General features: G+C 67.3%; 52 protein-coding genes and 1 pseudogene (1 of these 53 running past the window's edge). 32 read left to right on the top strand and 21 right to left on the bottom strand.

The genetic code is table 11. The features are described from left to right. Together QFZ47_RS10865 and QFZ47_RS10860 are read right to left on the bottom strand one after the other, a co-directional pair. Window positions 1-525, bottom strand: the 5' portion of a protein-coding gene (locus QFZ47_RS10865; protein WP_307655642.1) for an ABC transporter permease. It extends 318 nt beyond the left edge of the window; only the first 525 of its 843 coding nucleotides appear in the window; its start codon is at window positions 523-525; its stop codon lies off the left edge, out of view. Between the two features lie 9 nt (window positions 526-534). Further along, window positions 535-1479: an ATP-binding cassette domain-containing protein gene (locus QFZ47_RS10860; RefSeq protein ID WP_307655641.1), complete on the bottom strand. Its 945-nt coding sequence runs from the start codon at window positions 1477-1479 to the stop codon at window positions 535-537. A 156-nt stretch (window positions 1480-1635) separates the two neighbouring features. Between QFZ47_RS10860 and QFZ47_RS10855 the strand changes: the two genes are divergently transcribed. Together QFZ47_RS10855 and QFZ47_RS10850 are read left to right on the top strand one after the other, a co-directional pair. Further along, entirely contained in the window at window positions 1636-2487 is an 852-nt protein-coding gene (locus tag QFZ47_RS10855; RefSeq protein WP_307655640.1) for a hypothetical protein, read from the top strand. Beyond that, the gene (locus QFZ47_RS10850; RefSeq protein ID WP_307655639.1) at window positions 2484-3161 is read left to right on the top strand and encodes a hypothetical protein; all 678 of its coding nucleotides are present in this window, start codon (window positions 2484-2486) and stop codon (window positions 3159-3161) included. Before QFZ47_RS10855 ends, QFZ47_RS10850 begins: the two co-directional genes overlap by 4 nt. A 13-nt stretch (window positions 3162-3174) precedes the next feature. Here QFZ47_RS10850 and QFZ47_RS10845 read toward each other — a convergent pair whose 3' ends face one another. After that, on the bottom strand, window positions 3175-4065 hold the full coding sequence (locus QFZ47_RS10845) for a LysR family transcriptional regulator (protein ID WP_307655638.1): 891 nt from the start codon (window positions 4063-4065) through the stop codon (window positions 3175-3177). 115 nt (window positions 4066-4180) lie between these two features. On the opposite strand from QFZ47_RS10845, the gene QFZ47_RS10840 reads away from it, so the two are divergent. Together QFZ47_RS10840 and QFZ47_RS10835 are read left to right on the top strand one after the other, a co-directional pair. Continuing rightward, complete coding sequence (locus QFZ47_RS10840; RefSeq protein ID WP_307655637.1) at window positions 4181-4837, top strand: glutathione S-transferase family protein; 657 nt, start codon at window positions 4181-4183, stop codon at window positions 4835-4837. Between the two features lie 120 nt (window positions 4838-4957). Beyond that, window positions 4958-5938, top strand: a complete 981-nt coding sequence (locus tag QFZ47_RS10835) for a pyridoxamine 5'-phosphate oxidase family protein (protein WP_307655636.1) — start codon at window positions 4958-4960, stop codon at window positions 5936-5938. An 18-nt stretch (window positions 5939-5956) separates the two neighbouring features. On the opposite strand, the gene QFZ47_RS10830 is transcribed toward QFZ47_RS10835, so the two are convergent. Beyond that, complete coding sequence (locus QFZ47_RS10830; protein WP_307655635.1) at window positions 5957-7132, bottom strand: cytochrome P450; 1176 nt, start codon at window positions 7130-7132, stop codon at window positions 5957-5959. 83 nt (window positions 7133-7215) lie between these two features. Between QFZ47_RS10830 and QFZ47_RS10825 the strand changes: the two genes are divergently transcribed. Continuing rightward, complete coding sequence (locus QFZ47_RS10825) at window positions 7216-7914, top strand: ArsR/SmtB family transcription factor (RefSeq protein WP_307655634.1); 699 nt, start codon at window positions 7216-7218, stop codon at window positions 7912-7914. 9 nt (window positions 7915-7923) lie between these two features. On the opposite strand, the gene QFZ47_RS10820 is transcribed toward QFZ47_RS10825, so the two are convergent. The 3 genes from QFZ47_RS10820 to QFZ47_RS10810 all read right to left on the bottom strand — a co-directional run bounded on the left by QFZ47_RS10820 (window position 7924) and on the right by QFZ47_RS10810 (window position 11838). Continuing rightward, window positions 7924-8934: a Bug family tripartite tricarboxylate transporter substrate binding protein gene (locus tag QFZ47_RS10820; protein WP_307655633.1), complete on the bottom strand. Its 1011-nt coding sequence runs from the start codon at window positions 8932-8934 to the stop codon at window positions 7924-7926. Between the two features lie 98 nt (window positions 8935-9032). Continuing rightward, window positions 9033-10550, bottom strand: coding sequence for an AMP nucleosidase (locus QFZ47_RS10815; RefSeq protein WP_307655632.1), 1518 nt, complete (start codon window positions 10548-10550; stop codon window positions 9033-9035). A 376-nt stretch (window positions 10551-10926) separates the two neighbouring features. Next, window positions 10927-11838, bottom strand: coding sequence for a phosphotransferase (locus QFZ47_RS10810; protein WP_307655631.1), 912 nt, complete (start codon window positions 11836-11838; stop codon window positions 10927-10929). A gap of 69 nt (window positions 11839-11907) precedes the next feature. Between QFZ47_RS10810 and QFZ47_RS10805 the strand changes: the two genes are divergently transcribed. Then, window positions 11908-12804 carry a ketopantoate reductase family protein gene (locus QFZ47_RS10805; RefSeq protein WP_307655630.1) on the top strand — a complete coding sequence of 299 codons (897 nt, stop codon included), beginning with the start codon at window positions 11908-11910 and terminating at the stop codon, window positions 12802-12804. Here QFZ47_RS10805 and gorA read toward each other — a convergent pair. Together gorA and QFZ47_RS10795 are read right to left on the bottom strand one after the other, a co-directional pair. Further along, window positions 12801-14159, bottom strand: a complete 1359-nt coding sequence (gene gorA / locus QFZ47_RS10800) for a glutathione-disulfide reductase (RefSeq protein ID WP_307655629.1) — start codon at window positions 14157-14159, stop codon at window positions 12801-12803. The two genes, QFZ47_RS10805 and gorA, sit on opposite strands and share 4 nt — an antisense overlap. A 112-nt stretch (window positions 14160-14271) precedes the next feature. Then, a complete protein-coding gene (locus QFZ47_RS10795) occupies window positions 14272-16242 on the bottom strand; it encodes a DUF6600 domain-containing protein (protein ID WP_307655628.1) in 1971 nt (656 codons plus the stop codon). Between the two features lie 138 nt (window positions 16243-16380). Between QFZ47_RS10795 and QFZ47_RS10790 the strand changes: the two are divergent. Next, window positions 16381-18451, top strand: a pseudogene (locus tag QFZ47_RS10790) (PEP/pyruvate-binding domain-containing protein). Window positions 18452-18475: 24 nt separating this feature from the next. On the opposite strand, the gene QFZ47_RS10785 reads toward QFZ47_RS10790, so the two are convergent. From QFZ47_RS10785 to QFZ47_RS10775, 3 genes are all read right to left on the bottom strand, one after another. Next, window positions 18476-20422 carry a TRAP transporter large permease gene (locus tag QFZ47_RS10785; protein WP_307655627.1) on the bottom strand — a complete coding sequence of 649 codons (1947 nt, stop codon included), beginning with the start codon at window positions 20420-20422 and terminating at the stop codon, window positions 18476-18478. Beyond that, a complete protein-coding gene (locus QFZ47_RS10780) occupies window positions 20419-21087 on the bottom strand; it encodes a TRAP transporter small permease subunit (protein ID WP_307655626.1) in 669 nt (222 codons plus the stop codon). Before QFZ47_RS10780 ends, QFZ47_RS10785 begins: the two co-directional genes overlap by 4 nt. A gap of 94 nt (window positions 21088-21181) precedes the next feature. Continuing rightward, window positions 21182-22291, bottom strand: a complete 1110-nt coding sequence (locus QFZ47_RS10775) for a TRAP transporter substrate-binding protein (RefSeq protein ID WP_307655625.1) — start codon at window positions 22289-22291, stop codon at window positions 21182-21184. 218 nt (window positions 22292-22509) lie between these two features. On the opposite strand from QFZ47_RS10775, the gene QFZ47_RS10770 reads away from it, so the two are divergent. Beyond that, on the top strand, window positions 22510-22923 hold the full coding sequence (locus QFZ47_RS10770) for a rhodanese-like domain-containing protein (protein ID WP_307655624.1): 414 nt from the start codon (window positions 22510-22512) through the stop codon (window positions 22921-22923). 382 nt (window positions 22924-23305) lie between these two features. Here QFZ47_RS10770 and lysM read toward each other — a convergent pair whose 3' ends face one another. Then, window positions 23306-23767, bottom strand: a complete 462-nt coding sequence (gene lysM, locus QFZ47_RS10765; protein WP_124961184.1) for a peptidoglycan-binding protein LysM — start codon at window positions 23765-23767, stop codon at window positions 23306-23308. A gap of 126 nt (window positions 23768-23893) precedes the next feature. Between lysM and QFZ47_RS10760 the strand changes: the two genes are divergently transcribed. Then, on the top strand, window positions 23894-24670 hold the full coding sequence (locus QFZ47_RS10760; RefSeq protein WP_307655623.1) for a type III pantothenate kinase: 777 nt from the start codon (window positions 23894-23896) through the stop codon (window positions 24668-24670). A gap of 9 nt (window positions 24671-24679) precedes the next feature. Here the strand turns inward: QFZ47_RS10760 and QFZ47_RS10755 are convergent, their stop codons facing one another. Genes QFZ47_RS10755 through QFZ47_RS10745 form a run of 3 tightly spaced genes read right to left on the bottom strand, consistent with a single transcriptional unit; the run spans window position 24680 to window position 27723 of the window. Beyond that, window positions 24680-26011, bottom strand: coding sequence for a serine hydrolase domain-containing protein (locus QFZ47_RS10755; protein ID WP_307658925.1), 1332 nt, complete (start codon window positions 26009-26011; stop codon window positions 24680-24682). Window positions 26012-26024: 13 nt separating this feature from the next. Beyond that, window positions 26025-26840: a crotonase/enoyl-CoA hydratase family protein gene (locus QFZ47_RS10750; RefSeq protein ID WP_307655622.1), complete on the bottom strand. Its 816-nt coding sequence runs from the start codon at window positions 26838-26840 to the stop codon at window positions 26025-26027. A gap of 34 nt (window positions 26841-26874) precedes the next feature. Beyond that, complete coding sequence (locus tag QFZ47_RS10745) at window positions 26875-27723, bottom strand: 3-hydroxybutyryl-CoA dehydrogenase (RefSeq protein ID WP_307655621.1); 849 nt, start codon at window positions 27721-27723, stop codon at window positions 26875-26877. A gap of 180 nt (window positions 27724-27903) precedes the next feature. On the opposite strand from QFZ47_RS10745, the gene purT reads away from it, so the two are divergent. The 10 genes from purT (at window position 27904) to QFZ47_RS10695 (ending at window position 38815) form a co-directional block, all read left to right on the top strand. Continuing rightward, window positions 27904-29106, top strand: coding sequence for a formate-dependent phosphoribosylglycinamide formyltransferase (purT, locus tag QFZ47_RS10740; RefSeq protein ID WP_307655620.1), 1203 nt, complete (start codon window positions 27904-27906; stop codon window positions 29104-29106). 120 nt (window positions 29107-29226) lie between these two features. Continuing rightward, window positions 29227-30171 (top strand): LipP1 family hormone-sensitive lipase, encoded by a 945-nt coding sequence (gene lipP1 / locus QFZ47_RS10735; RefSeq protein WP_307655619.1) that lies wholly within the window; start codon window positions 29227-29229, stop codon window positions 30169-30171. A 125-nt stretch (window positions 30172-30296) separates the two neighbouring features. Next, window positions 30297-31127 carry a helix-turn-helix domain-containing protein gene (locus tag QFZ47_RS10730; RefSeq protein ID WP_307655618.1) on the top strand — a complete coding sequence of 277 codons (831 nt, stop codon included), beginning with the start codon at window positions 30297-30299 and terminating at the stop codon, window positions 31125-31127. Window positions 31128-31142: 15 nt separating this feature from the next. Continuing rightward, complete coding sequence (locus QFZ47_RS10725) at window positions 31143-32018, top strand: branched-chain amino acid ABC transporter permease (protein WP_021012814.1); 876 nt, start codon at window positions 31143-31145, stop codon at window positions 32016-32018. Between the two features lie 38 nt (window positions 32019-32056). Further along, the gene (locus QFZ47_RS10720; protein ID WP_307655617.1) at window positions 32057-33133 is read left to right on the top strand and encodes a branched-chain amino acid ABC transporter permease; all 1077 of its coding nucleotides are present in this window, start codon (window positions 32057-32059) and stop codon (window positions 33131-33133) included. Further along, a complete protein-coding gene (locus QFZ47_RS10715; RefSeq protein ID WP_307655616.1) occupies window positions 33130-33951 on the top strand; it encodes an ABC transporter ATP-binding protein in 822 nt (273 codons plus the stop codon). The genes QFZ47_RS10720 and QFZ47_RS10715 overlap by 4 nt, the downstream gene beginning before the upstream one ends. A gap of 481 nt (window positions 33952-34432) precedes the next feature. Next, a complete protein-coding gene (locus QFZ47_RS10710) occupies window positions 34433-35206 on the top strand; it encodes an ABC transporter ATP-binding protein (protein ID WP_307655615.1) in 774 nt (257 codons plus the stop codon). A 1-nt stretch (window position 35207) separates the two neighbouring features. Continuing rightward, window positions 35208-37088 carry an AMP-dependent synthetase/ligase gene (locus QFZ47_RS10705; protein WP_307655614.1) on the top strand — a complete coding sequence of 627 codons (1881 nt, stop codon included), beginning with the start codon at window positions 35208-35210 and terminating at the stop codon, window positions 37086-37088. A 32-nt stretch (window positions 37089-37120) separates the two neighbouring features. After that, window positions 37121-38287, top strand: coding sequence for an ABC transporter substrate-binding protein (locus QFZ47_RS10700; RefSeq protein WP_307655613.1), 1167 nt, complete (start codon window positions 37121-37123; stop codon window positions 38285-38287). A gap of 66 nt (window positions 38288-38353) precedes the next feature. After that, window positions 38354-38815: an EVE domain-containing protein gene (locus tag QFZ47_RS10695; RefSeq protein ID WP_307655612.1), complete on the top strand. Its 462-nt coding sequence runs from the start codon at window positions 38354-38356 to the stop codon at window positions 38813-38815. 5 nt (window positions 38816-38820) lie between these two features. Here QFZ47_RS10695 and QFZ47_RS10690 read toward each other — a convergent pair whose 3' ends face one another. Together QFZ47_RS10690 and QFZ47_RS10685 are read right to left on the bottom strand one after the other, a co-directional pair. After that, on the bottom strand, window positions 38821-39474 hold the full coding sequence (locus QFZ47_RS10690) for a MarC family protein (protein ID WP_124961197.1): 654 nt from the start codon (window positions 39472-39474) through the stop codon (window positions 38821-38823). Between the two features lie 2 nt (window positions 39475-39476). Then, window positions 39477-40223 carry an SDR family oxidoreductase gene (locus tag QFZ47_RS10685; protein WP_307655611.1) on the bottom strand — a complete coding sequence of 249 codons (747 nt, stop codon included), beginning with the start codon at window positions 40221-40223 and terminating at the stop codon, window positions 39477-39479. Window positions 40224-40296: 73 nt separating this feature from the next. Here QFZ47_RS10685 and QFZ47_RS10680 point away from each other — a divergent pair, with 73 nt between their 5' ends. Together QFZ47_RS10680 and QFZ47_RS10675 are read left to right on the top strand one after the other, a co-directional pair. Further along, window positions 40297-40905 (top strand): 2-hydroxychromene-2-carboxylate isomerase, encoded by a 609-nt coding sequence (locus QFZ47_RS10680; RefSeq protein ID WP_307655610.1) that lies wholly within the window; start codon window positions 40297-40299, stop codon window positions 40903-40905. A gap of 40 nt (window positions 40906-40945) precedes the next feature. Then, entirely contained in the window at window positions 40946-41629 is a 684-nt protein-coding gene (locus tag QFZ47_RS10675; RefSeq protein WP_307655609.1) for a dienelactone hydrolase family protein, read from the top strand. 35 nt (window positions 41630-41664) lie between these two features. On the opposite strand, the gene QFZ47_RS10670 is transcribed toward QFZ47_RS10675, so the two are convergent. Beyond that, window positions 41665-42570, bottom strand: a complete 906-nt coding sequence (locus tag QFZ47_RS10670; RefSeq protein ID WP_307655608.1) for a LysR family transcriptional regulator — start codon at window positions 42568-42570, stop codon at window positions 41665-41667. 250 nt (window positions 42571-42820) lie between these two features. On the opposite strand from QFZ47_RS10670, the gene QFZ47_RS10665 reads away from it, so the two are divergent. Then, window positions 42821-43189 carry a DUF4148 domain-containing protein gene (locus QFZ47_RS10665; RefSeq protein ID WP_307655607.1) on the top strand — a complete coding sequence of 123 codons (369 nt, stop codon included), beginning with the start codon at window positions 42821-42823 and terminating at the stop codon, window positions 43187-43189. A 93-nt stretch (window positions 43190-43282) separates the two neighbouring features. Here QFZ47_RS10665 and QFZ47_RS10660 read toward each other — a convergent pair whose 3' ends face one another. Together QFZ47_RS10660 and hemB are read right to left on the bottom strand one after the other, a co-directional pair. Continuing rightward, entirely contained in the window at window positions 43283-44443 is a 1161-nt protein-coding gene (locus tag QFZ47_RS10660; RefSeq protein ID WP_307655606.1) for a magnesium transporter CorA family protein, read from the bottom strand. A gap of 3 nt (window positions 44444-44446) precedes the next feature. Next, the gene (hemB, locus tag QFZ47_RS10655) at window positions 44447-45436 is read right to left on the bottom strand and encodes a porphobilinogen synthase (protein WP_307658924.1); all 990 of its coding nucleotides are present in this window, start codon (window positions 45434-45436) and stop codon (window positions 44447-44449) included. Between the two features lie 362 nt (window positions 45437-45798). On the opposite strand from hemB, the gene QFZ47_RS10650 reads away from it, so the two are divergent. The 10 genes from QFZ47_RS10650 (at window position 45799) to rpsJ (ending at window position 54701) form a co-directional block, all read left to right on the top strand. Next, entirely contained in the window at window positions 45799-46227 is a 429-nt protein-coding gene (locus QFZ47_RS10650; RefSeq protein WP_015867675.1) for a CopD family protein, read from the top strand. Window positions 46228-46241: 14 nt separating this feature from the next. Then, the gene (locus QFZ47_RS10645; RefSeq protein ID WP_307655605.1) at window positions 46242-47357 is read left to right on the top strand and encodes a VanZ family protein; all 1116 of its coding nucleotides are present in this window, start codon (window positions 46242-46244) and stop codon (window positions 47355-47357) included. Window positions 47358-47389: 32 nt separating this feature from the next. Continuing rightward, window positions 47390-47743: a (2Fe-2S) ferredoxin domain-containing protein gene (locus QFZ47_RS10640; RefSeq protein WP_307655604.1), complete on the top strand. Its 354-nt coding sequence runs from the start codon at window positions 47390-47392 to the stop codon at window positions 47741-47743. A gap of 72 nt (window positions 47744-47815) precedes the next feature. Beyond that, window positions 47816-48451, top strand: coding sequence for an alpha/beta hydrolase (locus QFZ47_RS10635; protein WP_307655603.1), 636 nt, complete (start codon window positions 47816-47818; stop codon window positions 48449-48451). A gap of 44 nt (window positions 48452-48495) precedes the next feature. Then, window positions 48496-49665, top strand: a complete 1170-nt coding sequence (locus QFZ47_RS10630; protein ID WP_307655602.1) for a D-alanyl-D-alanine carboxypeptidase family protein — start codon at window positions 48496-48498, stop codon at window positions 49663-49665. Between the two features lie 172 nt (window positions 49666-49837). Further along, complete coding sequence (rpsL, locus tag QFZ47_RS10625) at window positions 49838-50215, top strand: 30S ribosomal protein S12 (RefSeq protein ID WP_013543948.1); 378 nt, start codon at window positions 49838-49840, stop codon at window positions 50213-50215. Window positions 50216-50366: 151 nt separating this feature from the next. Continuing rightward, window positions 50367-50840 carry a 30S ribosomal protein S7 gene (gene rpsG, locus QFZ47_RS10620; protein WP_101491328.1) on the top strand — a complete coding sequence of 158 codons (474 nt, stop codon included), beginning with the start codon at window positions 50367-50369 and terminating at the stop codon, window positions 50838-50840. A 96-nt stretch (window positions 50841-50936) separates the two neighbouring features. Beyond that, a complete protein-coding gene (gene fusA / locus QFZ47_RS10615) occupies window positions 50937-53036 on the top strand; it encodes an elongation factor G (RefSeq protein WP_307655601.1) in 2100 nt (699 codons plus the stop codon). Window positions 53037-53171: 135 nt separating this feature from the next. Next, window positions 53172-54365 carry an elongation factor Tu gene (gene tuf, locus QFZ47_RS10610; RefSeq protein WP_307655600.1) on the top strand — a complete coding sequence of 398 codons (1194 nt, stop codon included), beginning with the start codon at window positions 53172-53174 and terminating at the stop codon, window positions 54363-54365. A 21-nt stretch (window positions 54366-54386) separates the two neighbouring features. Further along, complete coding sequence (rpsJ, locus tag QFZ47_RS10605) at window positions 54387-54701, top strand: 30S ribosomal protein S10 (protein WP_007838118.1); 315 nt, start codon at window positions 54387-54389, stop codon at window positions 54699-54701. Window positions 54702-54773: the final 72 nt, after the last annotated feature.

The following is a 54773-nucleotide window of genomic DNA, read 5'->3' as shown; positions in this document are numbered from 1 at the left end:
GGCGCCAGCCAGAACCATCCACGCGACGATCAGCTTGGGGCTGTGGCTGATGCCCAGCCCGAGCATCACGAACAGGATCGCGGTCACGGTGAAGATCGACTTGAACGCCGCCCACAGCATCTCGGCCAACACGATGTCGTCAAGCCCCACGGGCGCGTTCATGATGCCGTCCCAGGTCTTCTGCACCTGCATGCGCGAGAAGGCCGAGTACAGCGCCTCGAAGCTCGCCGCGTTCATCGCGCTCATGCAGATCGAACCGCTCGCGAGGAACAGGATGTAGGGCACCTTCACGCCGTCCACCGCCACCTGCCCCACCAGCGCGCCCATGCCATAGCCGAAGGCCACGAGCCAGATCAGGGGTTCGGCGATGTTGCCGATCAGGCTCGGGATCGCGAGCTTGCGCCACACCAGCAGGTTGCGCAGGAACACGGGCCACCAGCGCAGCGAGATCTCGGGCGCGCGCCACACGGAACGGGCCGGCGGCGATGCCGTGGCAGAAGAAGAACTTGCAGTCGTCGTGTTCATGATTTCACCCTAGCCATCCTCGCGGATCTGCCGACCCGTGAGCTTGAGAAAAAGGTCTTCGAGGTTCGCAGGACGGTGGAAGGTGCGCAGGCCGCCACGCTGCGTGAGCGCATCGAGCAGCCGCCGTGCGTCCTGCGTGTAGAAGAACACCGTCTCTCCGCTCACTTCCACGCGCGCTGCCATCGCCTTCAGTTCCGGCGATTCGGCCAGCGAGAGCGCGCCGTTGCCATACACCTCGACCACGTCGGGCTCCAGGTGCTCGGCGATCAGGTCGCGCGGGCGGCCCTCGGCGATCTTGCGGCCGTGGTCGAGCACCAAGAGGCGCGAGCACAGGCGCTCGGCCTCGTCCATGAAGTGCGTGGTCAGCAGAATCGACTTGCCCTGCTGCAGCAGCACCTGCAGGCGTTCCCACATCAGGTGGCGCGCCTGCGGGTCAAGCCCGGTGGTGGGCTCGTCCAGCAGCAGCAGCTTGGGGTCGTTCACCAGCGCACGCGCCAGCGAGAGGCGCCGGCGCATGCCGCCCGAGAGCTCGCCCGGCTTTGCATCGGCCTTGTGCGAGAGCGCAGCGAACTCCAGCAACTGCGGCACGCGCTCGCGCACCTGCGCCTTGCTGAAGCCGAAGTAGCGGCCGTACACCACGAGGTTCTCGGCGCAGCTGAAGTCGGGGTCGAGCGTATCGAACTGCGTCACCACGCCGAGCTGCGCCTTGATGGCCAGCGCGTCGCGCGGCATCTGCAGGCCCAGCGCGCAGATGTCGCCGCCGTCGGGCGTGGTGAGGCCCAGGCACATGCGGATGGTGGTGGTCTTGCCGGCACCGTTCGGGCCGATCACGCCCAGGCATTCGCCGGGCGCGATCTCGAACGACAAGTCGTCCACGACCGTGGTGCCGCCGTAGCGCTTGCAAAGCCGGCTGGCGTGGAAGAGAGGGGCGGAGGAGGGGGAGGAGGAGGGCACGCGGCCATTCTGACGCAGGCCCGCGGCGCATGCCGACAGCGATTCAACCGATGGACAGGCGCCGCGGCTTCGGCGCAAGCAGTTGCCGGCACAATCCACGCCCATCGGCGTGTTCTCGCCGTTCTCGTATTTGCACGTCGCGGGGGAGACCCAAGAATGCTTCGTTTCCTGTTGGCGCTGGCTGCGCTGTCGGCGGCTCTGCTGCTCGGCGCCTGCGCGCCTTTCCATCGGCCGCTCGCGGCGGCGGACCGGGCCGGGGTCCGCGAGGTCGAGGTGCGCGTGGTCGTCGCGCAGGAGAGCTTCATGTTCTCGGCGCAGGCGCCCGGCGTGAGTGCGGCCACCGGCGGCGGCTTGATCGGCGCGCTGATCGACTCCTCGGTGCAGCAGTCGCGGCAGAAGGAAATGAGCGCCGAGGTGGGCGCCATCGTCGGTCCATTGCTCGACTACGACTACCGCGTCGAGGCCGGCCTGGCTTTCGGCGAACTGCTGAACGCGCCCAACGCGTTTCCGCTGAAGATCGCTTCGTCGCAGGTGCTTGCGGGCATGCCGCCGAAGGCCGAGCAGGACGCGCGCATCGCGGCCACGAAGACCGGGCCCGCCTACCTCGTGCTGCTGCTGCAGTACGCGCTGGAGCCGGGGCTCGGCGCCTTCACCACGCGGACCTCGGCCTTTCTCTATCAGGCCGGCAACAGCGAGCCTTCCTATCGCTCCGCCATCATCTTCCAGACGCCGATCGGCGGCGGAACGCGCGCCGCCGTGGTCCGGCGCCTGACCGCCAACGACGGCCGGGTGATCAAGGCCGTGATGCGCGATTCGGTCCAGCAGACGCTGCACGTGCTGGGCATGGACCTGGCCGGCGCCGGCTCCGGAGCCGTACGGACCGCGCGCTTCAACGTCAATGGCTCATGGGTCACGCTGGCCGGAAAGAGCTTCGACGAGCAGCCCGGGCGCATCGTGTTCCGCGACCAGGACGGCGCGATGTACTCGGTGCGGAGCGCCGCGCCATGAAGAAGCGGCATCCGCACCGCATCGGCACGGCCTTGTTCGCGCTCTGCGCCGTGTCCGGCACCGCGCATGCGCTGACCGAGGGCGAACCGCTCAGCATGCGCTACGAGCCGGCGCCGGATCAGGCACAGCGGCCCAACGCCCCGCCGGTCGAATCCCTTCGCGCGCCCCAGGGCTGCACGCTCTATCTTCCGACGATCGAGGACGCCCGCAGCAACCAGGTCCATGCAGGCCACCTCACGCTGATGCTGCCGACGGTCCATGCCACGCCAAGGTCGGTGCAGTCGCTGCGCAGCGGCGATGCGGGCGCATGGACGCGCGATGCGCTGCTGTCGACGGGGCGCTACGGTTTTCGCACTGTCGCCGGCGCGCCGGTGTCGCCCGCCGCCGCGCGGCAGGCCACGGCCGTGGTGGCGCTGCGCCTGGCCCATGCATGGTCCGCGGGGCTCAACCTCGTGTCGCACGTGGTGCTCAAGGCGAGCTACCGCCTGCCCGGCGGCGAGGTCGCCACGCGGCTGTACCACGGCATGGGCACGCGCGCCAACTGGGCCAGCGGCAACGGCGAATTCATGTCGGTGCTGAACCTGGGCATGGAAGAGGCCGTGCGCGGCATCGCGGCGGACGCCGCGGCGCTGTGCGAGGGCAAGCCGCTGTCCGCGCCTGCCGCCGGGGAATAGATGAGATGGCCGCCTACATCCGCAAGCCGCTGAACTCGGCCTTCATCCAGTCGATGAAGGCCCGCGTGCGGGCCGGCAGCAGCCGCGCGTTCGGATAGATCACGCTCACCGGGCGCGGTGGCGGTTCGAAGTCTTCGAGCACCAGCTTGAGCCGGCCTTGCGCCACGTGCGGCAGCACCTGGTAGGAGAAGAAGGTGCCGAAACCCATGCCCGCGGCGCAGGCCTCGATGGCCGGAGCAAGGTGGTTGAATTCGAGGCGGCAGCTCGGCGTCACGCTGACCGTCTTGCCGCGTTCGTGGAACGCCCACTGCGGCGGTGCGTCGACACGGCCGCGCACGCAGGGTGCGCCTTGGAGGTCGCGCGGATGGCGCGGCGTGCCGTGGCGCGCGAGGTACTCGGGGCTCACCGCCACCACGCGCCGGATGGTGCCGAGCGTCTGCGCCACGAGCGACGAATCCGCCAGCGGGCTGATGCGGATGCCCACGTCGACGCCTTCCTCCAGCAGGTTCACCGTGCGGTCGTGCAGCAGCACGGTGCAGCGCACCTTGTCGTGGCGCTGCATGAAGCGCGTGATGGCGGGCGCCACGTACATGTGGCCGAAGAGCACCGGCGCGGTGATGGTGAGCTGGCCCGCGGGTTCGCGCGCCTCGGCCTTGAGCGCGAGGTCCGCGGCATCGGCCGCCAGCAGCACCTCGCGCGCGCTCGGCAGGTAGTGGCGGCCTTCCTCGGTGAGCGAGAGGCGGCGCGTGGTGCGGTGGAACAGGCGCACGCCCAGGTGCGCCTCCAGCGCGGCGAGCGCGCGCACCACCGCGGGCAGCGAGGTGCCGAGCGCCTCGGCGGCGCGGGTCAGGCTGCCCTGGTCGGCAATCTGCACGAAGGTCTGCATGGCCTTGAAACGATCCATATTGCAATTAAACCGGAAAACGCAGCAGTCAAATACAGAAACGGCTATTCATTCATTTGGCGCAAGAGAGAAGAATCCGGACTACGCCCACTCCGACATGTCAAAGGACTTTTCCATGAACGCCACGGCCACCCGCCCCGCCCAACCAATCAAGCTCTACGGCAGCGCCATCTCGGGCCACGTGCACCGGGTGCGGCTGTTCCTCTCGATGCTCGGCCTGCCTTTCGAGGTGATCGAGCTCGACCTGAAGAAGCGCGACAACCGCACGCCCGAGTTCCTGGCGCGCAACCCTTTCGGCCAGGTGCCGGTGATCGAGGACGGCGAAACGACACTGGCCGATTCCAACGCGATCCTGGTCTACCTCAACGAGCGCTATTCGGCCGACCCGGCACGCTGGATGCCGCGCGACCCGGTGGGCGCGGCGCGCGTGCAGCGCTGGTTCTCGGTGGCCGCGGGGCCGCTCGCCTACGGGCCGGCCGCCGCGCGCGTCATGGCGCTGTTCGGCCTGGCCGCCGATCCGGTCGAAACGGTGACGCGCTCGCATGCACTGCTCGCGGTGATGGAGATCCACCTCGGGCAGCAGCCCTTCCTGGCCGGGCTCGCGGCCACGCTGGCCGACATCGCGAACTACGCCTACGTGGCGCATGCGCCCGAAGGCCGCGTGTCGCTCGATGCGTACCCGCAGGTGCGCGCCTGGCTCGCGCGCGTGGAGGCGCTGCCCGGTTTCGTGCCGATGGTGCGCACGCCGGTCGGCCTGGCGGCGGCATCATGATCGCCGCCCGGCCGCCCGAAGGCGATCGCACCGCAGCGCGCAGCGCGGAGGTTTGCCTGTGACTGCCGCCCGGCCGCCCGAAGGCGATCGCACCGCAGCGCAAGGCGCGGAGGTCTTCCTGTGATCGCCGAACCCTTCCACGCCGGCGAGCGCGCACTGCAACTGCAGACGGGCTGGCGCGACCGCATGGAAGCCATGGGCCCGCGCGTGATCCGCGACTACATGCCCGACCAGCACCGCGAATTCTTCGCGCAGCTGCCGTTCCTCGTGGTCGGCAGCCTCGACGCCGGCCTGCAGCCCTGGGCCAGCGTGCTCGCGGCGCCCGCGGGCTTCGCGCATTCGCCCGATGCCACGCACCTGCGCATCGATGCGCTGCCCGCCCGCGGCGATCCGCTGGCCGGGCAGCTCGCGCGGGGTGCCGCGCTCGGCCTGCTGGGCATCGAGCCGCACACGCGGCGGCGCAACCGCATGAACGGTACGGTCGAGGCGCTCGATGCGGGCGGCTTCATGGTCGCGGTGCAGCAGAGCTTTGGCAACTGCCCGCGCTACATCCAGGCGCGCGAGCCGGAACTGGTGGCTGCGCGCGACGGCAGCGCGCCCGTGCAACCCGCACAGCGGCTCGACACGCTCGACCTCGATGCACAGCGCCTCATCGGCAGCGCCGACACGCTGTTCATCGCCACCGCGTACCCAAGCGATGCGGCCACGGGCGACGAGGCCGACGCACGCTCGCACGGTGTCGACGTGTCGCACCGCGGTGGCCGCCCCGGCTTCGTTCGCGTCGACGCAGGCGGTGTGCTCACAGTGCCCGACTTCAACGGCAACCGCTTCTTCAACACGCTGGGCAACCTGGTGGCCCACCCGCGCGCGGGCCTGCTGTTCATCGACTATGACAACGGCGATCTGCTGCACGTCGCGGCCACTGCGGAACTGGTGCTGGACGGCCCCGAGATCGCCGAGTTCGAAGGTGCCGAGCGGCTGCTGCGGCTGCACGTCGAAGGCGCGTTGCGCCGGCCGGCCGCCCTGCCGCTGCGCTGGGGCGACGCGGCGCTGTCGCCGCACCTCGAAGGCACCGGGCGCTGGGCTTCTTCGCGCGCCTGAGCGGTCTTCATGCGCCCGTCAATGAAAGACGGGAATGCGCGCGGCGACCGAAGGCCGGTAGTGCCAGCCGCGTTCGCGCAGCGCCGCGAGATCGGGCGCGCGATGCAGCACGGCCTCCAGCCCCGCGGCCGCCAGCGTGCAGGCCAGCGCCTGGCCCGGGCAGGCGTGCACGCCGTGCCCGAACCCCAGCATGCGACGCCGCGCGCGCACGAGGCTGAAGCGCTCGGGCTCGGGGTTGAACGCCGGATCGCGGTTGGCGGCAGCCAGCACCAGCAGCACTGCGTCGCCCGCCGCGAGCGGCGTGCCCGCGATGGCGACGGGCTCGGCCACGAAGCGCCGCGTGTTGTGCACCGAGGGGTCGTGCCGCGCCGTCTCTTCCACGATGGCCTGCCGCCCGCTCGGCGTTTGCGCGGCCTGCTGCAGCGACGGCTCGCGCATCAACGCGATCAGGCTGTTGCCCAGCAGGCCCGCTGTCGCATCGCAGGTCTGCGAGAGCAGGCCGACGAGGTTCGCGAGCAGCGCGCGCGAGGACGGCGCACAGGCCTGGCTTTCGGCGAGCACAGCCGCAAGCAGGGTTCCATCGCGCGGCGGCGCACTTGCGGCCAAGGCCTCGAACCGCGTCATCAGTTCGCCCGCCGCAGCGCTGGCAGCCTGCAACTGCTCCGGCGTCGACAGCGGCGAGAGGCAGGCGACGAAATCGCGCATCCACCGGTCCACCTGCGGCAGCGCCTCATCGCCAAAGCCCAGCAGATGCGCGACGGTCCGCACCGGCATGGAGAACAGCGCGTCCGACAGCGGCTGCGCCGGCACGCCGTGCGCGACCCGCAAGGCCGCCGTGCGTGCTGCACCCAGGTCGAGTCCGGCCAGTGCGCGCTGCAGCGCGGGCCGATGGGCCTGGTGCGCCGTGCCGTCGTTCATCCGCACCAGATGGCCGAACACCTCGCCCGCGGCGCTGCCCGCGATGGCGCGCGGCACCGGCTCGGCCGCCGGCCGCACGCGCAGCGCGCCGTGCGCGAGCAGCAGCGATTCGATCACCTCCGCGCGGCTCGCGACCCACAGGCGCAGCGCCTCGTTCCACACGAGCGGCGGCCCCGCGCGCAGTTCGGCATAGAAGGGGTACGGATCGGCATGCATGACGGCCGCGACCGGGTCGAGGGGCGTGTCAATAAAAGAAAGCGTGGGGCTTGTGTTCATGCCGCGCAGTGTGCAGCCGCAGTCGCTGGCACACTTCGGCCGCGAACGAAGTGTGGGATGCGGCGGCGTCTTAGGATCGGCGCATGGACACGACCCCTTCTTCCTCCAACGCCGACGTGCAGCTGGCCCGCCTCGCCGGCGCCATTGCCGAGCCCGCGCGCGCCCGCATGCTGAACTGCCTGATGGACGGCCACGCGCGCACCGCGACCGAGCTGGCCACCGTGGCCGAGGTGGCCGCCTCCACCGCGAGCGCGCATCTCGCGCGCCTCAGGCAGGAGCGGCTGGTCGAACTGCTCGTGCAGGGCAAGCACCGCTACTTCCGACTGGCCGGCGACAACGTGGCGGCCGCGCTCGAAAGCCTGATGGTGGTGGCCGGCGCGCCGCACGCCGCGCAGTTCAAGCCCAGCACGCCGAGCCGCCTGCGCGCCGCGCGCACCTGCTACGACCACATGGCCGGCACCGCCGGCGTCGCGCTGCACGACCGGCTGCATGCGCAGGGCTGGCTCAGCGGGCTGCAGAGCGGCTCGTATGAACTCACGCCAGAAGGCGCGATCGCGCTGGAGAGCCTGGGGGTCGAGGTGGATGCGGTGCGCCGCTCGCGCCGGCGCTTTGCCTGCGCCTGCCTCGACTGGAGCGAGCGCCGCCCGCACCTGGGCGGCGCGCTCGGCGCCGCGTGGCTTCAGCTGTCGCTGCGCCGCGGCTGGGTGCGCCAGGAACTCGACGGCCGCGCGCTGGCGCTCACGCCCAAGGCGCAGCGCGAAATGCCAGAGCTCTTCGGCTGAAGAGCGCCGTCAGGCCTTCAGCTTGAGCAGGTAGATCATCGGCCCGGCCATCGCCAGGTCCAGCTCGAGGAAGCTCTCGAAATCCTTGCCCGCCATCCAGTACGCATCCCAGTTGTTGCGCTTGATGGTCTTTTGCCAGACGTCGGCCGTGGTGGCGCGGTGCACCGCTTCGAGCAGCACGGCCTTGCGATCCGCTGTGACCTTCTTGCCGGTGAGCACGCCGCGCCAGTTGGCCAGGTCGGCGTCCACGCCCTGCTCGCGCACTGACGGAATGCCCAGGAACGGCCGCTTCGACGACACGCCGATGGCGCGCAGCTTGCCGCTGGCCAGCGCCTCGCTGAATTCGCTGAAGCCCGAGATGCCCGCCACCGCCTTGCCGGTGGCAAGCGCTTCCACCACCTGCGCGCCCCCCGGATACGGCTGGTAGGCCAGGCCCGCGGTGCTGCCGGCCACGCGCGCCAGCATGCCGGCGTACATGTGGTCCACGCCGCCGGCCGAGCCGCCCGCGATGACGGTCCTGGCCGCATCGGCGCGCAGCTGGGCGATCAGGTCCTTCGGCGTCTTGATGGGCGAATCGGCCTTCACGGCCACCACTTCGTAGTCGCTCGTGAGGCGCGCCACCGGCGCCACCTGGGCCATGGTGACGGCCGGTTTCTGCAGCGCCACCGCGCCGACCATGACCATGCCGCTCATGAGCAGCGTGTCGGGATCGGCATCGTATTTTTCGACGTACTTGGCCAGGCCGATGGTGCCGCCCTTGCCGCCGATGTTTTCGTAGGCCACCTCACCGGCCGCACCCGAGGCCAGCAGCGCCGCACCGAGCGCGCGGCCGGTCTGATCCCAGCCACCGCCTTCGTTGGCCGGAATGACGATGCGCAGCCTGGAAACGAGTTGCGGCTCGGCTGCACTGGCCGAGCGGGGCCACAGGGCGGCATGCCCGGCGCCGGCCACGGCGGCCGCGCCCGCCATCCATGCACTGAAATTGCGGCGAGAAAGGCTCGCGGGCAACGAACGAGACATTTTGTTTCCATTTGTGAACGGGGTAAGCAAATGATCTCCGCGAATGCCTCGCCCGCCTATGCCCTGAACTAGGTGTAAACCCTAGGAAGCGCCGACTGTTACTGGAATGCGACCTCCGCGAAGCTGCGCAGCTTGCGGCTGTGCAGCCGGGTCGAACCCTGCTCGCGCAGGATGTCGATGGCCCGCATGCCGATGCGCAGGTGCTGCTCCACGCGCTCGCGGTAGAAGTGGTTGGCCATGCCCGGCAGCTTGATCTCGCCATGCAGCGGTTTGTCGCTCACGCACAACAAAGTGCCATAGGGCACGCGAAAGCGGAAGCCGTTGGCCGCGATGGTGGCGCTTTCCATGTCCAGCGCCACGGCCCGGCTCTGGCTGAAGCGGCGTTGCGGCTGGTTGCCCGGCAAGAGCTCCCAGTTGCGGTTGTCGGTGCTCGCCACCGTGCCGGTGCGCATGATCTTCTTCAGGTCGGGGCCGGTGTAGCGCGTGACGTCGGCCACCGCCTTTTCCAGCGCGAGCTGAATTTCCGAGAGCGCCGGAATCGGCACCCACAGCGGCAGTTCCTCGTCGAGCACATGGTCCTCACGCACGTAGGCGTGGGCCAGCACGTAGTCGCCGAGCTGCTGCGCGTTGCGCAGGCCCGCGCAGTGGCCCAGCATCATCCAGGCGTGCGGGCGCAGCACGGCGATGTGGTCGGTGATGGTCTTGGCATTGGCAGGGCCGACGCCGATGTTCACCATGCTGATGCCGCTGCAGTCCTCGCGCACCAGGTGGTAGGCCGGCATCTGCGGCAGGCGCGGCGGCGCCGTGCCCTGGCTGCCGTCGAGCAGGCCGCCGTAGTTGGTGCTGGCGCCCGCGGCCAGTCCGCGCCGGCGTGTGATCACGTTGCCGGGCTCGATGAAGGCGACGTATTCGCTGTTTTCGTCGGCCATGGCCTCGTGGCCCAGGCGCACGAACTCATCGATGTAGAACTGGTAGTTGGTGAACAGCACGAAGTTCTGGAACCACTCGGGCGCGGTGCCGGTGTAGTGCCGCAGCCGGTGCAGCGAATAGTCCACGCGCGCGGCCGTGAAGAGCGACAGCGGCTGCGCCTCGCCCGCCAGCGCCTCGTAGGTGCCGTTGGCAATGCCATCGTCCATCACGCCGAGGTCGGGCAAGTCGAACACGTCGCGCATCAGCGCGCGCCGCTCCTCGCTCATCGTGCCCTCGATATGGTCGTTCTCGGCAAAGGAGAAGTGGATCGGAATCGGCTGCGTGCTGGTGCCCACCTCGATCTCGACCTGGTGGTTCTCCAGCAGCAGCCGGAACTGGTCGAGGTAGTAGCGCGAGAACAGGTCGGGCCGCGTCAGCGTCGTCTCGTAGCGGCCCGGGCCGGCGACGAAGCCGTAGCTCAGGCCCGCGTTGGCCGGCGGCGTGTGGCGCGACACGGTGTGCGTGTGCACCCGCACGAACGGGTAGCAGGCCCGCACCCGGCCCGGCATGGCCTCTCCGGCCACGAAGCGCAGCATCGATTCGCGCAGATGCGCCAAGCCGCCCTGGTAGATGGACTTGACCTGTTCGAGCGCCGCGGCGGCGTCGTTGAAGCGGGCGGGAGCGACGAAAGTGGGCATGTAGGGCATGACGGCATTGTGCAATGCGGCCGCGTTTTGGTTTTGTTCAGGGCGCGATCACGCCGACGGGGTACGCGGCGAAGCGAATGTCCCCCGCCCTTCGGGCTCCTCCTTTATTTCGCTGCGCAAGGCACCCCATCGACGTGATCGTTATGCAGAGCGGTCGTTGATCGGCCGTACACCAGCAGCGTGTCCAGGTGCACAGGGCATCGGGTGCTCCCCGCAGCGAAATCAAGGAGGAGGCGAAGCCGGGGGACATTCGCGGAGGGGAGTACCCGGTGGCCTGTGCACGCGTCCTGAACTGACCGCGTCCCCTTCAGGCATCTGCATGGCCCTGACGGGCTGATCCAGGCGGAGCTGGCCACCGATGATTTCGTCGTAAAAGTCAGAAGTTTCGCAACCTGCCGAACATGCGACCGGCCCTTTGAAACGTATATACCCACATCTCGTCGGTCAGCACGCAATAGCGCGCGAGAAAAAGCAGTGAGCGAATTTCGGCAAACTGTATGAAGAGGGGGAGCGCGTCTTTCTCGATCGCCGACAAGGGGCGGAACTTTTCGTATCCGTCGACCAATGCGGTGATCAGGCCATCGGAGGCTGGACCACTCTCGTCTGCGAGATGCCAGGCGGCTGTTCCGAGATCGATCACAAGGGGGCCACGGCCGAAGTCATCGAAGTCGAAGAATCCGGCTCGACCTCGGTGAACGCGAGCATTGCCGGTCCAAGCGTCGCCGTGGCACAAGCCGCTTGGCAGCGCGCGCAGTTCGGGCTGATGCAAAGTTGCAAGGTAGTGATGCTCGATGTCCCTCGCGACATCTTTGCTTTGGCGAATGCGATGAAGTGCCTGTAGAGAATCCTGGACGATCGCAACCGGATCGAGGCTGCGCACTTCCCCGCCAATGATGGTTGGCATGGCCAGATGCAGGCGCGCGAGCGCCGCGCCAAATTGCGCCATGCCAGCGCGAGTGAGGTCAAAATTATCGCCCTCGACGCTCTCGAAAAGGCAAGCAAGGCGGGATTCGCCGCCCCAGGCGACTTCTAGAACGTAGGCTCCATCCTTGGCAGCGACAGGACGGCCGACCGCTACGTCTGCACAGCCCTTGAATTCTGTCAGTAAGCAGATCTCAGCTGCGATCTGCGGCAGAGGTCTTCCCGATCTTCGATAGAGGCGCAGGTAGAAAGTGCTTGCTGCTTCGCGGACCCGGTAGGTCCGGTTCACTCCGCCAACAACCAACTCCAAGGCTGCAAAGCTGCGTGCATATTTTGAAGAAAGCCAGTCCTTGTCGATATCGGTCACATCGCGATTTTGCAGCGGCCGACCGATTAACCTCGGAGGCTCTCGAAAACAAGCTCGAAAGGTGAATCGATGAAAGTCGCAGTCATGGGCGCCGGCGCAGTCGGCTGCTACTACGGCGCCATGCTGGCGCGTGCCGGCCACGAAGTGGTGCTGATCGGCCGGCCTTCGCATGTGGAAGCCGTGCGTGCCCACGGCCTGCGGCTGGAGACGAAGGCTTTCGACGAGCAGGTGCGGCTCGGTGCGAGCACCGAAACCAGCGCGGTGCAGGGCGCGGAGCTCGTGCTGTTCTGCGTGAAGTCCATCGACACCGAAGCGGCCGCGGCGCAGATCCGGCCGCATCTCTCGCCTGGCGCGCTGGTGCTCACGCTGCAGAACGGCGTCGACAACGACGAGCGCGTGCGCTCGGTGCTGCCATCGAGCGACGTGGCCGCGGCCGTGGTCTACGTGGCCACCGAGATGGCCGGTCCGGGCCACGTCAAGCACCACGGCCGCGGCGAGCTGGTGATCGCGCCTTCGCGCAGCAGCGAACAGGTGGCGCAGCAGCTGATGGCCGCCGGCGTGCCCACGCAAATCTCCGACAACGTGCGCGGCTCGCTCTGGGCCAAGCTGGTGCTGAACTGCGCCTACAACGCGCTGTCGGCCGTGTCGCAGCTGCCCTACGGCGAACTCGTGAAAGGCACGGGCGTGGCCGAAGTGATCCGCGACGTGGTCGCCGAATGCCTGGCGGTGGCAAAGGCCGACGGGGTCGAGATTCCGGGCGACACCGATGCGGCCATCCGCGGCATCGCGCAGTCGATGCCGTCGCAGTATTCATCGACCGCGCAGGACCTCGCGCGCGGCAAGCCCAGCGAGATCGACCACCTCAACGGCTTCGTCGTGCGCCGCGGCGAGGCGCTCGGCGTGCCCACACCCGCCAACCGCGTGCTGTTCGTGATGGTGAAGCTGCTCGAAGGCAAGCAGCGCTAGCCTGGCATCGGCTCGCGCATGGTGACGAACTCTTCGGCGGCAGTGGGGTGGATGCCGATGGTGCTGTCGAACAGAGCCTTGGTCGCGCCGGCGCGCATCGCCACGGCAAAGCCCTGCACCACCTCGCCCGCATCGGCGCCCACCATGTGCAGGCCGACCACGCGGTCGCTGGCCTTTTCGACCACCAGCTTCATGAAGGTGCGCTCGCTGCGGCCCGACAGCGTGTGGCGCAGCGACTTGAATTCGCTCGAAAACACCGCCACGTCGCCGAACTTCGCGCGCGCGTCGAGCTCGGTGTAGCCGCAGGTGCCGATGTTCGGATGCGTGAACACGGCTGTGGGAATGAACTCGTAGTCGAGCCGGCGCCGGCCCTTGCCGAAGAGTTCGTCGACCACCACCATCGCCTCGGCCAGCGCCACCGGGGTGAGGTGCACGCGCGTGGACACATCGCCCACCGCGTGGACCGACGGCACCGAGCTGCGGTAGTGCGCATCGACCGCGATGGCACCGCGCTCGTCGAGCTTCACGCCCGCCGCTTCGAGGCCGAGCCCCTGGGTGTTGGGCACGCGGCCGGTCGCGAAGAGCACCGTGTCGGCTTCGATCTGCTGGCCGCGCACCTGCGTGACCGTGAGGCCGCGCGCCCCGCGCGTGACCGTGGCGACCTCGGTGTTGAGCCGCACCTCGACGCCCGCCTTGCCCATCTCGTTGGCGAGGAACTGCCGCACGTCGTCGTCGAAGCCGGTGAGCAGGTGCGCGCGGCGATGCAGCTGCGTCACTCTGGCGCCCAGGCCATTGAAGATCGATGCGAACTCGCAGGCGATGTAGCCGCCGCCGACCACCAGCAGGCGCTTGGGGAACGGGTCGAGGTCGAACATCGCGTCGGAGGTCACGACGTGCTCGCGGCCCGGCATCTCTGGCACATAGGGCGTGCCGCCGGTGGCCACCAGCAGATGGCGCGCGGTGTGGCGCTTGCCGTCGACCTCGACCGTGTGGCCGTCGAGCAGCTGCGCCCAGCCGCTGACCAGCACGACGCCGGAATTCTTCAACAGCGAGGCATACACGCCGTTGAGCCGTGCGATCTCTCTCGCGCGCTGCTCCTTGAGGTGCTCCCAGTCGAATTGCGGCGCTTGCCGCAACTTCCAGCCGTAGCCCGCGGCTTCCTCGAACGACTCGGCATAGCCGGCCGCATAGCTGTAGAGCTTCTTCGGAATGCAGCCCACGTTGACACAGGTGCCGCCGAGATCGGCCGCCTCGGCCAGTGCCACGCGCGCGCCCTGCTGCGCCGCCATGCGCGCGGCGCGCACACCGCCGCTGCCGCCGCCGATGACGAAAAGATCGAAGTCGAATGTGCGCATGGGAAAGCCGCTCCTTGGCGGCGACTGTAGCCGCCGGCCAAGGGCGCCGCTGGCTGCGGGGCTTGCGCGGTGCGATGGCGCTGCTGCGCCGCAGCGCCTTGATGATGAAGGTTCAGCGCTGGTCCGGGGAGGTCCAGAGCCTGCGCGGATCGTCGCCGCCGCGCGGGGCCGGCTGAGCCTGGGGTGGCTGCGGTGACGGAGCAGGCGCAGGCGCGAAGCCGCGTTGCTGCTGGATCGCGCGCACCTGCGCTTCCTGCGCTTGGCGCATCGCGTTCTGCTGGGCCTGTTGTTGCGCCTGAGCCTGCTGCTGTGCCTGTGCGGCGCGTTGCTGCATCTCCTGCTGCTGGCGCAGCATTTGTTGCTGGGCCAGTGCCTGCTGCTGCGCCGCGCGCTGTTGCTGCTGCATCTGCTGCTGGGCTTGTGCCTGGGCCTGGGCCTGCGCCTGGGCTGCACGCTGCTGCGCCTCCTGCTGTTGCCGCAGCGCCTGTTGCTGCTGAATCTGCTGTTGCTGTTGCACCTGCTGCTGCTGCTGCTGGCGTTGTTGCCACTGGTCCTGCCCACCGCGCTGCTGCCAGTCCCGCTGCTGGCGCAAACCCTGCTGGCGCTGCCATTCCATTTGCTGTTGTTGTTGCTGCTGCTGTTGCTGCATCGACTGGACCTGTTGCGCCTGCTGCATCTGCTGGGTTCGCCGCGCCTGCTCGTAGCGCAATTCCTGCTGCTCGCGCGCCATCAGCTGCGTTGGCGGCGCCACCGCGGCCGGCCGGCCGAAGCCGCCGCCGAAGTTGTGCATCGGGACGCCCGGCGCCGGCGCCACTGGCGCGCGCGCGAAGCGGTCGTCCGGCAGCCGCACCAGGTCGCGCCGGCCGAAGGGGCCGCGGCCGAAGCGGTCGGCCGGCAGCACGGTGACGGCGCCCGGCATCTGCTGGTTGGCGTAGAAGTCGTTGCGCAGCTCGGCCTGCCGGTTCCGGTAGACCGCCATGCGGTTCACCTGGTCGAGGTAGCGCTGGCTTGCGCGATAGCCGGGCCGCCAGGCCTCGCCGGGGGCCAGCGGGAACCAGCCCACGCCGTTGCGGCCGTTGCCGATCTGCAAGGCGGCATTGGCACCGCTGCCGCCTACGAAGCCGACCAGCGCGGGCGAATACACGGGCCGTGCGGCCGGCCGTCCCGGCACCCAGGCCCAGCGCGGTCCCACGCGTGCCCAGCGGCCATAGTGGAAAGGCGCGAAGCCCCAGGGTGCGGCATCGACCCAGGTCAGGCCCCAGGGTGCGATGTTGACCCACTGGCCGTCGCGGTAAGGCGCCCAGTCGGCGTCCACGCTGCGCGGGAACCAGACGTCGCCGTAGGTCGGGTCGCTCTGCCAGTCGCCGTAGAGGTCGAGCTGCTGGTAGCCGACCACCTCGCGCGACACGTAGCGCGCGGAGATCGACTGGTCCTCGATGCGGTTGCGCTCGGCCACCCAGGCGTCGAAGCTGCCGTTCTGGACGGGCGCGCCGCCCACCGCGGCGAGGTTGCGGCCCGACACGGTGAGTTGTTGCCGCGCGCCCAGCGATTGCGATTCGCCGTTCTCGCCATGCAGCGTGACGCGGCCCGAGGCCACCGCGATCCAGGTGGTGCCGGCGGCAGGGTCGGCCGCCACGCGGTATTCACCAGGCGCGTCGATCACCACCGCAAGGTTGCCGGTGTCCACCTCGACGCGCTGGCCCGAGAGGTCGTCGCGCACGCGCAGCTGCAGGTTGCCCTGGTTCGCGGTGAGGCGCACGGTGTCGTCGTCGAGTTCGGAGAATTCGACATGCGTCTGCCCATCCATCCGCAGCGCGGCCGAGCCGATGTGGACTTCGGCGCGCGCATTGCGGTCGGTCCAGAGCCGGTCGCCGGTGGTGAGGGGGCGGTTGGGCTGCGCGTCGTACCAGCTGTCTTCGCCGGCGGGCGCGAAGCTCACCGTGCCCTGCTGCAGGTTCAGGCGCGCCACGCGTCCGGGCGGGTCCTGCTGTGCGCTGGCGGCCGCGCCGAGGCACAGCAGCGCGAGGCCGAGCAGCCATCGATGCAATGGCCGGTGAAGATCGGGAAAAGCGGGGCGGTTCATGGTTTGTCTCTGGTTCCCGGGGCCGGATGAAAGCTGTGGATATGTAACGCGCGAGAATCCGCTGCCGCTGTCAGCGCATGCCCTTTGGTTGGTGAAGCGCACGCTCATTCGGCAACTGCTTGTAATGAAAGACTCGGCATGAAAAACAACAAGAACGCTGGTGCGTCGGGCGAACTGCGCTACCGAAACAATAGCGCGGCGCGAGGGGCGATGGCGCTCGTGTGCGCCGCGCTGGCCGTTGCCGCCGTGCCCGCGAACGCGCAGCTCGCGCGCAAGCCTTCCTACTACCAGCAGCAGAACAACAACAAGTCCGCCCCGGAAGGCGCCGCCGCGCAACCCCGCGCGCGCCCGGCCGCGCCCGCGTCGCTGCCGATGCTGCGCAGCCGCAGCGGCTTCGACACCCTGGCCCGCGTGTACGACGCCGGCACGCCGATGCAGCTGGCCCACGTCCTGTTCGTGGTCGACCGCCAAGCCCGGCCGGTGCGCACCTATTACATCGACACGCCGCGCTACCAGCTGCACGTGCGCTTCGTGCGCGACACCGGGCTCTCGCCGCGCGCGGGGCAAGCGCGAGATCGACCGCAACTACCTGGCGCCCGATCGCCGCTTCCTGTTCGGCACGCTGAGCTGGCAGCAGAACATCGGCAGCTTCACCTACGAGTTCTGGGAGGGCGACCAGCTCACCCCCGCGCTGCTGCGCGAGGCCGACGCGCAGGTGAAGGCCAGCTTCTTCGCGCCGGTGAAATTCAAGACCAACTCCACGCTGCACGACCGCGTCGCGAAAGAAGCCGGCATCGATTTCGTCAGCCAGGAAGCGCTGATCCGCGAGCAGCCCTACATGCCGATGAACCTCGGCACGGCCACCGGCCGCGTGCGCATCGTGGACCAGGCCTCCGGTGCGAATGCGCTGAACGCGCTCTTGCCCGACGACATTGCCGTGCTGCGCCAGGTGCCGATCAGCCTGCCGCCCGTGGCCGGCGTGCTGACCGAGCGGCCATCGACCGCGCTTTCGCACGTCAACCTGCTGGCCAAGGGCTGGGGCATTCCCAATGCCTATGTGCGCGATGCCGCGGCCGTGCTGCGCGAGCACGCGGGGCAGTGGGTGGCGCTCAAGGTGGCCGCGTCTGGCTACCAGCTGCGCCGTCTCACGACGGAAGAAATCGCAGCGCTGCCGCCGCGCAATGTGCGCACCGCGGCCACGGGTGCGGTGCCCGGCAGCGGCAAGGCACCGAAGCCCGATCTGAACGAAACCCGCCTGCTGCCGCTCGCCTCGCTGCGCGCGCGCCACAGCGCGCAATGCGGCTCCAAGGCCGCGAACCTCGGCGTCGTGTTGGCCGCGCGCATTCCGTCGACCACGGTGCCCGACGGCTTCTGCATTCCCTTCGCGCACTACGAGCGCTTCATGCGCGCCAACGGCCTGGCCGAGCGCATCGCGCGCATGCGGCAGCAGCCCGGCTTCGCGGGCGATCCGCAGATCCGGCAGAAGGCGCTGGCGCAATTGCGCGAGGAGATCGTGCAGTGGCCCGTCGATGCGGCCGCCGCGGCGGCATGGCGTGCCGCATGGCAGTCGCAGCTGGGCGGCGGCGGCGTGTTCGTGCGCAGCTCGTCCAACTCCGAAGACCTGCCCGGCTTCAGCGGCGCGGGGCTCTACACCACGGTGCCCAACGTGAAGACCGGCGATGCGCTCGAGCTCGCGGTGAAGAAGGTCTGGGCCTCGGTCTTCAACCCCGAGGCCTGGGAGGCGCGCAGCGCCGCGGGCTTCGGCGCCGAGTCGGTGCTGATGGGCGTGTTCGTGCAGAGCGCCATCGATTCCACCAACGCCGGCGTGATGATCACGCGCGACCCGTTCGATGCCGGCCACCCGCACGCCACCTACATCTCGGCCAAGCGCGGCATCGGCATTCGCGTGGTGGAGGGGCAGCGCGTGGCGGAGCAGGTGATGTACTCGAGCTGGTCCAAGGCGATCCAGGTGCTGAGCCGCTCGGCCGAAGAGACGGCGCTGCAGCTCGACAAGGACGGCGGCGTGAAAGAGGTGCCGGTGGAGGCGGGGCGCACCGTGCTGACCGACGAACTCGTGCTGCGGCTTGCCAATGCCGGCGCGGCCGTGAAGCGCGCCTTCGGCGGCGTCGATCAGGACATCGAATGGGCGACGGTGGGCGACCGCATCGTGCTGCTGCAGGCGCGGCCGTATGTGGAGCGGCGGCGCTGAGTCATGGGGAACCGGCCTGCCGGTTCAGCCATAGAGATACTGCGGCAGCCACAGCGTGAGCCCCGGCCAGATGTACATGAACACCATGCACAGGATCACGATCAGCATGTAGGGCATCATCCCCGCGAAGATCTGGTTGATCGTCACGTGCGGCGGCGACACGCCTTTCAGGTAGAAGGCCGACATCGCCACCGGCGGCGAGAGGAACGCCGCCTGCAGGTTCACGAACACCAGCACGCCGAACAGCAGCGGGTCGATCTGGAAGTGCGCGAGCAGCGGCAGGAAGATGGGCACGAAGATCACGATGATCTCGGTCCACTCGAGCGGCCAGCCCAGCACGAAGATGATCGCCTGCGACAGCAGCAGGAACTGCAGCGGGCTCAGATTCATGCCCAGCACCCACTCTTCGACGATGCGCTGGCCGCCCAGCAGCGCGAACACGGCCGAGAACAGCGCCGAGCCCACGAACAGCCAGCAGACCATCGAGGTGGTCTTGAGCGTGAGGAACACGGCCTCCTTGGTCTTCTTGAAGTTCAGCGTGCCGGCCTGCCACGCCATCAGGAAGGCGCCGGCCGCGCCCACCGCGGCAGACTCGGTGGCGGTGGTGATGCCGAACAGGATCACGCCCAGCACCACCAGCGTGAGCGTGGCCAGCGGCATCACCGAGGACACCAGCATGCGCAGGATCTCGAACTGCTCCGCATCCAGGCGCCAGTAGTACCAGGCCAGCAGCCCGAGCGTGAAGAGGCTCGCCACCCAGAAGCCGGTATAGAAGGCCTCGGGCACCGCGGGGGTCTGGGGCGCGTCGACCGCTTCGCCCAGCTGACGCAGGCTGTCGTCGCCTGAAGGCGGCGCGGGGGCGGCTTCGCTGCCGGGAGGCTCCTCGACGCCGCCGGGCGGTTCCTGCAGGCCGCCATCCGCGCCGGATGCCTTGTCGGCCGGTTCGCCGGTGCTCGGCGGCTCGGCCAGCCCGGTGCCCGACGGTTCGGGCAGCGCCGCTGCTGCCGCAGCGGGCTCGCCGGTCTTCGGTGCGGCCTGCTGTGCCGCCACCGGCGCCGCCGCGTTGTTGTCCTTCTGCGAGTAGATGGTCACGTACCACCACACCGACCCCAGCGTGACGGCCGCCAGCGCCAGCGGCACCAGCGCGCCCAGCAAACCGCGCAGCAGCATCCCCCAGGTGATGCGCACGCCCTCGGCCGCGCCGCGCAGCGCGCGCGCCGGAGACACCACGGCCGCGGCGAGCGCGGGCAGCATGCGCGGCGAATAGCTGGCCGCGATGTGCGCGACCCAGGGCGAGACGGGTGCGCGCTGCTGGTCGGCCGGCAGCTTGGGCGCGACCTTCGGCTGCAGCACGGCCCAGCCGATCACGTAGACCAGGTAGAGAAAGGCGAGGAAGAAGCCGGGGAACATCGCTGCCGCATAGAGCTTGACCACCGACTGCCCGGCCACGGCCGCGTACACGATGATCATCACCGAGGGCGGAATCAAAATGCCCAGCGTGCCGCCCGCCGTGATGACGCCGGCCGCCAGCCGCGTGTCGTAGCCCGCGTTGAGCATCGGCCGCATCGCGATCACGCCCATCAGCACCACCACCGCGCCGACCAGGCCGCTCGCAATGCCCCAGAAGGTGCAGACGATCAGCGTGGTCACGGCAAGCGACCCCGGCACACGGCGGAACGCGAGCTGCACGCTGTGGAACATCTTGTCGACCAGCGCGCCGCGTTCCATCACGTAGCCCATCAGCACGAAGAGCGGGATGGACAACAGTGTCTCGTTGGTCATGGCCCCGAAGGCGCGCTGCACCATCAGGTCGAAGACCTTGTTGTCGAGCCAGGGCGAGGCCGGGTCGTAGAAGGCGATGAAGCCGAAGAACATGCCCAGCCCCATCAGCGTGAACGCCGTGGGAAAGCCGAGCATGATCACGACCACGATCAGCCCGAGCATCAGCATGCCGAGTGCGGGTTCGCTCATTGCGCACCTCCCGTGCTGTTGCTCTTGCGCTGCTGCGCGGCCTGCTCGATCGCCTTGGCCCGCTCGATCACTTCGCGCTTGTCGGCTTCGTCGACATAGCTGCTGCCGGCGAGCTGATCGCCGACCACGTCCATCTCTTCGGCGTCCTTCAGGCGCGGCGTCCACACGCCGGTCTTCAGGCACAGCACGCAGCGCACCATCTCGGCAAGGCCCTGCAGCAGCAGCACCGCGCCGGCCACCGGAATGACGAACTTGAAGGGGTAGAGGGGGATGGGGTCGGCATTGAAGGTCTGCTCGTGCATCGCGAGCGATTCGCCGAAGTAGGTCCAGCCCGACCAGGTGAGCGCCACCACGCCGGGCAGGAAGAAGAGCGCGAACAGCACGAGGTCGAGCGCGGCCTGCGTGCGCGGCTTCATGCTGCCGTAGAGGAAGTCGCCGCGCACGTGGCCGGCCTGCGAGAGCGTGTAGGCGCCGCCCATCATGAAGAGCGTGCCGTAGAGCATGTTGTTGGCATCGAAGATCCAGGCGGTGGGTGCGTTGAGCGCGTAGCGCTTGAAGACCTCGCCGCACACCAGCAGCATGAGCGCCACGATGAGCCAAGAGAAGGTCTTGCCCACAGTCATGCTGAACCGGTCGACGGCGTGGAGAAAGCGTTGGATGGTCATGGCGTTCTAGGCAAGGCCCGTTCGTGGAACACGGTGGAACCGGCCTTGCCGGGCCACAGGTGCTGCCCCCGGCAAGGGGGTTGGCAAAGCGACCCTACGCCTTCTTTTTTCCGAAGTAGTGGGTGTAGGCCATCTTGAAGTCGACGCTGTAGTCGTTCTGCCACTGCAGCGCACGCTCGGCAAAGACGCGCTGCGACTCCAGCACCTTCTTGAACAGCGGGTTCTCTCCGGACTTCTTCTCCACCGTCTTGTCCCACGCAGCGAGTTGCGCGCGCAGCACCGCGTCGGGCGTCTTGTAGAACTTAATGCCCGCCTTCTTCATGTCGGCATAGTCCTGCGAGTTGCGCTGCACTGCCTTCCAGCTCATGTCGGCGCTCGCGGCCTGCACGGCATAGTCGATGATCGAGCGCAACTCCTGCGACAGGGCGCTGTACTTGCCCTTGTTGAACAGCACCTCGAACTGCTCGCCCGACTGGTGGAAGCTCTGCAGCATGCAGTTCTTCACCACGTCGGGGAAGCCGAGCGTGCGGTCGCTCGATGCGTTGTTGAACTCGGCCGCGTCGATCAGGCCGCGGTCGAGCGCGGGCACGATCTCGCTGCCGGGCAGCGGGTTCACCGCCGTGCCCATCTCGGTGAACATGTCGACCGCCAGCCCCACGGTGCGGAACTTGAGGCCCTTCATGTCCTCCACCTTGGCCACCGGCTTCTTGAACCAGCCCAGCGGCTGCGTGGGCATCGGGCCGTAGAGGTACGACACCACCTCCATGTTCAGGCTCTTGTAGATCTCCTCGAGCAGCACCTTGCCGCCGCCGTAGTTGTGCCAGGCCAGCACCGTGTTGGCGTCCATGCCGAAACCCGGGCCCGAACCCCACAGCGCGAGCGCCGAGTTCTTGCCGTAGTGGTAGGCCACCACGCCATGGCCGCCGTCGAGCGTGCCCTTGTTCACCGCCTCGAGCAGCTGGAACGCGGGCACCACCGCACCCGAAGGCAGCACCTCGATCTTGAGGCGCCCCCCCGCCATGTCGTTGACCTTCTTTGCGAAGTCCTGCGCATATTCGTGGAAGATGTCCTTGGCCGGCCAGGTGCTCTGGAAGCGCAGCGAGGTGGTCTGGGCCATGCTGACCATCGGCGCCGACATGGCGCCTGCGGCCACGGCCGCACCCTTGAGAAGGTTGCGGCGGCCGGGCGATTTGCTGTCTGTCATGTTGTCTCTCTCCGTACAAGTTCTGATGACGAAAAACCCTGCCCGCCTTTCTGGCGCGATGTTCGGCAGGCCCATCCGCATCTTTGGCGCGCCGGAATATGCGACAAACAGGGTTTTCACGAACTGGTGAAAAATTCCATCATCCGGCGGGGCCCCTGGAAAGAGAAAGAGGGCCGCCGCCCCCGAAACAACCCTGTTGGTCGAAAGGACGCAGAAAAATGACTGAACCCGTTGGAGAAAAAGGCTATGCCGGCGACGTGACGCCCGAGCAGGCCGCGCAGTGGATGGCGAGCGGCGAGGCCGTGCTGGTCGACGTGCGCACCGACGCCGAGCGCGAATGGGTCGGCTACGTGCCCGGTGCCGTCCCGCTGGCCTGGAAGCAGTGGCCGGGCATGACGCTCAACCCGGCCTTCGACGGCGGCATCCAGGCCGCGGGCGAGGACGGCAAGAAGAAACTGGTGCTGCTGTGCCGCAGCGGCGTGCGCTCCATCGCCGCCGCCAGGCGCGCCACCGAGCTGGGGCTCGAGGCCTACAACATCCTCGAAGGATTCGAGGGCAATCCGGACGAGAGCGGCCACCGCGGGCAGATCGGTGGCTGGCGCAAGCGCGGGCTGCCTTGGAAGCAGAACTAGGTTCTGGGGGCGGTTCGGGTTCGGGTTCGGGTTCAGTTCAGGGCGCGCTCCCACCGACGGGGTACCTTGCTCCGCGAATGTCCCCCGGCCTGCGGCCTCCTCCTTGATTTCGCTGCGCAAGGCACCCCATCGACGGGAGCGTTGGAAAGAGCAGTCGTTGATCAGCTGTATACCCAGAGCGTGCCCAGGTGCACAGGGCATCGGGTGCTCCCCGCAGCGAAATAAAGGAGGAGCCGAAGGCGGGGGACATTCGCGGAGGGGAGTACCCGGTGTCCTGTGCACGCGCCCCGAACAACAGCGCCTTGAACAACAACAGCGCCCCGAACAAATAAAAAAGGCCCGCCGAAAAACGGCAGGCCCTTTCATTGCAAAGTGGATCAGTTCACAGCACCGGAATGCGCAGCTTCTGCCCCGGGTAGATCTTGTCCGGATGGCTCAGCATCGGCTTGTTCGCCTCGAAGATCGCGTTGTACTTGTTGGCGTCGCCGTAGTACTTCTTCGAGATGGCCGACAACGTGTCGCCCTTCACCACGTCGTGGTACTGGGCCGGCGGTGCGGGCGGGGCGACCAGGTTGTTGTCGACGCTCGTCACGTTGGCCACGTTGCCCGCGGCAAGCGCGGCTTTTTCGCTGGCTTCCTGCGAAGGCGCCTGGCCCGCGAGCGTCACCACGCCGCTGCTCGCGGTGTAGGTCACTTCGAGCCCCGTGAGCCCGAGATTCTGCGTCTCGATGTAAGTCTTGATCGCGGCTGCGGCCTTGGTGTTCGCGTCCGGCTCGGCGGCCTGGGCCGACGATCCGCCGAACAGCTTTTCTCCTGCTTCCTTGATGAAACTCAGCAAACCCATGGGGTACTCCTTCTGCCTTGGTGGTTGGGAATCGCGACTGTAAGGGCGGCATGTGGCCGCGGCGCGTAGTCCCACGCCGCAAGTGCAAGCGCCGGTAAGCGGCATAAAGTCGCAATAATCCCGCCCATGGCATCCCCCTTTCTCGCGATCGACATCGGCAATACCCGCCTCAAATGGGCGCTCTACGATGCGGCGCATCCGGGGGCCGCGCTGCAGGCGCATGGGGCGGAGTTTCTCGACCACATCGAACGGCTCGCCGACGGCCCCTGGGCCGACCTGCCCGCGCCCGGCTCCATGCTCGGCTGCGTGGTGGCCGGCGATGCGGTGCGCCGCCGCGCCGAGGAGCAGATCGTCGAGCGCTTCGACTGCGCACCGCGCTGGGTGGTGTCCAGCGCGGCCGAGGCCGGCATCGTCAACGGCTACGACCATCCGACGCGGCTGGGCGCCGACCGCTGGGTGGCGATGATCGGCGCGCGCCATCGGATGCTGGACGCGGGGCCGGCGCGGCCGATGGTGGTGGTGATGATCGGCACCGCCGTCACTGTGGAGGCCATCGACGCCGACGGCAGGTTCCTGGGCGGCCTGATCCTGCCGGGCCACGGCATCATGCTGCGCGCGCTGGAGTCGGGCACGGCGGGGCTGCACGTGCCGACCGGCGAGGTGCGCGAATTTCCCACCAACACCAGTGACGCGCTCACCAGCGGCGGCACCTATGCCATTGCCGGCGCGGTCGAGCGCATGGTGCAGCACGTGCGCTCGCACTGCGGCGCCGAGCCCGCCTGCTACATGACCGGCGGCGCGGGCTGGAAGATGGCGCCCGTCATGAACGGGGACTTCGAACTGGTCGAGAGCCTCATCATGGACGGCCTGCTGGTGATTGCTCGCGAGCGGGCTTCCGCCTGAGTTGAACGATCAGGGGCGCATGAGCGCTTCGGCCACGGCCTGGAACGCGGGCAGCGTCAGCGGGTCGTTCCCCGCATTGGCCGCCACGGGGTGCGCGGCGTAGCGCACGATCACCATCTCCGCCTTCGGATCGACATAGATGCTCTGGCCGTGGATGCCGCGCGCCATGTAGGCGCCATGCGGGTTGTTCGTGACCCACCACATGTTGCGGTACGACCAGCCCGGCAGCAGCGCGTAGCCCGCCTTGGCGAACCTGGCCGGATCGCCGCCGCGCGCGATGTCCTCGACCACCGCCTTGGGAATGGCCTGCTGCCCGTTGGGCGCGCGGCCGCCGTTGCGCATGGTCTCGCCGAAGCGCGCGAGGTCGCGCAGCACCGTGTTGAGCCCGCCGCCGCCCGACTCGGTGCCGATGCGGTCGACCATGAAGTAGGCGTCCTGCTCGGCACCGATGCGGCGCCAGATCTTCTCGCTCAGCAGGTCGGCCAGCGACTGGCCGCTGACGCGGCGCAGGATCCAGGCGAGCACCTCGGCATTCACCGTCTTGTAGGCGAAGGCGGCGTCGTGCGCGCCTTCCTTCTTCAGCGTCGCGAGGAATTCGTAGAACGACTTCGGGCCCGCATAGTTCGGGCCCTGCGCCAGCATGCCGCCGGCGCGCGCGTAGTCCCAGATCTCGGCCTTCGGATCGGCATAGTTCTCCGAGTAGTGCACGCCGATGGTCATGTCCATCACCTGGCGCACCGCGGCGTCGCCGTAGGCCGTGTCCTTGAGCTCGGGCAGGTAGCGGGTGACCGGCGCCGCCGGATCGAGCCTTCCTTCCTCCGCGAGGATGGCCGCCAGCGTGCCGACGAAGGACTTGGTGACCGACATCGCAATGTGCGGCCGCTCGGGCGTGAGCGCGCCAAAGTATTTTTCGTAGACCACGCGGCCGCGGTGCAGCACCAGGATGCCGTCGGTGTAGGTGCGCGGGATCATCTGGCCAAAGCTCACCGTCTCCTCGCTGCCCAGGGGCTTGAAGGTCACAGCCTCGAGGTCCGTGCGTGGCGCAGCGGGCAAGGGGCTGGCCGCGCCGCTGCCGCGCCACACGTTGGCCGTGGGCACGGTCTCGCGCACATGCGAGAAGCTCCAGCGCGTGCGCGGAAACACGCCGCCGGCCGGATCGTCGAAGGTGATCAGCTTGTCGGGCGGTGGCGGAAAGCCCTTCATCCAGCCCATTGCCTCGACCGAGGTGGCCGCGGGATCGGGAGGGGAGGCGGGCGCCTGGGCCTGGGAGGTGGTGGTGTTCACGGCGAGCAGTGCAAAGACGGCGGCGAGCGCCGTGCGTTGGAAGAGGATCGTCATCATCATCGGGGTCTCATCAGCGGCCGCTGAAGCGCGCAGGCCGGCGCTCGACGAACGAACGCACGCCTTCGGCCGCGTCTTCGCTGTTCGAAAGCCGCTTCTGCGTCTCGATGAATTCCGACACGGCCGCGAGCGGGCCCTGTTCCACAGCCTTGATCACGTTCAGTCGCGTGGCCACCACCGCCAGCGGGGCTTGCGCCGCGATGCGCTGCGCAATGGCCAGCGCCGCGTCGAGCGCCTGCCCGGCCGGCACCACCTTCTGCACGAAGTTCAGGCGATAGGCCTCGGCGCTGTCGAACTCGTCGGCCGTCAGCAGGTGCAGCATCGCGTTGCCCACGCCCGCTCGTTCGGCCATGCGCAGCGTGGCGCCGCCCGTGGCCATGATGCCGCGCTGAACCTCCATCTGCGAGAAGCGGCAGTCGTCGGCCGCCACCACGATGTCGGCGCCCAGCATCAGCTCGATGCCCACCGTGAAGCAGATGCCCTTCACCGCCGCCACCATCGGCTTGCTGCGGCGGCGATAGCCGGGCAGGCCGAAGTCGTGCGGCTCCACCAGCCCGGCCGGAATGGCCTTCTCGCCGCGCTTCATGTACTCGGCGACCGCCGGCAGGTCGAGCCCGGCCGTGAAATGGTCGCCGAAGGCATGCAGCACACCCACGCGCAGATCGGGGTCGTCATCGAGCCGGGTGTAGGCCTCGGCCAGCTGCCTGAACATCGGCGGCGTCCAGCCATTGCGCTTGGCGGGGCGGTTGATGCCGATCAAGAGCACGTGGTCGATCACCTGGGTGTCGATGCAGCCTTCTGGGGGTGGGGTGGTAGCTGTCACGGCCATGGCGCTTGTCTCCTTGTTTTTGTGGGACGCCGGGTCAGTACGTATACACGCCGCGCCCGGTCTTGCGGCCGAGCTGGCCCGCCGCGACCATTTCCTTCAAGAGCGGGCAGGGACGGTACTTGGAGTCGCCAAACTGCGCGAGGTACACCTCCATCACGGCCAGGCACACATCGAGGCCGATCATGTCGGCCAGCGCCAGCGGGCCGATGGGCTGGTTGCAGCCCAGCTTCATGCCGGCGTCGATGTCCTCGGCCGTCGCGATGCCTTCGGACAGCACGAAGAAGGCCTCGTTGATCATCGGCACCAGGATGCGGTTGACCACGAAGCCCGGCGCGTTTTTCACCGTGATCGGCGACTTGCCGAGCTTTTCGGCCAGCGCCTTGACGGCGTCGTGCGTGGCGTCGCTCGTGAGATAGCCGCGGATCAGCTCGACCAGCGCCATCATCGGCACCGGGTTGAAGAAGTGCATGCCGATGAAGCGGTCGGCGCGCGAGGTGGCGGCCGCGAGCTGGGTGATCGAGATCGACGAGGTGTTCGAGGCAATGATCACCTCGGGCGCCACCAGCTCGTCGACCTGCTTCAAGATCCTGAGCTTGAGCGCGTGGTTCTCGGTGGCCGCCTCGATCACGAGTTGCGCGCCCTTCAGGTCGTCGTAGTTGGTCGAGCCCTTGATCAGCGCGAGCGCCGTGGCCTTCTGCTCGGCCGTGAGCTTCTCTTTCTTGATCAGCCGGTCGAGGCTCCCCGAGACGGTGGCCAGGCCCTTGTCGACCGCCGCCTGGGCGACATCGACCATCACCACGTTCACGCCCGCCACCGCGCAGGCCTGTGCGATGCCATTGCCCATTGTTCCGGCACCAATGATGCCGACGGTCTGAATCGTCATGAGAAAACTCCTTGAAGAACGAATAAAGCGGAAAGAGGGAGCGGGTGGACGCACCACCGCAGCAGGAGATCGATTGTGAAGCAGCCCCGCCAGGCCGCCGTTGCCGCGCGTGACACCGGCGGCACGCGGGTGGCTTACAGTGCGGCGATCGTTTTTTCTTCTCTCTTTCCGACTCCGACCATGACCACCCTCGGCACCCCTCTTTCCCCTTCTGCCACCCGCGTGATGCTGCTGGGTTCCGGCGAACTCGGCAAGGAGGTGCTGATCGCCCTGCAGCGCCTCGGCGTCGAAACCATTGCGGTCGACCGCTACGAGAACGCGCCCGGCCAGCAGGTGGCGCACCATGCGCGCACCATCACCATGAGCGATCCCGAGCAACTCAAGGCGCTGATCGAGGCCGAAAAGCCCATGCTCGTGGTGCCCGAGATCGAGGCCATCGCCACGCCGATGCTGCAGCAGCTCGAAGACGCCGGCGTGGTGCGCGTCATTCCCACGGCCCGCGCCGCCCGCCTCACGATGGACCGCGAAGGCATCCGCCGCCTGGCCGCCGAAACGCTGGGCGTGCCCACCAGCCCCTACAAGTTCTGCGACTCGCTCGCCGAGCTGCAGGCGGCCATCGACGAGGGCATCGGCTACCCCTGCATCGTCAAGCCCGTGATGAGCAGCTCCGGCAAGGGCCAGAGCAAGATCGACGGCCCGGCCGACGTGCAGAAAGCCTGGGACTACGCGATGGCCGGCGGCCGCGTGAGCCATGGCCGCGTGATTGTCGAAGGCTTCATCGACTTCGACTACGAGATCACGCTGCTGACCGTGCGCGCCAAGGATGCGACAGGCGCCGTCGAAACGAAGTTCTGCGACCCCATCGGCCATGTGCAGGTCAGCGGCGACTACGTGGAAAGCTGGCAGCCGCACCCCATGGCGCCGGCCGCGCTGCAGAAGGCGCAGCAGATCGCGCAGGCCGTCACGGCCGACCTCGGCGGCCAGGGGTTGTTCGGCGTCGAGCTGTTCGTGAAGGGCGACGAGGTCTGGTTCAGCGAAGTGAGCCCGCGCCCGCACGACACCGGCATGGTGACGATGGCCACGCAATGGCAGAACGAGTTCGAGCTGCATGCACGCGCCATCCTCGGCCTGCCAGTGGACACCTCGCTCAAGAGCCCGGGCGCGAGCGCGGTGATCTATGGCGGCGTCGATGCCACCGGCATCGCCTTCGACGGCGTGGCCGAGGCGCTGCAGGTGCCCGGCAGCGACATCCGCCTGTTCGGCAAGCCCGAGAGCTTCGCCAAGCGCCGCATGGGCGTGGTGCTGGTGCATGCGGCCGACACCGACACCGCCCGCAAGCTCGCCAAGGAAGCCGCCTCGCGCGTGAAGCCGCGCAGGGCCTGAGCGGCACGGGGCCACAGCACACCCCAGTACAGCCAGTTTTCGCAAGCCGCGCCGGGAACGCGCGGGCATCGTGCGGATGAGAGATCGGGCGAACGCCAGCCCGACCCCACCGGAGACACCATGCTGCACCCCCAGGCGCGCGCCTTGCTCGACTTCATCGAGGCGCGCGGCATCCCGCCGACCCACACGCTGTCGCCCGCCGAGGCGCGCGCCTTCTACCGCGAGCGCCGCGCCGCCACGCAACCCGAGGCCCCGCCGGTCGCCGAAGTTCGCGACCTGAAGGCCGATGGACCGCACGGCACCATCCCGGTGCGCCTCTATCGTCCGCTGGGTTCCACGGCCCGTGCCGCGCTGCCGGTGCTCGTGTACTTCCACGGCGGCGGCTGGGTCATCGGCGACCTCGACACGCACGACGTGCTGTGCCGCTCGCTCGCCAACGGCGCGGGCTGCGCGGTCGTATCGATCGACTACCGCATGGGGCCGGAGCATCGCTTCCCGGCCGCGGTCGACGACGTGCTGGCCGCGACCCGCTGGGTGCGCCGCGAGGCCGCCGCGCTCGGCCTCGATGCCAGCCGCCTCGCGGTGGGCGGCGACAGCGCGGGCGGCAACCTCGCCGCCGTGGCGGCCATAGCCGCGCGTGATGCCGGCGACCTGCCCATCGCCTTCCAGTTGCTGATCTATCCCGCCACCGACATGCGCCGCGGCCATCCCTCGCACCAGGCCAACGGCCAGGGCTACCTGCTGACCCGCGACACGATGGCCTACTTTCACGACCACTACATCGACGACGCCCGGCACGACCTCGACTGGCGCGCATCGCCGCTGCTGCATGCCGATCTCTCGGGCCTGCCGCCCGCGCTGGTGCTCACGGCCGGCTACGACCCGCTGCGCGACGAAGGCATGGCCTACGCCGAGGCATTGACCGCCGCCGGCAACCGCGCCGCATACGTCTGCTTCGAGCGCCAGATCCATGGCTTCATCACCATGGGCAAGGTGCTCGACGAGGCCGACACGGCCGTCGCGCTGTGCTGCGCCGAACTGCGCCGCGCGCTTGCGTCGGCCTAGGGCCTGCCCTAGGGAAAGTCCCCGCGCAAATGCACGCCGCGCAGCCGGCCCCCGCCGCTACGATCCAGCCAACGCAGCGCCGGCCCCAGGCCGGCGGCGGCCCGATGCAGGAGACAGAAGACACCATGCAGCGAACGAAGGCGGCGCCGCCGGAAAGCGGCGGTGCGCAGCGCGGGGAGCGCCTGATGTGGCTCACGCACCAGCGCGTGTTCTACGCCGGGCTGCTCGGGGCCGCGGCCGAGCGCACGATGGGCGGGCACGGCGTGTACGTGTCGCCCGCGGGCGCGCCGCCGAACCGCCTGTGCATCGGCGGCGGCGCCTGGCAGGCGGGCGAACTGCTGGTGGTGCCGCCGCAGGTGCCGCACCGGGTGGAAAGCGCACATCCGCTCATCTTCAACCTGCTGATCGAATCGGAGTCGGTCGATCCCGCCCGCATGCCGGCCTTCATGCAGCACTGCGGTCCGGTCGATGCGCCGGCCTTCGTGCGGCGCATGCGCGATGCCCATGCGCAGCTGCTCGCCGCCTCGGGCCGCGGCACGGACTTCGACGGCTTCGATTTCGATGCGCTGTTCTTCGGCGAGCCGCTGGCGCCGCGCGCGCTCGATGCGCGCATCCGCAAGGTCATCGACACCATCAACGCCGACCCGGCCGCACCCACCTCGGCCGAAGACTGCGCGGCCTCGGTGCATCTGTCTTTCTCGCGTTTCCTGCATCTGTTCAAGCAGGAAACCGGCATGGCGTTTCGCGCCTTCCGCGCCTGGAAGCGCGCGCGCAGCCTGCTGCGCCATGTGCGCCAGGCCAGCACGCTGACCGACATCGCGCTGGACACCGGCTACCCCGATTCGACGCACTTCAGCCATTCGATCCGCCAGGTCTACGGCCTGAAGCCGAGCGACATCCTGGCCGGCTCGCGCCGCCTCGCGCTGCACGACGCGGCCGGCGGCTTCAGGCAGTAGGCGCACAGGGGCCCCATGCAGATCCTCCAACTCCTGCTGTCGGGCATTGCGCAAGGTTGCATCTACGGGCTGATCGCACTGGGCTTCGTGCTGATCTACAAGGCCACCGAAACCGTGAGCTTCGCGCAGGGCGACCTGATGATGCTCGGGGCCTTCGGTGCATTTGCCGGCATGTCGCTGTTCGGCCTGCCGTTCTGGCTTGCGGCCATTCTGGCGGTGGTGGCGATGGCGGCCTTCGGCGTGCTGCTCGAACTGGTGGTGATCCGCCCGATCCTCGGGCAGCCGCAGTTCTCGATCGTGATGCTCACCATCGGCATCGCCTACGTGGCGCGCGGGCTCATCACCATGGTGCCGGGCATCGGCACCGACACCCACACGCTGCCGGTGCCCTACAAGGACCAGATCTGGAAGCTGGGCGGGCTGGTGGTCAACCTCGAACAGCTCGCGATCATCATCGCCACCGCCATCCTGTGCGGCCTCTTGTTCGCGATGTTTCGCTACAGCAAGCTCGGCATCGCGATGCAGGCCTCGTCGCAGAACCAGCTCGCGGCGTACTACATGGGCATTCCGGTGAAGCGCCTGAACGGATTGGTGTGGGGGCTCGCGGCGGCGGTTGCTGCCATTGCCGGCATGCTGCTCGCGCCCATCACCTTCGTGCACGCGAACATGGGCTTCATCGGGCTCAAGGCCTTTCCGGCCGCGGTGGTGGGCGGCTTCGGCAGCCTGCCGGGCGCGATCGTCGGCGGGCTTGTGATCGGCATCGTCGAATCGTTCGCGGGCTTCTACCTGCCCGACGGCTTCAAGGACACGGCCCCGTACATCGTGGTGCTGCTGATGCTGATGATCAAGCCCAACGGCCTGTTCGGCGAGAAGCTGCGCAAGAAAGTCTGAGAAAAATGCGCCCCCACGCGCTTCGGCGGACCTGACTCATGCGCTTCATCTTCAAGACCAGCTACGACCAGGACATCCGCCTCGCGCGGCACGGCGGCCATGTGTTCTGGTACGGCCTGCTCGCCGCGTTTCTGGTCGCCGCGCCATGGGCGATCGACGAGTACTGGCTCGCGCAGCTGACCTTCGTGCTGATCTACGGCATCGTCGGCTTGGGCCTGATGCTGCTGGCGGGCTTCACGGGGCAATTCTCGATCGGGCATGCGGCGTTCCTCGGCGCCGGCGCCTACACGCAGGGCGTGCTGACCAATCTGGGCGTGCCGTTTCCGATCGCGCTGCTCGCGGCCGCGGCGCTGTCGGCGGCGGTGGGCGTGGTGGTCGCGCTGCCGGCCCTGCGCGTGAAGGGCATCTACCTGGGCATTGCCACGCTGTCGTTCGGCTTCATCGTCGAGGAAGTGTTCGCGCGCTGGGAGAGCGTGACGGGCGGCAACGCGGGGCTGCATGTGAAGTCGCCGCAGCTCTTCGGCTGGTCGCTGGGGTCGGGCAACGGCTTCTACTTTCTGTGCCTGGTGGTGGCGGTGCTCAGCACGCTGGGCATCCTGAACCTGCTGCGCTCGCCGACCGGCCGTGCCTTCGTTGCGATTCGCGATTCGGAAATCTCGGCGCAGAGCATGGGCATTCACCTGGCGCGCTACAAGACGATGTCGTTCGCGATCTCGGCCGCGCTTGCGGGCCTGGGCGGCGCCCTGTATGCGCACAAGCTGAGCTTCATCTCGCCGGACCAGTTCAACATCCTGCAGTCGATCGACTTGCTGCTGATGGTGGTGATCGGCGGCCTGGGCTCGGTGCATGGCGCGTTCCTGGGCGCGATCTTCCTGATTGCGATGCCGCAGCTGATATCCATGGGCAAGGACTGGCTGCCGGCCGTTGTCGGCCAGGCGCCCGGGCTGCAGGGGCTGGTGTACGGCGTGGTGCTGATCGCGTTCGTGCTGTTCGAGCCGCTGGGGCTGTATGGCCGCTGGCTCAAGATCCGCACCTGGCTGCAGCTCTTTCCGTTCTACCGCAAGGGTCTGTTCAGGCGGCAGAAGTCGTTCACCAAGTCGGACCGGCTGAGATGAGCGGCAGCGACGTTCTTCTTTCGGCCAAGGACCTGAGCGTGCGCTTCGGCGGCGTGCTCGCGGTCAACAAGGTGAGCTTCGACGTGCACCGCGACGAGGTGTTCACGCTGATCGGGCCGAACGGCGCAGGCAAGACGACGGTGTTCAACCTGATCAGCCGGATCTACACGCCGACCATGGGCGAGATCACGTGGCATGGCGGGGCCGCCGGGCCGCTGGCGCTGACGCAGCAGGCGCCCCACGCGATCGCGGCGCTCGGCATTGCGCGCACCTTTCAGAACATCGAACTCTTCGAGCATGCGACGGTGCTGCACAACCTCTTGATCGGCCGCCATACGCACCGTCGGACAGGTTTCTGGAGCGAGGTGTTCTTCACGCCCGCGACGCGGCGCGCCGAGATTCAGGCGCGCGAGAAGGCGGAGCAGGTGATCGATCTTCTGGACTTGCAGCACCATCGCGACTCGATGGTGGCCGGCCTGCCGTACGGCGTGCGCAAGGTGGTGGAGCTCGCGCGTGCGCTGTGCACCGAGCCCAAGCTGCTGCTGCTCGACGAGCCGTCGTCCGGGCTCAACGTCGAGGAGACGGCGGACATGGCGTTCTGGATCCAGGACATCCAGCATGAGCTGGGGGTGTCGGTGCTGATGGTCGAGCACGACATGTCGCTGGTGTCGAAGGTGTCGGACCGCGTGCTTGCCATGAACATGGGGGAAGTGCTGGCCACTGGAACGCCGCGCGAGGTGCAGGCAGACGCGCGTGTCATCGAGGCTTATCTTGGGACTGTGGATGACGTGAGCAGCTTGAGGAGGGTGGCGGCATGAGCGCTTTGTCCGCTGCTTCGTTGGAGGCGCCCGGTATGCGGTGCGGCGCGGTCGCCCCCACTATGCCGGCCGCTGCGCGGCTCCCCTGCGGTGCTCGCGTTTCGCGGGGTCTCGCAGAACTCGCTTCGCTCAAACAGCTGCGAGCCCTGATCCGCGAAACGCTGCGCTCCTCGGCGGCACAGAGGGGGCGCCCACCCCGCACCGCACACCGGGCTTGGGGGTGGAGGAAACACCCCGAGCGTGCCCTCGGCGTTGGGGCCCCTGCCCCGGGCGGGCCGTTGAGGCACCGCCGAGCAGCGCAGCGACAGGCGGATCAGGGCTCGCAGCTGTTTGAGCGCAACGCAGTGGAGCGAGTTCTGCGAGACCCCGCCTGTCGTGAGCAGCGCAGGGGAGCCGCGAAGCGGCCGGTGACGTCGGCCCGCCCGGGGCAGGGGCCCCAACGCCGCTCCCCGCCCTTTGCGAGCATTCGGAGGGCAACGCCATGACCGACGTTGTTCTCCAACTGCTCAACGTCGAAAGCGCCTACGGCCCCATCAAGGCCATCCGCGGCGTGAGCCTGAAAGTCCGCCAAGGCGAGATCGTGACGGTCCTGGGCTCCAACGGCGCGGGCAAGACGACGATCCTCAAGACCATCTCGGGAATCATCGACCCCCGCAAAGGCAGCATCGAATTCCAGGGCAAGGACATCACCGCCAAGGACCCGGCCCACATCGTGCAGCAGGGCCTCGGCCACGTGCCCGAAGGCCGCGAGGTGTTCCCGCTGCTGTCGGTGAAAGACAACCTGCTGATGGGCGCCTACACCCGCAAGGACCGCGACGGCGTGGCGCGCGACATGGAGAGCGTCTACACCTACTTTCCCATCCTGCGCGAGCGCGCCACGCAGGATGCCGGCCTGCTCTCGGGCGGCCAGCAGCAGATGCTCGCGATTTCGCGCGCCATCATGGCCGCACCGCATCTGATCCTGCTCGACGAACCCAGCCTCGGCCTGAGCCCCAAGCTGACGAAAGAGATCTTCGAGATCGTCGTGCGCATCAACCGCGAACGCGGCACCACCATCCTGCTGGTGGAGCAGAACGCCAACATGGCGCTCAACGCCTCCGACCATGGCTACGTGCTCGAGAACGGCCGCATCGTCATGGAAGACACCTGCGAACGCCTGCGCGAGAAGGAAGACATCAAGGAGTTCTACCTGGGCGTCAAGGACGACGGCGTGCGCGGCGAGCGGCGCTGGAAAAAGAAGAAGACCTGGAGGTGACATGAGCATGCTCCCTCTGCGCGCTCCGGCCGGCCTCTGGGACCTGGCGCATCTGCAGCCGAGTCCGGGCATCGTCGTGCCGGGCGAGACCATCCCGGCCGTGTTCTGGAAGGCCGTGGAGCTGCGCGCCGACAAGGTCTGGATGCGGCAGAAGGAATTCGGGATCTGGCGCGCCTGGACCTGGCGGCAGACCGCCGAGGCCGTGCGCGAGATTGCGGGCGGCCTGCTGGCGCTGGGCTTCGGGCCGGGCGAATGCGCATCGATCCTTGCCAACACCGTCATCGAATGGGTGCTCAGCGACATCGCCGTGCTCAGCTGCGGCGGCGTGTCCAACGGCATCTATCCCACCGACGCGGCCTCGCAGGTGCACTACCTCTGCGAGGACTCGCGCACCACCGTGCTCTTCGTCGAGGACGACGAGCAGCTCGACAAGGCGCTCGAAGTGCGCGCGCGGCTGCCGATGCTGCGCAAGGTCGTCGTGTTCGACATGGAAGGCCTGCGCGAGCTCGACGACCCCGGCGTCATCAGCCTGGACGCCCTGCGCGCACTCGGCCGAGCCCACCAGCAGGCCCATCCGCAGGCGCTGGAGCAGCGCATTGCCGCCTGCCGCCCCGAAGACCTCGCGATCCTGGTCTATACCTCCGGCACCACCGGCAAGCCCAAGGGTGCGATGCACAGCCACCGCGGGCTGGTCTACACCATGCGCGGCTACAACACTCTGCTGGCGCAGGGCGAGGGCGACGAGCGCATGTGCTTCCTGCCGCTGTGCCACATCGCCGAGCGCATGGGCGGCGAATACTTCGCGATGTACACCGGCTCGATCCTCAACTTCGTCGAGAACCCCGAAACCGTGCCCGAGAACGTGCGCGAGATTTCGCCCACCGTGTTCACCGCCGTGCCGCGCGTGTGGGAGAAGTTCTATTCGGGCGTGATGATCGCGCTCAAGGAAGCCAGCCGGCTGCAGCAGGCCGCCTACGGCTGGAGCATCGGCGTGGGCCGGCAGATCGCCGAGCGCGTGCTCCAGGGCCAGCCGGTGGGGGCGTGGCTGCGCTTCAAGTTCCGCATGGCGCGCTGGCTGGCGCTGGACAACGTGCGCAAGCTCATCGGCATCCACCGCGCGCGCTTTCTCGTGACCGGCGCGGCGCCGATCTCGCCCGAGCTCGTGCGCTGGTATCTTGCGCTGGGCGTGCCCATGCTGGAGGTCTGGGGCATGACGGAATCATGCGGCGCCTCCACGGGCGTGCCGCCGTCGCGCATCATGCCGGGCTCGATCGGCCCGGCCACCAGCTACAACGAGGTGCGCCTCGATCCCCAGACCGGCGAAATCCTGGTGCGCGGCCCCAATGTCTTCATGGGTTACCTCAACCTGCCGGAGAAGACCGCCGAGACCATCGACGCCGACGGCTGGCTGCACACCGGCGACGTCGGAACGGTCGACGCGGGAGGGTATTTCCGCATCACCGACCGCATGAAGGACATCATCATCACGGCAGGGGGGAAGAACATCACGCCGAGCGAGCTGGAGAACGAGCTCAAGTTCAGCCCCTACATCACCGACGCAGTGGTGATCGGCGACAAGAAACCCTACCTCACGGTGATTGTCATGATCGACCAGGAGAACGTCGAGAAGTTTGCGCAGGACCACGACGTGCCGTTCAGCAACTACGAAAGCCTGACGCGCGCGCAGGAGGTGCTCGACCTGATCCAGGGCGAAATCGACCGCGTCAATGCCAGGTTCGCGCGGGTCGAGCAGATCAAGAAGTTCTTCCTGCTCGAAACGCAGTTGAGTGCCGAGGACGAGGAGCTCACGCCGACGATGAAGCTCAAGCGCAAGCTGGTGCAGGCCAAGTACGCCGAGCGCATCGACGCCATGTATCGCTGATTCATTTTTGGTCAACCCGAGGAGACAACCCCATGAAGCTCAAGACAGTGACGACCCTGGCCGTGCTGGGCCTGGCCGCAGCGTTCGCGTCGGCGCAGCAGCAACAGGGCGTGAGCAAGGACGAGATCCGCATCGGCACCATCCAGGACCTGTCGGGGCCGCTCGCGGGCTTCGGCAAGCAGGCGCGCAACGGCATGCAGCTGCGCGTGGACGAACTCAACGAGCAAGGCAGCATCCACGGGCGCAAGCTCAAGCTCTTCGTCGAGGACTCGGGCTACGACCCGAAGAAGGCCGTGCTCGCGGCGCAGAAGCTGGTCAACCAGGAAAAGATCTTCATCATGGCCGGCCACATCGGCACGGCGCAGAACATGGCGGCCATGCCGGTGCAGTTCGAGAAGAACATCGTCAACTACATGCCGATCACGGCGGCGCGCGAAATGTACGAGCCGCTGAACCGGCTCAAGTATTCGTTCGCGGCCACCTACTACGACCAGATCCGCCTGGCCCTGCCCAAGATGATCAAGGAGAAGGGCGCCAAGAAGGTCTGCACCATCTACCAGGACGACGAGTTCGGGCTCGAGGTGCAGCGCGGTGCGGAGGCCGGCCTGAAGACTGCGGGCATGGAACTCGCCGAAAAGACCTCCTTCAAGCGCGGGGCCACCGACTTCAGCTCCCAGGTGGCCAAGATGAAGGCTGCCAACTGCGATCTCGTGGTGCTCGGCACCATCATCCGCGAGACCATCGGCACCGTGGGCGAGGCGCGCAAGACGGGCTTCAACCCGACCTTCCTGGGCTCCAGCGCGTCCTACACCGACCTGATCCACAAGCTCGGCGGCAAGGCGATGGACGGCATCTACGCCACCATGACGGTGCAGAACCCCTATACCGACGAACAGTCGCAGCCGCTTCGCTTCTGGGCCAACAAGTACAAGACCAAGTTCAACGAGGATCCGACGGTGTTCTCGGTGTATGGCTACGTCATCATCGATTCGTTCATCAAGGCGGCGCAGAAGGCCGGCCCGAACCTCACGACCGACAGCTTCATCAAGGCGATGGACAGCATGACCTTCGAGCCCGACATGTTCGGCAATCCGAAGAGCAGCTACACCGCCACCAAGCGCCTGGGCAACGACCAGTCCCGTCTGTCGCAGATCAAGGACGGCAAGTGGGTCGTCGTGTCCGACTATGTGACACCGTAATCGGGCGCTCACCGCGCAGGCCGAGGCGGGTTTATATTTGCGGCGAACTCCCGTGACGAGCCCGCAATGCCCCAGTACTGGTTGATGAAATCCGAGCCCGACGAGGTCTCGATCGACGACGCGCTTGCCGCACCCGGCGCCACCGTGGCCTGGACCGGCGTGCGCAACTATCAGGCACGCAACTTCATGCGCGATGGCATGAAGGTCGGCGACGGCGTGCTGTTCTATCACTCGAGCTGCCCCGAGCCGGGCATCGCGGGCATTGCGCGCGTGGCCTCGGGCATCAAGCCCGACCCGACGCAGTTCGACCCGAAGTCGCCCTACTACGACGCGGCCTCGAAAAAGGAAGACCCGCGCTGGCTGCTGGTCGATGTGCAGGCCGTGCGCAAGACGCGCCTGCTCGCGCTGCCCGAGCTGCGCGCCAAGCCCGAGCTGGCCGACCTGGTCGTGCTGCGCAAGGGCAACCGGCTGTCGATCACGCCGGTCGAGCCCGCGCACTGGCGGATCATCGAGAAGATGCTGGCCTGAACGGATCAGCCCACGCGCTGAAGGATCGGAAACAGCTTGCCCAGGCCGTCGGCCATGACCTCGACCGCGAGCGCCGCGAGGATCAGGCCCATGAGCCGCGTCATGATGTTGATGCCGGTCTTGCCGAGCACGCGCGCAATCGGCTGCGCGAGCGAGAACGCCAGCGCGGTGGCCAGCGCCACCACCACGCCGTAGCCCACCAGCAGTCCGAGCTCCCACAGGTGCTGTGTCTTGTCGGCATAGATCACCACGGTGGAGATCGTGGCCGGCCCGGTGAGCAGCGGAATGGTGAGCGGCACCACCGCGATGGACGCGCCCATGGAGGCCTTCACCTCGGTGGCGCGCAGCTCCTCGACGTTGGTCTTGCTCTCGGCCGGCTTGGCGTTGAGCATCGACAGCGAGCTCATGAGCAGCAGCAGGCCGCCGCCCACCTGGAAGCTCGCAATCGAGATGCCGAAGAACGCCAGCAGCTGCAGTCCGAGCAGCGCGCTGACCGCAATCACCACGAAGGCGCTGAAGGCCGACATGCGCACCGTGTGGCGGCGCTGCGCATCGGAATAGCCCTGCGTGTAGTGGATGAAGAAGGGCACGATGGCCAGCGGGTTGACGATGGCCACCAGCGTGACCAGCGGCTTGATCAGGTCCATCGAGGTGCTCACTTCTACCTCCCCCCGGCCACGTCGAGCAGGGCCATGGTGGTGTAGCTGGCCTCGGCTGACAGCAGCCACAGAATGGCGCCGGCTATTTCCTCCGCGCTGCCGGTGCGCTGCATCGGCACGGTGGGCGCCAGCTCGAAGGCGCGGTCGGGCATGCCGCCGGAGGCGTGGATCTCGGTGTCGATCAGGCCCGGGCGCACCGCGTTGACGCGGATGCCCTCGGCCGCCACTTCCTTGGCCAGGCCGATGGTGAAGGTGTCGATGGCGCCCTTGCTGGCCGCGTAGTCGACGTACTGGCCGGGCGAGCCCAGCCGCGCCGCAGCGCTGGAGATGTTGACGATGGCGCCGCCCGATCCACCGTGCCGGGTGCTCATGCGCCGGACCGCTTCGCGCGCGCAGGTGAAGCTGCCGATCACGTTGACGCGGAACATGCGTTCCAGGCGCGCCACGCTCATTTCGTCGACACGGGCCTGCACGTCGACCACGCCGGCATTGTTGACCAGCGCCGTGAGCCGGCCGAGCCTGGCATCGACCTTCTCGAACATGGCCAGCACCTGGGCCTCGTCGCCCACATCGGCCTGCACGGCCATGGCGGTGCCGCCGCCCGCGCGGATGGCGCGCACCACCTCGTCGGCGGCGAGCGAGTTGCTCGCGTAGTTGACGGCCACCGCGTAGCCGCGCCGTGCCGCCAGCAAGGCGGTGGCGGCGCCGATGCCGCGGCCGCCGCCCGTGATCAAGAGAACCTGGTCCAAAACCTACCTCCTGCAGAGAAACCGCGTGTCAGTTAAAACCGTCGGCTTGGATTACATCATCGGGGGCACGGGCATGAGCAGCATTGACAAGACGATCGACTACTACTTTGCGCCACAGAGCCCATGGACCTATCTGGGGCATTCCCGCTTCGCGGCGATTGCCGCGGCGACCGGCGCCACGGTGCGCGTGCGGCCGATCGACCTGGGCAGCGTGTTCCCGGTGTCGGGCGGGCTGCCGCTGGGCAAGCGCGCGCCGCAGCGCCAGGCGTACCGGCTGGTCGACCTCGCACGCTGTTCGCGCCACCTCGGCCTGCCGCTGAACACCAAGCCGAAGTTCTTTCCGGTGGCCAGCGACGACGCGGCCCGGATCATCATCGCTGTCGACATGCACGACGGCACCGAGGCCGCCATGCGCATGTGCGCGGCGGTGTTCGCGGCCGTGTGGGTGCAGGAGCGCAACATCGGCGACCCGAAGGTGCTCGATTCGCTGGTCGTCGAGTGCGGGCTGTCGCCCAGGCGCGCGGAGCAGTCGCAGAGCCAGGCGGTGCAGGAGCGTTACGAGGCTTACACGCAGGAAGCGATCGACATCCAGGTGTTCGGCGCGCCAAGCTATGTCATCGATGGCGAAATCTTCTGGGGCCAGGACCGGCTCGACTTCGTCGAACGTGCGCTGCGCCAGTAACCCGCCATTCTTTTCAGTTGCCATCAAGGAGCAAGACATCATGGGCCAATTCATCGATCTGAAAGCCAAGGACGGCTTCACCTTTCCCGCCTACGTGGCCGAACCGGCCGGCAAGCCGCGCGGCGCGGTGGTCGTGGTGCCGGAGATCTTCGGCGTCAACTCGCACATCCGCTCGGTGGCCGACGGCTATGCGGCGGACGGCTACCTGGCGGTGTCGCCCTCGACCTTCCATCGCGTGAAGCCCGGCGTCGAGCTCGGCTACAGCGACGAAGACATGAAGGCCGGCTTCGCGCTGAAGACCGCGGTCGAGGCGCTGCCCGCGCCCGGCGTGCTGCAGGACATCGAGGCCGCCGTGGCCTATGCGTCCAAGGCCGGCAAGGTGGGCATCGTGGGCTATTGCTGGGGCGGCCTGCTGGTCTGGCGCGCCGCCAGCCTGGTTCCGGGGCTGGCCGCCGCGGCGCCGTACTACGGCGGCGGCATGACCACGCCCGAAGAAACCGCGCGCCAGCCGAAGGTGCCGGTGCTCGCGCATTTCGGCAACCAGGACCACTGGATCCCGCTGGACACCATCGAGGCCTTCAGAAAGGCGCATCCCGAGGTGGAGGTGCACGTCTACGAATCGGGCCACGGCTTCAATTGCGACCAGCGCGGCTCCTACAACGCCGAGGCCGCCAGGCTGGCGCGCACGCGCACGCTCGAATTCTTCGCCAAGCACGTCGGCTGAGCGCGGCAAGGCCCCGGCGGCGTGCCGGGCCTTCTCTATTTCTTTCGCGATCCCGGCCCGGTGCCGATGCGGGTCTGGAGAAAGTCGAGCAGCGCACGCAGCGCGGCGCTGTTGTGGCGCCGCTGCAGGTAGGCGGCCGAGAGCCACATGTCCTTGCGTGCGTACCCCTGCAGCACCGGCACCAGTTCGCCATGCTCGATGTGCGACTGCACGAGGATCGAGGGCAGGTAGATCACGCCGAAGCCGTGCATCGCGACCCGGATCAGCGGCGCGCCCTCGGTGCAGTCCATGCGGCTCTTCACCGGCACGTCCAGCGGCTCGCCGCCGTCGTCGAAGCGCCAGACCGGCTGGGCGCCCAGCAGCGAATGCGTAAGCGCCTCGTGCCCCGCGAGGTCGCGTGGATGCTCGGGCTTGCCGTGCTTCTTCCAGTACACCGGCGAGGCGCAGACGACCATCTCCATGAGCATCAGCTTGCGCACGATCAGGTTGGCATCCAGCACCGGGCCGCTGCGGATGTCGACGTCGATGCCTTCTTCCGCGAGGTCCACCGTGCGGTTGGTCAGCTGCAGGCTGATGCTCACGTCCGGGTAGTAGCGCATGAAGTCGGCCAAGAGGCTCGGAAACTCGCCGTTGCCCATGCCGTGCGGCGCCGAAATCCGCAGCCGGCCGCCGGGCTGCTTGGCGCGCTCCTGCAGCTCGGCCTGCGTGAGCTCCACCATTTCCAGCACCGGGGTGCTGCGCTCGAGCAGCAATTGCCCGGCATCGGTCAGGCTCACGGAGCGCGTGGAGCGGTTGAGAAGGCGCACGCCGAAGCGCGTTTCGAGCTCCGCCACGTACTTGCTGACCGTCGCCTTGGACATGTCGAGCTTCTTGGCCGCGTGCGAGAAGCTGCCATGCGAGGCCACTTCCCGGAAGGTTCTGATCAGATCGAGACTGTCCATGTCAAAGCGTCCATTGTTTCCGTTCCGCGGCCGGCGTGCTTTCGATTCTCGGGGAAGACCGCCTTTTGCAGCCGCCGGCGCGCTTTCCGATCGAGTGCATGCCGCCGGGGCGTGATTGTTTCAATAGAGGAAACACGGTGTCTCTGTTCCATGTGTTTTACAGAAGCCGTTCAGTTGGAAACTCGCCGCACAGGTGAGCGAAAGAGCGAGCCTGGTGGACGAACCATCCAACCAACACAAGGAATTGAAAATGAAGACCTCGCACATCCTCGCCGCCGCTGCCCTGACTCTGCTGGCCGCCACCGGCGCCCAAGCCGAATCCTACGAAGGCGTGAACACCGCCGTCTCGGCCAAGAGCCGCGACGACGTCAACGCCGAAGCCGTGCGCACCGCATCGGCTCCGAACCAGAACGTGACGCGCGGTTCGCGTGGCCCGGAAACGGTCGCCGTGTCGAAGGACCGCTCGCTCGTCGAAGCCGAAGCCGTTCGCACCGCCTACGCTCCCGACCAGAACGTGACCGGCGGCTCGCGCGTCAACAGCAAGGTCATCTCGACGATGGCCCACCCGATGGACGCACGTGTTCAAGCCCAGCAAGGCTCGGGCGCCGTCGCCAAGTAAGACCGGCGAAACCGCTGCTGCCCCTCGCGGGTAGTCAAAAAGGCCACGCAGAGATGCGTGGCCTTTTTGCTTTGGGGCGCGCGTTGCGGGCTTTCAGCGCGTGCGCGCCAGGTAGCGCTTGCGCCAGAAAACCAGCACCAGCAGCAGCGCGATGACCAGCATCGCCGTCATGGCGATCCAGAAGCCGTCGGCCTTGTGCACCAGCGGAATGAACTCGAAGTTCATGCCGAAGATGCCCGCGATGAGATTGAGCGGCAGGAAGATGGCCGTCAGCACGGTGAGCACTCGCATGATGTCGTTGGCGCGGTGGCCCTGCACGCTGAAATGCATCTGCACCGCGGTTTCCGCGTTCTGCTCGAGCCGGTGCACGTGGTGCACCACGCGCTCGATGTGCTCGAGCACGTCGCGGCTCCGCACCATGATCAGTTCGCGCTCGCGCTGCTCTGCTTCGCCCTGGGGGGAAGGCAGGGTTTCGAGCGAATCGATCCAGTCCTGGATGGCCGCGCGCTGGTCTTCGCAGATTTCGTCCAGGTGGTGCAGCGACTGCCGGGCTTCCATCAGCGCGCCCCAGTTGGTGAAGCGGCTGCGCGGATCGATCAGCTCGGTCTGCCAGTGGTCGAGCTGCCGCGTGAGCTCGCGGCGCATGTCCAGGTAGCCGTCGACGATCTGGTTGATGACGCGCAGCATCAGGTCGGCGGTGCCGGTCGGCACGCGGGCCGAGGTGGCGCGCACGTCGAGCGCCGGGGCGCCCTTGTCGTCCGGCGATCCGGCGGCGAGCAGCCGGGCGGCAAAGGCGTCGCGCACCGCGCCGTCCTGGGGGTGCACCGAGAGCAGCACGCGGTCGAACAGCGCAAAACCCACCGGACGGGTGTCGACCCGGCGCAGCACCGGAGGGCCGCGGCGCAATGGCGCGGGAAGGGACGGCTCGCCGCCCGTGCTGCCCTTGCCGTTGCCCAGCGCCGCCTGGCCGGGCCCGCTCGAGAGGCGCCGGAACACCAGCACGTCGTATTGCGAGGTGTAGTCGTAGTGCGACGGCAACTGGTCGTTGAGCAGGTCCGCCACATGCAGGTCGACCAGTTGCGTCTGGCACAGCGACTGCAGGATCTGCTGGACCTCGGGCAGCGAGGCGCGAAACTCGTCCCGCGTGAGCGAAACCCAGAGATAGCCCTGCGCGGCACAGGCTCCGGGCAGCGCCAGAGGCGCCAGCGCCGGATGCTCGCTCACGCGCGAGCGGTCGATTTCGAAGATGCGCATGCGCTATTGCTTTTGCAACAGGCGCACGGCGTCGAGCGCAAAGTAGGTGAGCACGCCATCGGCCCCGGCGCGTTTGAAGGCGAGCAGGCTTTCGAGCACCACCGCGTCGTGGTCGAGCCAGCCGTTCTGGGCGGCGGCCTTGAGCATCGCGTATTCGCCGCTCACCTGGTAGGCGAAGGTCGGCACATGGAATTCGTCCTTCACGCGGCGCACGATGTCCAGGTACGGCATGCCGGGTTTGACCATCACCATGTCGGCGCCTTCTGCAATGTCGAGCCCGACCTCGCGCAGCGCCTCGTCGCTGTTGCCCGGGTCCATCTGGTAGACCTTCTTGTTGCTCTTGCCGAGCGTCGCGGCCGAGCCCACGGCATCGCGGAACGGGCCGTAGAAGGCGCTCGCGTACTTGGCGCTGTAGGCCATGATCCGGGTGTGGATGTCGCCGCGGGCCTCCAGCGCGGTGCGGATCGCGCCAATGCGGCCGTCCATCATGTCGCTCGGCGCCACAATGTCGACGCCGGCTTGCGACTGTGTGAGTGCCTGCTTCACCAGTACCTCGACGGTGGCGTCGTTGAGGATGTAGCCGGTATCGTCGAGCAGGCCGTCCTGCCCGTGGCTGGTGTAGGGGTCGAGTGCCACGTCGGTCATCACGCCGAGCTCCGGAAAGCGCGACTTGAGCGCGGCGACCACGCGCGGAATCAGCCCGTCGGGATTGAAGGCCTCGTCGCCCTCGGGCGTCTTGAGGCTGGCGTCGATCACCGGAAAGAGCGCCATCACCGGGATGCCGGCCTTCACGCATTGCTCTGCCACCGGCAGCAGCAGGTCGAGGCTCAGGCGGTCCACGCCGGGCATCGACGCTACGGCGTCGCGCTTTTTCTCGCCTTCCTGCACGAACACCGGGTAGATGAGGTCGTGCGCCGTCAGCGCATGCTCCCTGACCAGGTTGCGGGTGAAGCTATCGCGGCGCAGGCGGCGCGGCCGGCCGGCGGGGTACATGGCAAAGGAAGATGGCGTCATAAGCGGAAAATTGTGCCTGAAGCCTTCCTTCGTGCGCTCGGCGGCTGTCCAAGTGTTGTCCGACAACCGTCCAGGCGGATAGCCCGAAGGTTCTCTTTTTTCGCGCGGAATTGTCAAAGAATCTGGCCCGAGCCGCTTGAAACTTTGTTTCGCCTTTGTTAAATTCAAAAGCGGGCGGTTTACCGCTCCCCGCTTTTCCTCCCTGAGCGGGTGCCTTGATGTGTGACAGCAAAAGGGCTTCCCAGCCCGACGTGAAGACGTCGGGCTTTTTTTTGTCCGCTGCATCCGCGCCGGCCGCAAAGCACGGTCGGCATGGCGCGGCCGGCCACTAAACTGGCCCCATGCTCTGGGTTAAATCTCTTCACATCGTCTTCATTGCAAGCTGGTTCGCGGGGTTGTTCTACCTCCCCCGGATCTTCGTCAACCTGGCGATGGTGCCGCCCGAGTCCGTGGCCGAACGCGAGCGCTTGCTTCTGATGGCGCGCAAGCTGCTGCGCTTCACCACCTTCCTGGCCATTCCGGCGCTGGGTTTCGGCCTCTGGCTCTGGCTGGGCTATGGCATCGGGCGCGGCCCCGGCAACGGCTGGCTGCATGCCAAGCTGGCACTGGTGCTCGCCGTAATCGGGTATCACCATGCCTGCGGCGTGCTGCTGCGCCGTTTCGTGGCTGGAGGCACGCAGCGCAACGACCGCTGGTACCGCTGGTTCAATGAACTGCCGGTCCTGTTGCTGCTTGGCATCGTGGTGCTGGTGGTCGTCAAGCCGTTCTGAGCCCGGAAGCCACGGTGCAGACGCAGCACAAATCCGCCGCGCTGCCCCTGGCGCTCGCCTATGCGGCGCTGATTGTCTATGCCAGCCTGTACCCGTTCGCCGACTGGCGCGACCAGGGCATTGCGCCGTGGGCCTACCTGTCGGCGTCGTGGCCCAAGTACTGGACAGGCTTCGATTTCGCGATCAATGTGGGTGGCTACGTTCCCTTCGGCTTCCTGTGCGCGCTGGCGGTGCTGCGAACACGGCGCGACGCCAGCGTCTGGCGTGCGGTGCTGCGCGCAACGATGGCCGGCGCGGCCGTGGCATTCGCGATGGAAACGCTGCAGAGCTATCTCCCCGCGCGCATTCCTTCCAATGTCGACCTGGGCCTGAACAGCTCCGGCGCGCTGCTGGGGGCCCTGCTCGCGGCCGGGCTGGAGCGGCTCGGCGCGGTGGCGCACTGGAGCCGCACGCGTTCGCAGTGGTTCGTCGACGACTCCCGCGGCGCGCTGGTGCTGCTCGCGCTGTGGCCGCTGGCGCTGCTGTTTCCGGCTGCCGTGACCTTCGGGCTCGGCCAGGTGTTCGAGCGGCTCGAAGTCGCGGTGTCCGAGTGGCTGCTCGACACGCCCTTCATCGACTGGATGCCGCTGCGCCAGTTCGAGCTGGAGCCGCTGGTGCCCGCCGTCGAACTGCTGTGCGTGATGCTCGGCGCCCTGGTGCCTTGCCTGCTGGCGTTCATGGTGACGCGCACGGTGGCCCGGCGCGCCGTGCTGCTGCCGCTCACGCTGCTCGCGGGCATCGGCGCCTCGGCGCTGTCGGCGGCGCTGAGCTACGGCCCCGAGCACGCGTGGGCATGGCTGGGCCTGCCGGTGCAGGTCGGCATTGCGACGGCGCTGGTTGCCGGCGTGCTGCTGCTCGGAGCGCCGCGCCGGCTGTGCGCGGCCTTGCTGCTGGTGGCGCTGGTGATCCAGTTGAGCCTGCTGAACCAGGCACCCGAGAGCGCGTATTTCGCGCAGACCCTCGCCACCTGGGAGCAGGGCCGCTTCATCCGCTTCCACGGCCTGGCCCAGTGGCTCGGGTGGCTCTGGCCGTTCGCCGTCCTCGCCTATGTGGTGGCCGCGCTGTCGCGCCGGGGCCGGCCGGCCGGCTGATGGCCAGCGGCGGGCGTCACTAAAATCTCCCGATGCCCAGTTCCTCTCCCGCCGCGCCGCCCGGCTACTACGGCCGCCACATCTTCTTTTGCCTCAACGAGCGCAAGAACGGGGAAGACTGCTGCGCCCTGCACAACGCCCAGGCCGGTTTCGACCGCTGCAAGGCGAAGGTCAAGGAGGCGGGGCTGGCCGGTCCCGGCAAGGTGCGCGTCAACAAGGCGGGCTGCCTCGACCGCTGCGCCGGCGGCCCGGTGGCGGTGGTCTATCCCGAAGCGGTCTGGTACACCTTCGTCGATGCCGACGACATCGACGAAATCGTCGAGTCGCACCTGAAGAACGGCCAGGTCGTCGAGCGCCTGTTGCTGCCTCCCGATGTCGGCCGCTGAACTTTCAGCGGAATACCGCGCTCGTACCCTGCACCCAGGCCGCCAAGGCCGCGCATCTCCATTCCCGCCGCCATGAATTCCCAGACCGAAAAGATCCGCCTCCAGGGCGCCGCCGGCGCCATCGAGGTGCAGCGCGACCAGCCGGCCGATGCCGCGCGCGCCGGCATCGCCGTGATCGCCCATCCGCATCCGCTGTTCGGCGGCACCATGGACAACAAGGTGGTGCAGACCATGGCGCGCGCGTTCGTCTCCTGCGGCTGGACCGCGGTGCGCTTCAACTTCCGCGGCGTGGGCGCGAGCGAAGGCGTGCACGACGAGGGGCGCGGCGAATGCGAGGACATGCTGAACGTCGTCGCCCAGCTCGCGCCCGAGGGTCCGCTGGCCATTGCCGGCTTTTCGTTCGGCGCCTTCGTGGCGAGCTGCGCAGCCGAAAAGCTCTGGGCCGGCCGCGACCTGCGGCAGCTCGTGCTCGTCGGCACGGCGGCTTCGCGCTTCTCCGTGGCCACGCTGCCGGCCGAGGCGCACGAGCGCACGCTGGTGGTCCACGGCGAGGCCGACGACACGGTGCCGCTGGCGGCCGTCATGGACTGGGCGCGGCCGCAGTCACTGCCTGTCACGGTTATTCCGGGGGGCGGCCATTTCTTTCACGGACAATTGCCCCTCCTCAAAAGTCTGGTTGCCCGCCATCTTCGCGCGGGTGCCGCATGAAAAGCCTCACGGGCTTGTGTCTTCGTCTCCTCCCCATCTCTCCCATGAATCGTTTTCTTGACGCGTTTCGCGCGCTGGTGCTGACCGCCGCCGCATCGGTTTGCATGATTGCCGCGGCCCAGGCGCCGGCGCCGCCCGAAATTGCCGCGCGCAGCTACCTGCTGCTCGATGTCACGGCCAACCAGATCCTCGCGCAGAAGGACATCGACAGCCCGGTCGAGCCGGCGTCGCTCACCAAGCTGATGTCGGCCTACATCGTGTTCGACGCGCTGCGCGCCAAGAAGATCACGTTGACCCAGACGATGCCGGTCAGCCAGCGCGCCTGGAAGATGCCCGGCTCGCGCATGTTCATCGATCCCAAGATGCAGGTACCGGTCGAAGACCTGATCAAGGGGCTCATCGTGCAGTCGGGCAACGACGCCACCGTGGCGCTGGCCGAAGGCGTGGGCGGCACGGTCGAGCATTTTGTCGAGCTCATGAATGCCCAGGCCCAGGCGCTGGGCATGAAGAACACGGCCTACAAGAACCCCGAAGGCCTCACCGCGTCCGGCCACACCACCACGGCGCGCGACCTGAGCATCCTGGCGACCCGCCTGGTGCGCGACTTCCCGGAAGAAGCCAAGTACTACGCTATCAAGAAGTACCGCTATCCCGGCACGCCGTCGACCAACGACACCAACCGCAACCTGCTGCTGTTCCGCGACCCGACCGTCGACGGCCTCAAGACCGGCCACACCGAGGCCGCCGGTTACTGCATGATTGCCACCGCCAAGCGCGACTTCCCCAACCTGACCGGCGGACGCCGGCTGCTGTCGATCGTGCTGGGCACCTCGGGCGAAACCGTGCGCGCGAACGAATCGCAGAAGCTCCTGAACTGGGGCTACACCGCCTACGACGCGGTCCGTCTGTTCGATGCAGGCCAGCCGGCCGCCACGCCCGCGGTCTGGAAAGGCAAGGCCAACACGCTCAAGCTGGGTCGCCCGGAAGCCATCGTGGTCGCGGTACCGGCCGGTACCGCCAGCAAGATCAAGACCCAGGTGGCGCGCCCCGATCCGCTGGTGGCGCCGTTCACCAAGTACCAGCCGGTCGGCTCGCTCAAGGTGACCCTGGACGACCAGCCGCTGGCGGACGTGCCGCTGGTGGCGCTGGAAGGCGTCGAGCAAGCGGGCGTCTTCGGCCGCGCCTGGGATGCCGTCCGGCTCTGGATCAAGTGATGCTGGTCTACGGCAATTGCTGACGGCGGGGCGGACTGCTATACTCGTGGGCTTTTCGGAATTTTCCGAAGGGTTTCACGTTTTCGTTATTCCCGGCTTCCTTTCCTTGCGTCACGACAAGGCAAGGGCGGTTTCAGAGCCAGAGCCGGGTTGTTTTGGGACTAATTCATTCATGCCAACCATCAATCAACTGGTGCGTCAGGGTCGAACGGTCGAAAAGATCAATTCGAAGAGCCCTGCCATGCAGAACTCGCCGCAACGCCGCGGTGTCTGCACCCGCGTCTACACCACGACGCCCAAGAAGCCCAACTCGGCGCTTCGTAAAGTTGCCAAGGTCCGCCTGACCAATGGCTTCGAAGTCATCTCCTACATCGGCGGCGAAGGCCACAACCTGCAGGAACACAGCGTCGTGCTGGTTCGCGGCGGTCGTGTCAAGGACTTGCCCGGTGTTCGCTACCACATCGTGCGCGGTTCGCTCGACCTGCAAGGCGTGAAAGACCGCAAGCAGTCGCGTTCCAAGTACGGCGCAAAGCGCCCCAAGAAGGCCTAAGCTTTCTTCTTTTCGGAAAAAACAAACGGTGTTCGGTTGCCTTGGCGGGCACATCGAGCGAAGTGACCCAATCCCGGGTCGAGTAAGTGAGAGTCCGAACTGGCTCTCGCGGTACCGGAAACGGTGCCAACTGAAGCAAAGAGGTTAAAAAATGCCACGTCGTCGCGAAGTCCCCAAACGTGAAATCCTGCCGGATCCCAAGTACGGCAATGTCGAGCTGTCCAAATTCATGAACGTGATCATGGAAGGCGGCAAGAAGGCTGTTGCCGAACGCATCATCTACGGTGCGCTCGAATTCATCGAAAAGAAGAACCCGGACAAGGACCCGCTCGAAGCTTTCACCGTTGCCATCAACAACGTGAAGCCGATGGTCGAAGTCAAGTCGCGCCGTGTCGGTGGTGCGAACTACCAGGTGCCGGTCGAAGTGCGCCCGGTGCGCCGTCTGGCGCTGTCCATGCGCTGGATCAAGGAAGCCGCCCGCAAGCGTGGCGAGAAGTCGATGGCCCTGCGTCTGGCCAACGAGCTGATGGAAGCCACGGAAGGCCGTGGCGGCGCCATGAAGAAGCGCGACGAAGTGCACCGCATGGCAGAAGCCAACCGGGCATTCAGCCACTTCCGCTTCTAAGAATCAAACTTCGCTTGGGCGTTGGGTGTTGAGTGTCGGGCGACGTCGCCCGTGCTCGAGGCCCAGCGCTCAACGCATTTAACCCGAAAGTAAATCATGTCCCGCAAGACCCCCATCGAGCGCTACCGCAACATCGGCATCTCCGCGCACATCGACGCCGGCAAGACCACGACGACCGAGCGCATCCTGTTCTACACCGGTGTGAACCACAAGATCGGTGAAGTGCACGATGGCGCCGCCACGATGGACTGGATGGAGCAAGAGCAAGAGCGCGGCATCACGATCACCTCGGCGGCCACCACCTGCTTCTGGAAGGGCATGGCGGGCACGTTCGACGAACACCGCATCAACATCATCGACACCCCCGGCCACGTGGACTTCACCATTGAAGTCGAGCGCTCGATGCGCGTGCTGGACGGCGCCGTCATGGTGTACGACGCGGTCGGCGGCGTGCAGCCCCAGTCCGAAACCGTCTGGCGCCAGGCCAACAAGTACAAGGTTCCGCGTCTCGCGTTCGTCAACAAGATGGACCGTACCGGCGCCGACTTCCTGCGCGTGCGTCAGATGATGGTGGACCGCCTGAAGGCCAACCCCGTCGTGATCCAGATCCCGATCGGCGCCGAAGAGCGCTTCCAGGGCATCGTCGACCTCGTCAAGATGAAGTCGATCATCTGGGACGAAGAAAAGGGCGTGACCTTCAAGTACGGCGAAATCCCGGCCGACCTGGCCGAGGTGTGCGCCGAGTACCGCGAAAAGCTCGTCGAAGCTGCTGCCGAAGCGAGCGAAGAGCTCATGAACAAGTACCTCGAAGGCAATGAGCTGACCGAAGCCGAAATCAAGGCGGCGATCCGCCAACGCACCATCGCTGGCGAAATCCAGCCGATGCTGTGCGGCTCGGCCTTCAAGAACAAGGGCGTGCAGGCCATGCTCGACGCCGTCGTCGAATACATGCCCGCACCGACCGACATTCCCCCGGTCAAGGGCATGGACGAAGACGAAGTGCCGACGACCCGCAAGGCCGACGACAGCGAAAAGTTCTCCGCCCTCGCATTCAAGCTCATGACCGACCCGTTCGTCGGCCAGTTGACCTTCGTTCGCGTCTATTCCGGCGTGCTGACCAAGGGCGACAGCGTCTACAACCCGGTGCGCGGCAAGAAGGAACGCATCGGCCGGATCGTGCAGATGCACGCCAACAACCGCGTCGAAGTGAGCGAAATCCGCGCTGGCGACATCGCCGCCTGTATTGGCCTGAAGGAAGTGACCACGGGCGAAACCCTGTGCGATCCCGCAGCCATTCTGACGCTCGAGCGCATGGTGTTCCCGGAATCGGTGATCTCGCAGGCCGTCGAGCCCAAGACCAAGGTCGACCAGGAAAAGATGGGCATCGCCCTGCAACGCCTGGCACAGGAAGACCCGTCGTTCCGCGTCAAGACCGACGAAGAATCGGGCCAGACCATCATCGCCGGCATGGGCGAGCTTCACCTCGAAATCATCGTGGACCGCATGAAGCGCGAGTTCGGCGTGGAAGCCAACGTGGGCAAGCCGCAGGTGGCCTACCGCGAAACGATCCGCAAGACCGTCGAAGATGCCGAAGGCAAGTTCGTTCGCCAGTCGGGCGGCAAGGGCCAGTACGGCCACGTCGTCCTGAAGCTCGAGCCGCAGGAAGCGGGCAAGGGCTTCGAGTTCGTCGACGCCATCAAGGGCGGTGTGGTTCCTCGCGAATACATCCCCGCAGTGGAAAAGGGCGTTGTGGAAGCGCTGACGCAAGGCGTGCTGGCGGGCTACCCCGTCGTCGACGTCAAGGTCACGCTGCACTTCGGCTCCTACCACGACGTGGACTCGAACGAAATGGCGTTCAAGATGGCCGCCATCTTCGGTTTCAAGGAAGGCGCCCGCAAGGCCGGCCCCGTGATTCTCGAGCCGATGATGGCCGTGGAAGTCGAAACGCCTGAAGACTACGCCGGCAACGTGATGGGCGACCTGTCCTCACGCCGCGGCATGGTTCAGGGCATGGAAGACATGATCGGTGGCGGCAAGGCCATCAAGGCCGAAGTGCCGCTGTCGGAAATGTTCGGCTACTCGACCACGCTGCGTTCGATGTCGCAAGGCCGCGCCACGTACACGATGGAGTTCAAGCATTACGCTGAAGCTCCGCGCAATGTCGCAGAAGCCATCGTGGCTGCTCGCGCAAAGTAAAAGAATGCAGAGCCACGCAGTGCGTGGCCCTCGTTGTCTGCGATCCGGTGCCGCCGCGTTCCCGTGCGAGGCGAATCAGCAATCGGGTGCAGACATAAAACCAATACACGGGAATGCTCTTTCAAGGATTGAAAAATGGCAAAAGGTAAATTCACTCGCACCAAGCCGCACGTGAACGTGGGCACGATCGGTCACGTCGACCACGGCAAGACCACGCTGACGGCGGCGATCGCCACGGTGCTGTCGGCCAAGTTCGGCGGCGAAGCCAAGGCCTACGACCAGATCGACGCGGCGCCCGAAGAAAAGGCCCGCGGCATCACCATCAACACCGCCCACGTCGAGTACGAAACGGCCAACCGCCACTACGCCCACGTCGACTGCCCCGGCCACGCCGACTACGTCAAGAACATGATCACCGGTGCCGCCCAGATGGACGGCGCCATCCTCGTGTGCTCGGCCGCCGACGGCCCCATGCCCCAGACCCGCGAGCACATCTTGCTGGCGCGCCAGGTGGGTGTGGGCTACATCATCGTGTTCCTGAACAAGTGCGACATGGTGGACGACGCTGAACTGCTCGAGCTCGTCGAAATGGAAGTGCGCGAGCTGCTCGACAAGTACGAGTTCCCGGGCGACGACACCCCCATCATCCACGGCTCGGCCAAGCTCGCCCTCGAAGGCGACAAGGGCAAGCTGGGTGAAGAAGCCATCATGAAGCTGGCCGACGCCCTGGACACCTACATCCCGACGCCCGAGCGCGCCGTGGACGGCACCTTCCTGATGCCTGTGGAAGACGTGTTCTCGATCTCCGGCCGCGGCACCGTCGTGACCGGCGCCGTCGAGCGCGGCGTGATCAAGGTCGGCGAGGAAATCGAGATCGTGGGCATCCGCCCGACCGTCAAGACCACCTGCACCGGCGTGGAAATGTTCCGCAAGCTGCTCGACCAGGGCCAGGCCGGCGACAACGTCGGCGTGCTGCTGCGCGGCACCAAGCGCGAAGAAGTCGAGCGCGGCCAGGTGCTGTGCAAGCCCGGCTCGATCAAGCCGCACACGCACTTCACCGCCGAGGTGTACGTGCTGTCCAAGGACGAGGGCGGCCGTCACACGCCGTTCTTCAACAACTACCGTCCGCAGTTCTACTTCCGCACCACGGACGTGACCGGCGCGATCGAGCTGCCCGCGGACAAGGAAATGGTCATGCCTGGCGACAACGTCAGCATCACCGTGAAGCTGATCAACCCGATCGCGATGGAAGAAGGCCTGCGCTTCGCCATCCGCGAAGGCGGCCGCACCGTGGGTTCGGGCGTCGTGGCAAAGATCCTCGACATCTAAGCCGCACGCAAAGGAATCACCATGGCTACCAAGCAAAAAATCCGCATCCGCCTGAAGGCGTTCGACTACAAGCTGATCGACCAGTCGGCAGCCGAAATCGTTGATACCGCCAAGCGCACCGGCGCGATCGTCAAGGGCCCCGTGCCCCTGCCGACCCGCATGAAGCGTTTCGACATCCTGCGTTCGCCGCACGTCAACAAGACGTCGCGCGACCAGCTCGAGATCCGCACGCACCAGCGCCTGATGGACATCGTCGACCCGACCGACAAGACCGTGGACGCGCTGATGAAGCTCGACCTGCCGGCCGGCGTGGACGTCGAGATCAAGCTGCAGTAAACCGGCCTCGCGCCGCGTTTCCTGAAAAGCCCGCTTGCAGAAATGCAAGCGGGCTTTTTTCATTTGTTCCCA

The organism is Variovorax paradoxus, from assembly GCF_030815975.1.
GTDB classification, from domain to species: domain Bacteria; phylum Pseudomonadota; class Gammaproteobacteria; order Burkholderiales; family Burkholderiaceae_C; genus Variovorax; species Variovorax paradoxus_N.
This window is presented reverse-complemented; position numbering and strand designations above follow the sequence as displayed.

Excerpts from the sequence above, each read along its gene's own strand:
- QFZ47_RS10665 (WP_307655607.1), top strand. The coding sequence starts at position 42,821 with ATGAAGACCTCGCACATCCTCGCCGCCGCTGCCCTGACTCTGCTGGCC.
- QFZ47_RS10730 (WP_307655618.1), top strand. The coding sequence starts at position 30,297 with ATGCAGCGAACGAAGGCGGCGCCGCCGGAAAGCGGCGGTGCGCAGCGC.
- QFZ47_RS10640 (WP_307655604.1), top strand. The coding sequence starts at position 47,390 with ATGCCCAGTTCCTCTCCCGCCGCGCCGCCCGGCTACTACGGCCGCCAC.
- QFZ47_RS10780 (WP_307655626.1), bottom strand. The coding sequence starts at position 21,087 with ATGACCATCCAACGCTTTCTCCACGCCGTCGACCGGTTCAGCATGACT.
- QFZ47_RS10700 (WP_307655613.1), top strand. The coding sequence starts at position 37,121 with ATGAAGCTCAAGACAGTGACGACCCTGGCCGTGCTGGGCCTGGCCGCA.
- QFZ47_RS10710 (WP_307655615.1), top strand. The coding sequence starts at position 34,433 with ATGACCGACGTTGTTCTCCAACTGCTCAACGTCGAAAGCGCCTACGGC.
- QFZ47_RS10650 (WP_015867675.1), top strand. The coding sequence starts at position 45,799 with ATGCTCTGGGTTAAATCTCTTCACATCGTCTTCATTGCAAGCTGGTTC.
- QFZ47_RS10805 (WP_307655630.1), top strand. The coding sequence starts at position 11,908 with ATGAAAGTCGCAGTCATGGGCGCCGGCGCAGTCGGCTGCTACTACGGC.
- QFZ47_RS10670 (WP_307655608.1), bottom strand. The coding sequence starts at position 42,570 with ATGGACAGTCTCGATCTGATCAGAACCTTCCGGGAAGTGGCCTCGCAT.
- lipP1 (WP_307655619.1), top strand. The coding sequence starts at position 29,227 with ATGCTGCACCCCCAGGCGCGCGCCTTGCTCGACTTCATCGAGGCGCGC.
- QFZ47_RS10815 (WP_307655632.1), bottom strand. The coding sequence starts at position 10,550 with ATGCCCTACATGCCCACTTTCGTCGCTCCCGCCCGCTTCAACGACGCC.
- QFZ47_RS10855 (WP_307655640.1), top strand. The coding sequence starts at position 1,636 with ATGCTTCGTTTCCTGTTGGCGCTGGCTGCGCTGTCGGCGGCTCTGCTG.
- QFZ47_RS10725 (WP_021012814.1), top strand. The coding sequence starts at position 31,143 with ATGCAGATCCTCCAACTCCTGCTGTCGGGCATTGCGCAAGGTTGCATC.
- QFZ47_RS10830 (WP_307655635.1), bottom strand. The coding sequence starts at position 7,132 with ATGAACACAAGCCCCACGCTTTCTTTTATTGACACGCCCCTCGACCCG.
- rpsG (WP_101491328.1), top strand. The coding sequence starts at position 50,367 with ATGCCACGTCGTCGCGAAGTCCCCAAACGTGAAATCCTGCCGGATCCC.
- QFZ47_RS10840 (WP_307655637.1), top strand. The coding sequence starts at position 4,181 with ATGAACGCCACGGCCACCCGCCCCGCCCAACCAATCAAGCTCTACGGC.
- QFZ47_RS10775 (WP_307655625.1), bottom strand. The coding sequence starts at position 22,291 with ATGACAGACAGCAAATCGCCCGGCCGCCGCAACCTTCTCAAGGGTGCG.
- QFZ47_RS10845 (WP_307655638.1), bottom strand. The coding sequence starts at position 4,065 with ATGGATCGTTTCAAGGCCATGCAGACCTTCGTGCAGATTGCCGACCAG.
- hemB (WP_307658924.1), bottom strand. The coding sequence starts at position 45,436 with ATGTACCCCGCCGGCCGGCCGCGCCGCCTGCGCCGCGATAGCTTCACC.
- QFZ47_RS10635 (WP_307655603.1), top strand. The coding sequence starts at position 47,816 with ATGAATTCCCAGACCGAAAAGATCCGCCTCCAGGGCGCCGCCGGCGCC.
- QFZ47_RS10850 (WP_307655639.1), top strand. The coding sequence starts at position 2,484 with ATGAAGAAGCGGCATCCGCACCGCATCGGCACGGCCTTGTTCGCGCTC.
- rpsL (WP_013543948.1), top strand. The coding sequence starts at position 49,838 with ATGCCAACCATCAATCAACTGGTGCGTCAGGGTCGAACGGTCGAAAAG.
- QFZ47_RS10770 (WP_307655624.1), top strand. The coding sequence starts at position 22,510 with ATGACTGAACCCGTTGGAGAAAAAGGCTATGCCGGCGACGTGACGCCC.
- QFZ47_RS10745 (WP_307655621.1), bottom strand. The coding sequence starts at position 27,723 with ATGACGATTCAGACCGTCGGCATCATTGGTGCCGGAACAATGGGCAAT.
- QFZ47_RS10675 (WP_307655609.1), top strand. The coding sequence starts at position 40,946 with ATGGGCCAATTCATCGATCTGAAAGCCAAGGACGGCTTCACCTTTCCC.
- QFZ47_RS10715 (WP_307655616.1), top strand. The coding sequence starts at position 33,130 with ATGAGCGGCAGCGACGTTCTTCTTTCGGCCAAGGACCTGAGCGTGCGC.
- QFZ47_RS10630 (WP_307655602.1), top strand. The coding sequence starts at position 48,496 with ATGAATCGTTTTCTTGACGCGTTTCGCGCGCTGGTGCTGACCGCCGCC.
- purT (WP_307655620.1), top strand. The coding sequence starts at position 27,904 with ATGACCACCCTCGGCACCCCTCTTTCCCCTTCTGCCACCCGCGTGATG.
- QFZ47_RS10785 (WP_307655627.1), bottom strand. The coding sequence starts at position 20,422 with ATGAGCGAACCCGCACTCGGCATGCTGATGCTCGGGCTGATCGTGGTC.
- QFZ47_RS10825 (WP_307655634.1), top strand. The coding sequence starts at position 7,216 with ATGGACACGACCCCTTCTTCCTCCAACGCCGACGTGCAGCTGGCCCGC.
- rpsJ (WP_007838118.1), top strand. The coding sequence starts at position 54,387 with ATGGCTACCAAGCAAAAAATCCGCATCCGCCTGAAGGCGTTCGACTAC.
- QFZ47_RS10755 (WP_307658925.1), bottom strand. The coding sequence starts at position 26,011 with ATGATGACGATCCTCTTCCAACGCACGGCGCTCGCCGCCGTCTTTGCA.
- QFZ47_RS10705 (WP_307655614.1), top strand. The coding sequence starts at position 35,208 with ATGAGCATGCTCCCTCTGCGCGCTCCGGCCGGCCTCTGGGACCTGGCG.
- gorA (WP_307655629.1), bottom strand. The coding sequence starts at position 14,159 with ATGCGCACATTCGACTTCGATCTTTTCGTCATCGGCGGCGGCAGCGGC.
- QFZ47_RS10720 (WP_307655617.1), top strand. The coding sequence starts at position 32,057 with ATGCGCTTCATCTTCAAGACCAGCTACGACCAGGACATCCGCCTCGCG.
- lysM (WP_124961184.1), bottom strand. The coding sequence starts at position 23,767 with ATGGGTTTGCTGAGTTTCATCAAGGAAGCAGGAGAAAAGCTGTTCGGC.
- tuf (WP_307655600.1), top strand. The coding sequence starts at position 53,172 with ATGGCAAAAGGTAAATTCACTCGCACCAAGCCGCACGTGAACGTGGGC.
- QFZ47_RS10750 (WP_307655622.1), bottom strand. The coding sequence starts at position 26,840 with ATGGCCGTGACAGCTACCACCCCACCCCCAGAAGGCTGCATCGACACC.
- QFZ47_RS10820 (WP_307655633.1), bottom strand. The coding sequence starts at position 8,934 with ATGTCTCGTTCGTTGCCCGCGAGCCTTTCTCGCCGCAATTTCAGTGCA.
- QFZ47_RS10660 (WP_307655606.1), bottom strand. The coding sequence starts at position 44,443 with ATGCGCATCTTCGAAATCGACCGCTCGCGCGTGAGCGAGCATCCGGCG.
- fusA (WP_307655601.1), top strand. The coding sequence starts at position 50,937 with ATGTCCCGCAAGACCCCCATCGAGCGCTACCGCAACATCGGCATCTCC.
- QFZ47_RS10695 (WP_307655612.1), top strand. The coding sequence starts at position 38,354 with ATGCCCCAGTACTGGTTGATGAAATCCGAGCCCGACGAGGTCTCGATC.
- QFZ47_RS10795 (WP_307655628.1), bottom strand. The coding sequence starts at position 16,242 with ATGAACCGCCCCGCTTTTCCCGATCTTCACCGGCCATTGCATCGATGG.
- QFZ47_RS10760 (WP_307655623.1), top strand. The coding sequence starts at position 23,894 with ATGGCATCCCCCTTTCTCGCGATCGACATCGGCAATACCCGCCTCAAA.
- QFZ47_RS10680 (WP_307655610.1), top strand. The coding sequence starts at position 40,297 with ATGAGCAGCATTGACAAGACGATCGACTACTACTTTGCGCCACAGAGC.